This window comes from Micromonospora sp. DT63, from assembly GCF_049841615.1.
Lineage (GTDB): Bacteria > Actinomycetota > Actinomycetes > Mycobacteriales > Micromonosporaceae > Micromonospora.
This window is the reverse complement of the sequence record NZ_JBNCKQ010000002.1, coordinates 907,726-963,716: the sequence shown is the minus strand read 5'-3', so window position 1 is coordinate 963,716 and position 55,991 is coordinate 907,726. Positions and strand designations below refer to the sequence as shown.

The following is a 55,991-nucleotide window of genomic DNA, read 5'->3' as shown; positions in this document are numbered from 1 at the left end:
CGCCGATGAACTCCGCCATGTTGGAGAAGCCCATGACCCGCTTGTAGAACTCGACCCACTCGTCCATCCGGCCCAGCTCCACGTTGCCGACCACGTGGTCGACGGCCTGGAAGAACCGCTTCGGCTGAATGCCGGCGTCGATCATCGGCTGCCGGTCGACGATCGGGCCGCGGGCCACGAAGCCGGGCAGGAACGGGCCGCGGTAGCGGGACCGGTCGACAAGGGTGTGCCGGGTGTCGCCGTACGCGGCGATGGCGGCCATCCGGACGGTGCCGTTCTCGTCGCTCACCTCATGGGGCTCGACGACGCCGGTGGCGCCCTGGGCGACGGCGTGCGCGTACGCGGCGTCGACGTCCGGCACCTCCAGCGCGATGTCGCTGATCCCGTCGCTGTGCTTCGCCACGTGCTCGGCGCCGTCGGCGTCCGGGCGCACCGCGCCGGTCAGCACGAACCGGGCCGAGCCGCTGGTCAGCACGTACTGGGCGTGGTCGCGGTAGCCCTGCTCCGGGCCCCGGTACGCCATGCAGGTCATGCCGAAGGCGGTGGAGTAGTAGTGCGCGGCCTGCTTGGCGTTGCCGACCAGGAAGTGCACGTGGTCGAGCCCACGGACGGGGAACGGGTCGTGGCTGATGTCGTGGTCGACAGCGCCGACGAGCCGGTCGACGTCGACGTCCTCGGTCGACTGGGGTCGGTCGATCGCCTGGGTCATGGTGGCCTCCCTCGCGTACCGGCCGGCCTCGTGGGCCGGTTCTTGACCGAAGGATCGCGGTGCGGGCATCGAGTGGGCAACTGTCGGTGTAAATGCTGGTCAGGTTGTGCATTCGGTATGGTCTGAACCCGTGAAGGGTGAGCAAGCTGTGCAGCTCGACGTCCTCGACGTGCGATTGGTCGAACTGCTCGCCGAGGAGCCGCGGATCGGGGTCCTGGAGTGCTCCCGGCGGCTCGGCGTGGCCCGGGGCACCGTGCAGGCCCGGCTGGACAAGCTTGTCGACAGGGGTGTCATCGGTGGCTTCGGCCCGGAGATCTCGCCTGCCGCGATCGGATTCGGGGTGACCAGCTTCGTCACGCTGGAGATCAGTCAACGGCAGGGGCACGACCCGGTCACCGCCCACCTCGCGGCGATCCCCGAGGTGCTGGAGGCGCACACCATCACCGGCTCCAGCGACCTGCTCTGCCGGATCGTGGCCCGCTCCAACACCGACCTGCAACGGGTCATCGACCAGATCGTCTCGTCGGCCGGCATCACCCGCGCGTCGACGATCATCGCGCTGGCCGAGCAGATCCCGTACCGCACGCTGCCGCTGGTGCGCAGCGCTGTCCGGGCCGAGGGACGAACACCCCCGTAACACCTTCGGCCCCAGAAAGCGCGGCGACACGGCGGCGCGGGCGTACGGAAGATCCGTGATCGTGGCTACGGTGTGCGGGTGGCGAAGGGGAGCGTGCGCGGCGGGCTGCTGGTCGGCCTCGCCGTGGTCGTCGCGCTCGCCGCCACCGGCGTGTGGAACCCGTTCCCCGGCCTGTGGGAGTGGGTGGACCGCAGCGAACCCATCTCCGAGCCGGACGTGGTCTGGCAGCAGCGGGTCGGCGGCACCCCGCGCAGCGTGACCATCGCCGGGGACGCCGTCGTGGTCGAGCAGCGCACCCGGGTGGAGGCCCGCAGCCTGGCCACCGGCGCCCAGCTCTGGGAACGCAAGGCGGACTGGTCGGCGGTCGCGGGCGGCGACTCCGACCCGGTCGTCGCCGTGGGCAAGCTCCTGGTCAAGGGGTACGAGCTGCTCGACCCGACCACCGGGGCGACCCGGCGACGCGACGACGACGCGGTGGCCGTGTGGACGTACCGCAACCTGCTGCTGGACGCCCGCTGCACGGACGCCACCGACTGCACCCTGAGCGCGTGGGACCCGCGGGGCACCGCCCCACTGTGGACTGCCTTCCTGCCCGGCGTGCACAGCGGGCTGCTCGCCGACAACCCGGGCCTGCGCGGCACCCGCCGGCTCGGCGCCACCCGCATCGACGACGGGGTGGCCGGGCCGGAGCCGGTGCCTCCGCTGCTCGGCTTCCCGGTCGACGGTCGGGTGCACGTCGTGGACACCGCCACCGGCCGGGTGCTGCAGAACGTCGAGCCGGGCCGGGACGAGCGGCTCTCCGTGGTGGGCGGCCGGATGTTGCGGATCGCCGCCCGCTCCCAGGACGGCACCTGCTACTTCACCATCTCGGCGCGGGACCCGGCGACAGGGCAGGAGGCGTGGCAGCGGGCCGGGGTCAACCTGCGCACCGCCGACACCGCCGGCTGCGTCCAGCGCGAGGACCCGCAGGGGGCGCGCAACGTGCTGATCGGCGTGGGCCCGGACGGCCGCGAGGCGGTCATCGACGGGTACGACGGGCGGCTTCTCTGGGTCGGTGAGGCGAGCACCAAGCTCGTCGCGGTCGACGACCGCTACGCGGTGTTCCGCTCCGCGGACAAGCGCTCGGTGGTGTCGCGTGACCTCGGCGCCGACCGGGTGCGGTGGACCCGTCCGGCAGGTGCCAAGTCCGGCGCGGCACTCACCCCGTACGCGGCGGTGCTCGCCGACGAGAAGCCGTCGAGGTTGGTCGCCCTCGACCCGCGCAGCGGCCGGGAACTGGCGGTCCTGCGGACCTCCGCGAACGCTCTCGCCGTCGGATCGCAGGGAATGATCATCGGTGAGGGGCGGGAGATCGGGTACGTCCGCTTCGGCGCCACTGGAAGCGCCCCCGTCCCGCCTCCCGGCGACGGTGGCAACCCCGGCCCCGGCGGCACCGGCCCCGGCCGGGGCAACGACGGCAACGACGGCGACGACAACTGCGGGCCCAAGCGTGAACTGTGCCCCGATCCCGGCAGCGGCAAGGACGGCTGAGCGGGCACGACACCGGTGCGCCCAGTGCGCCGGGGCCCGGGGGATGAGAGCGGCGTCCCAGACCCAGCCCGGCGGGTGGGAATGATCGACCGGTCTGCCCTAGGCTTGCCGCTCATGAGCAGTGCCGCCGCATTCTCGTACGCCCCTCTGCTGCCGACCGGTCCCGACCAGACGGACTATCGCCTGGTCACCGACGAGGGCGTGGACGTCGTACACGGCCCGGGGGGCCGTCGTTTCCTCACCGTGGAGCCGGCCGCGCTCACCGCGCTGACCGCCGAGGCGATGCACGACATCGCGCACTTCCTGCGCCCGGCGCACCTGGCCCAGCTCCGGGCGATCATCGACGACCCGGCCGCGTCGCCGAACGACCGGTTCGTCGCGTTGGACCTGCTGCGCAACGCCAACATCGCCGCCGGCGGGGTGCTGCCGATGTGCCAGGACACCGGCACCGCGATCGTGATGGGCAAGCGTGGCCGGCACGTGCTGACCGACGGGGCCGACGCCGAAGCCATCTCGCGCGGCGTCTACCAGGCGTACACGAAGCTCAACCTGCGCTACTCCCAGCTCGCCCCGCTGACCATGTGGGACGAGCGGAACACCGGCAGCAACCTGCCGGCCCAGGTGGAGTTGTACGCCGAGGACCCGGACGGGCACCCCGACGCGTACAAGTTCCTGTTCATGGCCAAGGGCGGCGGCTCGGCCAACAAGTCGTACCTGTACCAGGAGACCAAGGCGCTGCTCAACCCGACGCGGATGATGCAGTTCCTGGAGGAGAAGCTGCGGCTGATCGGCACTGCCGCCTGCCCGCCGTACCACCTGGCCATCGTCATCGGCGGCACCTCCGCCGAATACGCGCTGAAGACCGCGAAGTACGCCTCCGCCAAGTATCTGGACGCGCTGCCGACGCAGGGTTCGATGAGCGCCCACGGCTTCCGGGACCTGGAGCTGGAGGCGGAGGTGCTGGAGCTGACCCGCAACTTCGGCATCGGCGCGCAGTTCGGCGGCCGGTACTTCTGCCACGACGTGCGGGTGGTCCGGCTGCCCCGGCACGGCGCCTCGTGCCCGGTGGCGATCGCCGTCTCCTGCTCGGCCGACCGGCAGGCCGTCGCCAAGATCACCCCGTCGGGCGTCTGGCTGGAGCGACTGGAGACCGACCCGGCCCGGTTCCTGCCCGACGTCACCGACGACACCCTCGACTCCGAGATGGTCGTCCGGGTGGACCTGAACCGGCCGATGGACGAGATCCGCGCCGAGCTGTCCAAGTACCCGGTGAAGACCCGACTGTCGCTGTCCGGCCCGCTGGTGGTGGCCCGCGACATCGCCCACGCCAAGATCGCCGAGCGGCTGGACGCCGGCGAGCCGATGCCGCAGTACCTGCGCGACCACGCGGTCTACTACGCCGGCCCGGCGAAGACCCCCGAGGGGTACGCGTCCGGCTCGTTCGGCCCGACCACTGCCGGGCGGATGGACGCGTACGTGGAGAAGTTCCAGGCCGCCGGTGGTTCGCAGGTGATGCTGGCCAAGGGCAACCGGTCCGGTCAGGTGACCCGCTCCTGCCAGCAGCACGGCGGGTTCTACCTCGGCTCCATCGGCGGCCCCGCCGCCCGCCTCGCCCAGGACTGCATCAAGCACGTCGAGGTCCTCGAATACCCGGAGCTGGGCATGGAGGCGGTCTGGAAGATCGAGGTCGAGGACTTCCCCGCCTTCATCGTGGTCGACGACAAGGGCAACGACTTCTTCGCCGAGGTCACCAAGCCGGTGCTCACCGTCGGCCGCCGCTGACCGTTCCGTCACGCGAAGAGGCGCCAGGCTCGCACCTGGCGCCTCTTGCGTCGGTAGCACCTCCACCGACATCGGTACGCCCGCCCGCTGGGGGGTGGGAGGGGCGCACCGCCCCCGTCGGATGTCGTCACCGGCAACCTGGACAAGTCTGCGATGCGCCACGCTCGATTCGCTCTCAGATCACTATCACCGGGCGATGTCGGGCTGTGATCCCCGGACTACGCTGCTGGCTGGTGTGTCGTCGACACGGGGGAGCAGATGCGGTTCGGGATCCTGGGGCCTCTGCGCGTCGGCGGTGGCGAGTCCACAGTTACCGCCGGCCGGGACCGGGTCGTGCTCGCGATGCTGCTGCTCCGCGCCGGTCGGCTCGTGCCGGTCGAGGAACTGGTCGACGCGGTCTGGGAGGAGCATCCTCCGGCCACCGCCCGTGCCCAGTTGCAGACCTGCGTGTCGCGGTTGCGTCGCCGGTTCAGCGAGCTGGGGCTGGCCCCGGAAACCATAGTCACCGACCCGGCCGGGTACGGCGTGCGTACCGACCCCGCCGACCTGGACGCGCACCTGTTCACCCGGGGTGTCGAGGCGGCCCGTGCCGCCGTCGCGGCCGGTCGTCTGGTCGAAGCCCGTACGCACTTCCGGGCCGCCCTGGCCCGGTGGCGGGGGCCGGCCTGCAGCGGCATCACCAGCCGCAGCGTCCGTCGCCGGGCGCAGGCGCTCGACGAACAGCGGCTCACCGTGCTGGAGGAGTGCGTCGACGTCGAGCTGCGCCTCGGGCGGGCCGCCGAGTTGATCGAGGAGTTGACCGAGAGCGTCGATCAACATCCGCTGCGGGACCGGCTGCGGGGTCAGTTGATGCTCGCGCTCTCCTCGGTCGGTCGGCAGGCCGACGCGCTCGCGGTCTACCGGGAGGGCCGGCAGTTCTACGCCGACGAGCTGGGCCTCGAACCGGGCGCCGATCTGCAGGAGCTGCACCAACGCGTACTCGCCGGTGATCTGGCTCTGGCCGGTCGGGACGGCCGGTCGACGGGGCCGGTACGGTCGCTGCCCCGGGCGATCGGCGACTTCATCGGCCGGCGGGAGACGGTGGCCCGCCTGGTCAAGGAGATCGAGGAGGACGGTACCCGGATCCAGGTGATCGACGGCATGGCCGGCAGCGGCAAGACGACGCTCGCCGTGCACGTCGCCAGCGCCCTGGCCGAGCGGTACCCGGACGCTCAGCTCTTCATCGACCTGCACGGGCACAGTGAGCGTGACCCGTTGACACCGGCGACGGCCGCAGCCGCCCTGCTGCGTCAGCTCGGCGTGCCGACCAGGTGGATACCGGAGGACACCGACGACCGACTGGCGCTGTGGCGTACGGAGCTGGCCGGCCTGCGTGCCCTGGTGGTGCTGGACAACGCGTTCGCCGCCGACCAGGTCGCGCCGTTGCTACCCAACGGTCCGCACTGCCAGGTGCTGATCACCAGCCGTCGTCGACTGGTCGGGCTCGACGAGGGTCGCCCGTCGTCGCTGGCGGTGCTCGACGCCGACGAGGCCGTGGAACTGCTCGGGCGGGTGGTCGGCGCGGAGCGGGTCGCCGCCGAACCGGAGGCGGCAGCCGAGGTGGTGCGGCGCTGCGGCCACCTGCCGCTCGCGATCCGGCTGGCCGGCGCCCGCCTGGCGCACCGGCCCCGCTGGCGCGTCGCCGACCTTGCCGAACGGATGCTCGCCGGAGCGGGAGCGCTGCCCGAACTGACCGCGGGGCAGCGGTCGGTGGGGCGGGCGTTCGCGTTGTCGTACGAGCAGATCACTCCCGCGGCGCAGCGGCTGTTCCCGCTGCTCGGTCTCCACCCCGGCGGGTGGCTGGACGGTCGGGTGGCCGCAGCCCTCGCCGAGCTGCCCCTGACGGACGCGCAAGACCTGCTGGACGAGCTGGTCGACGCCCATCTGGTCGAGGAGGTGCAGCCGGACCGCTACCGCCTGCACGACCTGCTCCGCGAGTACGCCCGCCTGCTGCTCGGCGAGCCGGAGTGGCAGGCCGAGCGTCGGGCCGCCCTGGCGCGGCTGCTCGACCACCACCTGGCTGTCACCCTGGCGATCGCCCGGACCATCGAGGCGGCGGGCAGCCGCCGCACCATCCCCGCGCACACGCCCGGTCGACCCGATCTGATCGACGCCCCGGTGGCGCAGGGGCCGGCGTGGTTCGAGGAGAACCACGCCGCGCTCACCGCGCTGGTACGCCTGGCTGCCGAGGAGGGCTTCGGAGTTCGGTGCTGGCAGCTGGCCCGAGCCTGTTGGCGACTCAACTTCGACGGCGGGCACCTCGACGAGCTGATCGAGACCCACACGACTGGCCTACGAGCCGCCGAGGAACTGGGCGACGAGGCGGCGGTGGCCACGATGTTGAACTACCTTGCGTCGGCGTACTTCCGGCTTGCCCGCTTCCCCGAGGCGATCAGAGCGATGGACGTGGCACTCGAACTGCGTCGCCGGCTCGGGCTGCGCGGCGAAGTGCTCACCACGCTGTGGAACCTGGCCGTGTCGTATTCCGCGAACGGCGACTTCCGGCAGGGCAAGGCGAAGTTCGAGGAGGCTCTCGAACTCATCGCCGGCCGGGGCGACGCGAACGAACTGGCGAACCTGCTGAACAACCTGTGCCTGGGACTCATCGCCTGGGGTCGGTACGACGAGGCGCTGCCCCTGGTCCGGCAGCACCTCGTCCTGGCCCGTCAGACGGTGGACCTGGACCTGCCGCAGATCGCACACGCGCTCGGGCACCTCGGCATCGTCCGTCATCGGATGGGTGACGTCGGTCCGGCTCGTCGGATTCTTCGACTCGCGCTGCATTTCCGGCGCAGGGTGCGGAATCGGTTCGGCCAGGGTGAGGTGCTCAACGAGCTGGGCGTGATGGAGCGCAACGCCGGAGAGCCGGAACGCGCCGCGGCCCTGCACCGGGACGCGTTGGTGGCGATGATGGAGGCCGGCGACCGGATCGGCCAGTGCGCCTCGCGCAACCTGCTGGCCGTGGCCATGCTGGCGCAGGGAGATGCCGCCAGCGCGCTCGACCTGCACCGCCGGGTACTCGTCGACGCCGGCCGGCTGGGCGCCCGCTACGAGCAGGCCCGGGCGCTTCAGGGCATCGCCCGGTGCGTACGCGACACCGACCCGGCGGCGGCCCGTGCGCACCTGACCCGAGCACTGTCCCTGTACCGGCAGATCGACGTGCCAGACCGGCACGAGGTGGAACGGCTGCTCGCCGAGTTGGGCTGACGGATCATCTGCGGGTCGGCCACGGGCGCGGCAGGATGGTACGCGTGACGACTCCAGAGACGACCGGTTACCGGATCGAACGTGACTCGATGGGCGAGGTGGAGGTGCCCGCCGAGGCGCTGTGGCGGGCGCAGACCCAGCGCGCGGTGCAGAACTTCCCGATCTCCGGGCGGGGCATCGAACCGGCCCAGATCAAGGCCCTGGCCCAGATCAAGGGTGCCGCGGCCGAGGTCAACGGCGAGTTGGGCGTGATCGACGCCAACGTGGCCGCCGCGATCGCCGCCGCCGCCGCGCACGTCGCCGACGGCGGGTACGACGACCAGTTCCCGGTCGACGTGTTCCAGACCGGTTCCGGAACGTCGTCCAACATGAACGCCAACGAGGTGATCGCCACCCTGGCGAGCCGTGAACTGGGCTCGGCCGTGCACCCGAACGACCACGTCAACGCCTCCCAGTCCAGCAACGACGTGTTCCCGTCCTCGATCCACCTGGCGGCCACCCAGTTCATCGCGGAGGATCTGCTGCCGTCGCTGACCCATCTCGCCGAGGCGCTGGAGGGCAAGGCGGCCGAGTTCGAGACGGTGGTGAAGGCGGGGCGTACGCACCTGATGGACGCCACCCCGGTCACCCTCGGGCAGGAGTTCGGCGGGTACGCCGCCCAGGTCCGCTACGGCATCGAGCGGTTGGAGGGGTCGCTGCCCCGGCTGGCCGAGCTGCCGTTGGGCGGCACGGCCGTGGGCACCGGGATCAACACGCCACTCGGCTTCGCCGCCGCCGTGATCGGCAAGCTGCGTGAGTCGACCGGGCTGCCGCTGTCCGAGGCCCGCAACCACTTCGAGGCGCAGGGCGCCCGCGACGCGCTGGTGGAGACCTCGGGGCAGTTGCGGACCATCGCCGTGGGCCTCTACAAGGTCGCGAACGACATTCGCTGGATGGGCTCGGGCCCCCGGGCCGGCCTGCGCGAGCTGCGCATCCCCGACCTCCAGCCCGGCTCGTCGATCATGCCGGGCAAGGTCAACCCGGTGGTGGCCGAGGCGATGCGGCAGGTCTGCGCCCAGGTGATCGGCAACGACGCGACTGTCGGTTTCGCCGGGTCACAGGGCGACTTCGAGCTGAACGTCATGCTGCCGGTGATGGGCCGCAACCTGCTGGAGTCGATCCGGCTGCTGGCCGCGGCGAGTCGGCTGTTCGCCGACCGCCTGGTGGCCGGCCTGGTCGCGGACGCCGAGGTCTGCCTGGCGTACGCCGAGGGGTCGCCGTCGATCGTCACCCCGCTGAACCGCTACCTCGGGTACGACGAGGCCGCCTCGATCGCCAAGGAGGCGCTGGCCAAGCAGGCGTCCATCCGGGAGGTCGTGATCGCCCGAGGTCACGTCGACTCGGGCAAGCTCACCGAGACCCAGCTCGACGAGGTGCTCGACCTGCTCCGGATGACCCACCCCTGACCAGCGCCGCCCTCTGCTCACGCCCGGCGAAGCGCGGCGCGATCCTTCACGCCCGGCGCAGTGCGGCGCGATCCTTCACGCCCGGCGCAGTGCGGCGCGCTGCTCACGCCCGGAGCAGTGCGGCGCGGCCCGCGAAGCGCGCCGAGTCGCCCAGCTCCTCTTCGATCCGGATCAGCTGGTTGTACTTCGCCGTCCGGTCGGAGCGGGAGAGCGAGCCGGTCTTGAGCTGACCGCAGCCGGTGGCGACCGCCAGATCCGCGATGGTGGTGTCCTCCGTCTCGCCGGAGCGGTGCGACATGACGACGGTCCAGCCCGCCCGCTGGGCCGTCGTCACCGTGGCCAGCGCCTCGGTCAGGGTGCCGACCTGATTGACCTTGACCAGGACCGAGTTGCCGACGCCGGTGCGGATGCCCTCGCTCAGCAGCGTCTCGTTGGTGCAGAACACGTCGTCGCCGGTGAGCTGGCAGCGGTCGCCGACGCGGGCGGTCAGCTCGCGCCAGCCGTCCAGGTCGTCCTCGGCCATCGGGTCCTCGATGGAGACGATCGGATAGGCGTCGATCAGCCGGGCCAGGTAGTCGGCGTGCTCGGCGGAGGTGCGGCGTACTCCCTCGCCCGCGTAGTCGTACACGCCGTCGCGGAAGAACTCGGATGACGCCGGGTCCATGACGAGGCCGATGTCCGTTCCGGGGCGGTAGCCGGCGCCCTCGACGGCGGTCAGCACGAAGTCGAGCGCCTCCTCGGCGGTACGCAGCTCGGGCGCGAAGCCACCCTCGTCGCCCACGCCCGTGGAGTGCCCGGCGGCCAGCAGATCGCGGCGCAGGGTGTGGAAGACCTCGCTGCCCATGCGGACGGCTTCGGCGAAGGAGTCCGCGCCCACGGGAACGATCATGAACTCCTGGAAGTCGAGCGGGTTGTCGGCGTGGGCGCCGCCGTTGACGATGTTCATCATCGGCAGCGGCAGGAGGTGCGCGTCGGCGCCGCCGAGGTAGCGGTAGAGGGGCTGGCGGTGGGCCGCCGCGGCGGCCTTGGCGACGGCGAGGGAGACGCCGAGGATCGCGTTGGCGCCGAGCCGGGACTTCGTGGCGGTGCCGTCGAGGGCGATCAGCGCGGCGTCCAGACCCGCCTGGTCTGCCGCGTCCCGGCCGCGCACGGCCGCCGCGATCTCCCCGTTGACGTTGGCCACCGCACGGTCGACGCCCTTGCCGTGCCAGCGCGTCGGGTCTGCGTCGCGCAGCTCCACGGCCTCCCGGGCGCCGGTGGAGGCGCCGGAGGGGACGGCGGCCCGGCCCAGAGACCCGTCCGTCACCGTGACGTCGACCTCGACTGTGGGGTTGCCCCGGCTGTCGATGACGCGGCGGGCGGTGACGGTCTCGATGGTGGTGGTGATGGTTCCGGCTTCCAGTGCGGACATGGGAGGTCCTTTTCGTTGTCGCCTGCCGTGACCCCAGCTGCGACAACGCTGGCGCTGAGCCCGACAGCGGCAAACCCTACAGCAATGCTGATCAGTCATGCTGAACAGCCCCGCTGAACAGCATTGCTGTGCAGGTCAGGTGCCCAGCAGTGCTGACGAACGGGGTAAAGTGCCGTGTGCCCACCTCGGAAGCCGCCGCCATCGCCGCCGAACTGCGCACCGCGATGGGCAAGCTCACCCGGCGCGTCAAGCACGAGGACCGCATCCCGCTCGGTCAGATCGCCGTGCTCGGCGCACTCGACCGCGACGGCGCCATGACCACCAGCGACCTCGCCGCCGACCAGCGCGTACGCCCCCAGTCGATGGCCCGGGCGGTGGGGCTGCTCATGGAGCAGAAGCTGATCACGCGACGGGCGCACCCCACGGACGGCCGCAAGTCGCTGGTCGAGCTGTCGGACGCCGGCCGGGCCGCACTGGAGGCGGAGCGCAGCCGCAGAGCCGGTTGGCTCGCCCAGGCCATCGAAGCCGAACTCACGGACGAGGAGCGGGCGTTGCTGGCCCGCAGCGCCGCCCTGCTGGAACGGCTCGCCATGCGCTAGACGCTCCCCTCGACGGCCGGGCCGCCGTCGACGAGCGTCAGGGTTCGGGCAGCGCAGCCCAGCCGAGGAAGCGCACGTAGAGCGCTGCCGGGTCCGGGCCGTCGTGCGGGTTGAGTCGGTACAGGTCCGCCGCCGCGTCGTGCAGAACGGTGCACAGGTAGATGCTCAACGCGATCCGGTCGTGGGCGTACTCGCGGCGGAGGCTGAGCCGGGCGACCGCGCATGGCCAGGGCCCGGCGCAGACCCGACAGAGCCACAGTGGACGCAGCGGCAGGTGCGGTCGTGGCGTGATCGCGCGGTCGTCCGGGGCGGTCCGGGACATGGCGTGGGAGTCCTTTCGAGCCGAATCGTCTCTGACGTCACCTCCCCGTGGGCCGTCTCGCTTTCGGCGACGTCGCCGAGTTCGTGGTCGACCGCGCGATGACCGCCATCCGCCCCAACCACCGAGATCTTGGACAGTTTCCGTTGGTGGCTAACGGAAACTGTCCAAGATCTCGAATAGTTCGCCCAGCCTGGGGGTGGGACCGCCCGGCACGGGGGTTCGGGCGGTCCCGCGCGACGCCGCCGGGCCCGGGGGACGGGGAGCGGTGCCGCACTTCACAGTCTGGTGATCGGGCGACTACGGTCGGAAGGGTTTTGCCGGGTCGTCACAGCCGTCCTGTTTCCGGTGGTGATGCCGCTGGCGGCCGGCTGGAGTTGATCGTCGACGGGGTGGAGAGGCGGCAGGTCATGGCCGATGGGCAGATGACGGCGGCGGCGTTCCTGGTCACCGAGCTGCGCCGGGCGCGCGTCCGCCGGGGCTGGAGTCAGGACGAGCTGGCCAAGGCGGTCAACTACTCGCCGTCCATGGTCAGCGCCGTCGAGCTGGGCCAGCAGCCGCCCACCGGCAAGTACCTGGAACTCGTCGACCGCGCCCTGGACACCGGCGGCCTCTTCACCCGCATGGCCTCCGAACTGGTCAGCCTGGACAAAGCGCAGGTCTGGCTGCGCGGTTGGCGTGCAATCCTCGCGGAGGCGCGGGCACTGCGATGGTTCGACCCGCTGCACGTCCCTGGCCTGCTGCAAACCGAAGGCTATGCACGCGCTGTCTTCGAATCGGACAGACTGCTCGACACCGATGAGGTGGAGCGGCGACTGACGGATCGGATGGACAGTCAGCAGGTTCTCTACTCGGACCGACCGCCGCACGTCGTCGCTGTGCTCGACGAGTCCGTGCTTCGGCGGCGCGTCGGCGGGCGGAAGGTCATGTGCGAGCAGGCTCTGCACCTGGCGCGGTTGGCAACCGAGCATCCGCGAGTCCAGCTACATGTGGTGCCTCGCTCGGCCGAGGAGTACCCAGGTCTGAACGGACCGTTCATCCTCGCCACCGTGGCAGACCACAGCGACCTCGCCTACCTCGGTGGCCAGATCGGCGGCCAGGAGCTGGACGGACCAGCGGATCTGCTGCGTCTACAGCGGACCTGGGAGGCTACTCTCGGGCAGGCGTTGCCACCGCAGGAGTCGGTTGAGGTGCTGAGGGAAGTGGCGGAGTCGTGGAGTTGACCCGAGCTGTCTGGCGCAAGAGCATCCGGAGTGGTTCCAACGACCAGTGCGTCGAGGTGGCTACGAACCTTGGGGGCGTGGTCGGGGTGCGCGACAGTAAGGACCCGGACGGGCCCGTGCTCGTGGTCGACGCGTACTCCTGGCGGCTCTTCGTGGTCGCGCCCCCGCGCTGACGCGACAGCAGTGCCCACGGCGGCGCGAAAACGGCTCGACCGTGTCGCGGGACGGCGGGGATGATCCAGCCATGGATGGCGACGACCTGGTTCCTCCAGGGAGCGAGCGGCTGCGGTTCCGGCGGTTGACCGTTGCCGATGTGGACGCGTTGGTCGAGTTGGACAGCGATCCCGAGGTGATGCGTTTCCTCACCGGCGGCGTCGCCACCCCGCGCGCCACAGTTCAGGGCGAGCACCTGCCGAAGCTGCTCGCCCAGTACGACAGGCATCCCGGCCTCGGTCGGTGGGCGGCCCTCGATCGGGAGACCGGTGACTTCCTGGGCTGGTTCGCCCTCGATCCGTCAAAGGACGGCGCCGAGGCCGAGTTGGGCTACCGGCTGCGCCGCGCGACGTGGGGGCGCGGCCTGGCCACCGAGGGGTCGCGGGCGCTGGTCCGGTACGCCCTGGACGTCGTGGGCGTGCGTCGGGTGTGGGCGCAGACGATGGCTGTCAACGAGCGGTCCCGGCGGGTGATGGTGAAGGCGGGGCTGCGCCACGTGCGCACCTTCCACCTCCAGTTCGACGACCCGATCCCGGGGACCGAGCACGGCGAGGTGGAGTACGAGCTGCGGGCCGACGTCCCTCAGGACCTGCCGGCGGCCCTGCGGGCGCGGTAGGCGGTCACCGCGGCCCGGTTGCCGCAGCCGGCCTCGCAGAACCGCCGCGACCGGTTGCGGGACAGGTCGACGACGACGTTGTCGCAGTCCGGGTACTCGCAGATCCGCAACCGGCTCAGCTCGCCCATGCGGACCAGGTCGGCGATCGCCATCGCCGCCTCCACCGCCATCCGGGTGGCCAGCGGCGCGTCGCGGGGCACGGCGTGCAGGTGGTACGGCTCGTCGTCGTGCTCGATGAGCTGCGGCAACGCCCGGTGTTCCAGCAGCAGGGCGTTGACCATGGCGACGACCTCGGGCGGTTCGGCGTGCCAGATCCGGCGCAGCCGGGGGCGCAACTGCCGCACGGCACGCAGCTCGGCGTCGGTGTGCTCGTGCCGCCCGCTGTAGGCGTGCCGGGTGAAGAAGGCGTCCAGCGCGGCGACGTCGGGCAGCAGCTCGCCGTCGCGGCCCGCGGTGTTGACCAACGCGGTGGCGGCGATCAACGAACATTCGGTGTCATGAGCGAATAGCAACTTGACTCCTGTCACGGTGGCCGCCTAGCGTCATGAGCACAAGGATAGTTTGCTCATGACACCGTGTCGTCCCCGAGGAGCGCGAGATGCAGTCACGACCCGCCGCCGGCGCTGCGCTGGCGCTGCTCTCCGCAGTCACGTTCGCCACCTCGGGCACCTTCGCGCGGTCGCTCATCGAAGCCGGCTGGTCGGCCGAGGCCGCCGTGATCGCGCGGGTCGGCGTGGCCGCCCTGGTGCTGGCGATCCCCGCAGTGCTGTCCCTGCGTGGCAGGTGGCACGTGCTGCGCAGCAACAGCGCGGCGGTCGTGATGTTCGGGCTGCTGGGGGTCGCCCTGGCGCAGGTGTGCTTCTTCAACGCCGTGCGTTACCTGCCGGTCGGCATCGCGCTCCTGCTGGAATACCTGGGCATCATCCTGGTCGTCGGCTGGATGTGGCTGCGGCACGGTCAACGCCCCCGGCGGCTCACCGTGGCCGGCTCGGCCGCCGCCCTGTGCGGGCTGGCCTTCGTCCTGGATATCACCGGCACCGCCGGCTTCCACCCGGTCGGCGTGCTGTGGGGGCTGGGTGCCGCGTTCGGCCTGGCCGGCTACTTCGTGCTCGCCGGCCGGGTCGACCCCCGGCTGCCCTCGGTCGCCATGGCCAGCGGCGGGATGGCCGTCGGCGCGGCCGTGCTGCTCCTCGTCGGGCTGACCGGTCTGCTGCCGCTGCGCGCCACGTTCGGCGATGTCGCGTTCGCCGGGCACCGCACCTCCTGGCTGCTGCCCATCGTCGGGCTCACCCTGGTCGCCGCCGTGATCGCCTACCTCGCCGGCATCGCCGGCACCCGCATCCTCGGGCCCCGGCTGTCGTCGTTCGTCGGGTTGACCGAGGTGCTGTTCGCGGTGCTGATCGCCTGGCTGTTCCTCGACGAACTGCCGACCGCGTGGCAGCTCTTCGGCGGCGCGCTGATCATCGCCGGGGTCGCCCTGGTGCGCCTCGACGAACTGCGCGGTACGCCCGCGCCCGCCCCCGGTGAGCCCGCGCTGGCGGCAACCACCCGGTGAGAGAGTGGTACCCGTGCTGACCACAGTGGTGTTCGACGCCGACGAGACCCTGCTGGACCTGCGGCCGGCGGTGACCGCCGGGCTGGTGACCGTCCTCGACGAGATGCGCCGCCGAACGCCGGACGCCGCCGACGTGACGCTCGCCGAGCTGGAGTCCGACTGGGATGCCGTCTTCGGCGAGCTGAGCGCCGCTCCGGTGCTGGAGATCCGCCGCGCCGCGCTGGCCCGGTCGCTGGCCCGCGCCGGGCTCGACGACCATCTGGACGAGATCGCCGCCCTCTTCTTCGCCCGCCGTTTCGCCCTCACCCGGCCCTTCCCGGACGTCCCGCCGGCCCTGGCCGCGCTGCGCACCCGGTACACGCTGGGCTTCGCCACCAACGGCAACAGCCGCGCCGAACGCTGCGGGCTCGCCGGGGAGTTCGCCTTCGAGATGTACGCGCACGAGAACGGCCTGCCCAAGAAGCCCGCCCCGGAGTTCTACGCGGCGGTGGTCGCGACCGCCGGAGTCCCCGCCGAGCAGATCGTGTACGTCGGTGACTCGTGGGAGCACGACGTGGTGGCACCCCGACGGGCCGGCCTGCGGTCGGTGTGGTTGAACCGGTACGGGCTGCCCCGCCCGGCTGGGGTCACCCCCGACGCGGAGGTGGCCACCCTGGCCGACCTACCGATGGTCCTGTCGGAACTGGCGACGGGATTGGCCGACCGGGTGGACGTGGGCATCGAGCTGGGCGGATGAAGGAGAGATTCACCGCCATAACGGACGTTCACCTGGCGTAAAGCCGGCAGGTGTTGTGTGATGGCTGCCACGTCCCTCAACGAGAGGATCCGATGTGGTGAGCAAGCGCTTCACCGCCGGTGCCGTCGCGACCGCGGCAACACTGGCACTTACGGCAGCGGGCCTGGGTGTACCGGCCACCGCCGCGCCGAGCACCTCCCGCACCTTCACTGTCGTGGCCGAGGACGGCTTCGCCGCCGACGCGGCTGTCGCCGCCATCCAGGCGGCCGGCGGCACTGTGGTGTCCCGGTCCGACGAGGTCGGCATGTTCCAGGTCACCAGTGATCGGGCCGACTTCGCGGCCAGGGCGACGGCAGCCCCGAGCCTGATCGGCGCGGCCGAGCAGAAGGCCATCGGCCGCAAGCCGAAGCTGGACCGGGTCGAGCAGGAGCAGGCTGCTGGCGCGGCCGGTGCTGCGAGCGCTGCTGGCGCGGCCGGTGTGGCCGGTGCGGCCGGTGCCGGGAAGAAGGGTGCCAAGCTGGACCCGCTCGACGAGAAGCTCTGGGGTCTGAAGATGATCCGGGCCGACGAGGCCCGCAAGGTCGAGCCCGGCGACCGTCGGGTCACCGTCGGCGTCCTGGACACCGGCGTCGACGCCAGCAACCCGGACATCGCGCCGAACTTCAACTGGTCGCTGTCGCGCAACTTCGCACCCGACATGACCGATGTGGACGGACCGTGCGAGGTGCCAAGCTGCCTCGACGCCGTCGGCACCGACGACGGCGGGCACGGCACCCACGTGGCCGGCACCATCGGCGCCGCCGCCAACGGCTTCGGCCTCTCCGGTGTCGCCCCGAACGTCTCCCTGGTCGAGCTCAAGGGTGGCCAGGACTCCGGCTACTTCTTCCTCAACCCGGTGGTCAACGCCCTGATCTACGCCGGCCGGTCCGGGATCGACGTGGTCAACATGTCGTTCTACGTCGACCCGTGGCTCTACAACTGCACCGCCAACCCGGCCGACTCGGCGCAGGCGCAGGCCGAGCAGCGGGCCATCATCAAGGCGATGAAGCGGGCGCTGATCTTCGCGCACAACAAGGGCGTCACCCTGGTCGGCGCGCTCGGCAACAACAACGAGGACCTGGGCGCACCGCGTACGGACACCACCAGCCCGGACTACGGCGCCAACCCGTACCCCCGGCCGATCGACAACAACAGCTGCTGGGACCTGCCCACCGAGGGCCCGCACGTGATCGGCGTGTCGTCGGTCGGTCCGTCGGGCAAGAAGTCGGACTTCTCCAACTACGGCACCGAGCAGACCTCCGTCGCCGCGCCGGGTGGGTTCGCCCGGGACGGGTTCGGGACCCCGACGTACAACACCCCCGGCAACCGGATCCTCTCCAGCTACCCGCTGAAGGTGCTCCAGGAGGAGCCGATCTCCACCACCATCCCGGACCCGAAGGTGGACGCGAACGGCAACATCGACCCGCGGGTCGCCACGAGCGTCTTCAAGCAGTGCAAGCCCAACGGTGAGTGCGGCTACTACACCTACCTCCAGGGCACCTCGATGGCGTCCCCGCACGCCGCCGGTGTCGCCGCGCTGATCGTCAGCCGGTACGGCAAGCCGCAGGGCCGGGGTGGCTTCGGCATGTCGCCGGACGTGGTCGAGCAGCACCTCTACCGCACGGCAGCCGAGCACGCCTGCCCGGAGCCGCGCCTCCAGCAGTACCGCAACGAGGGCCGGGACGAGACCTACGACGCGTACTGCGCCGGTGGGGTCAACTTCAACGGCTTCTACGGGTACGGAATCGTCGACGCGTACGCGGCGGTGAAGACCCCGCTCAAGCCGAACGCCCGCCCGTAAGTCACCACCGCGAGGCCCGGTCGACGCTCGTCGACCGGGCCTCGTCGGCGTCTTCGGGGTCCGCGTCGGCCTCGTCAGGCTTGATCGACTCCAGGTCGCCGAGGTGGGGGTATCCCGTCCGTCTGATACAGCCATTTCGGCGACCTGGAGTCGATCACGGTTGGTGGCGATCAGCGCCGCCAGCCGCGGGAGATCAGGGCCGACCGAACCTCGGCGAGCACGGCGGGGAACTCCTTCTGGAGCCGCCTGCTCGTCACGTGCAACACCAACCAGCCCGCACCGACGAGAAGGTTGAGCCGTCGACGATCGCGGTGCAGTTGCTCGGGGTCGGCGTGCCATCGGCCGTCGTACTCCACCGCCACGCGGAACTCGGGCCAGGCCAGGTCGGGATGGAGCACCAGCCCTCCGGGTAGCCGGATCGGGTGCTGGGTGACCGGTCGGGGAAGCCCGCCCAGCATCAGACGCACCCGTAGCTGCGACTCGGGTGGTGACTGCGCTCCTGCATCGGCGACGTCGAAGATCCAGCACGCACGTCGTCCGCCGGGCCGGTCGGCATTGGCGGTGGCGACGGCGGTCAGCGCCGCCGGGGTGGTCAGACCGGTCGCGAGCAACGAGTCGACAATCCCAATCGCACGCAGCGGGTCCAACCAGACCGCCGTCTCCCACGCCGCAGATGTCGGATCGGTCCGGCGGAGAGCGGCGCCGCCCCGCTCGCCGGGCAGTGCGTTGAGCGGCGTCGGCGGCGAGGCTGGTGGCCGCTGTGACACTGGCGTCGGCGGTGAGGCTGGCGTCCGCCGGAGCGGTGGCGTCGATGGCCGTGCGTCGGGCAGGGCGTCCCTCGCCACCGCCGGCCGTTGTGCGATGGACAGAGCGGGGCCCGGCGTCGCAGCGGAATCGAATTTGACCACGTGCACGTGAAGGCCGCGTTGAGAGTCGACGCGGGCGACCTTCGGCAGCAGCACGTGCACGTCGTCATCGAACCCGGCGGCATGCTCGATCCCGTGCAGGTAGGCCGACGAGGGCCCGGCGATCATCGCCTGCGACGGCAGCCGAAGGATTGCGGCACGGCAGGCCAGCTCGTGTGTGCGTTCGAGACGCGCGTCCGCGTACACGTCGTGGCGGAGTCGGACCCATGACGAGCCGCGCAACTGATGTCTGGTGATCAAGCCCTGCCGAATCGCTGCGGAGCCACGAAAAACCCGCCAGGCAAGGGCAGGAGGCCGGTGAGGGTGCGGAGGCATGCGGCCAGCGTCTGACGCTCGAGGTGCTGGCCGATACCCCTGTGGACAGCGGCGGATGGTCGCCCCGCAGGTGCCTGTGGACAACTGCCACGAGCCCGATGGACGTGTTATACGGCGAGATCATCACCAGTGCGGCGTTATGGCGCTGTCCAAGGCTAGCGATGACGCCATATCGGCGATCTGGAGTTGATCAAGGATCGGGTGGGTCAGCGGAGGGCGGCGGTGACGGCTGTGGCGGCGGCGAGCACCTGGGGGCCGATCAGGTCGACGTCCAGCGGGGCGAGCGCGACCACCCCGACGCTGGCCTCCAGACCTGGCACGCCGAGCACCGGCGCGGCCACCCCGTACGCCCCGGACTGCAGCTCCCCGCTGCTGCTCACCGGCTCGGCGGCACCGCCCCGACCGGCCAGGATCGCCCGACCCGCGGCACCTCGGTCCAGGGGATGCCGCGCCCCGGTCCGGTACGCGACGTGGAACGACGTCCAGCTCGGCTCGACCACGGCCAGGGCAACGCCCTCGCCGCCCTCCACGACTGTCAGGTGTGCCGTGGCGCCGGCCTGCTCGGCGAGCCGACGTAGCGCGGGCAGCGCCCCCTCGGCGAGCAGCGGCTGGGCGCGTCGGGCCAGGTGCAGCACCCCGGCGCCGAGGCGGAGCCGGCCGTCGCTGTCGCGGCGCAGCATCCCGTGCGTGGTCAGCGGGCCGACGAGCCGGTAGACGGCCGCCCGGCCGATGCCGAGTCGCGTCGCCACCTCGGTGACCGTCAACCCGGCCGGCGCGTCGGCGACCAGGTGCAGCAGTCGCAGACCCCGGTCGAGAGTCTGGGACGTCTCCCCGGCCCGGCCGGACCCCGCCGTCTCATCCACAGCACGCAGCGTACGACCCGGCACCGGCGGACCCGTACAGGCGCGGACGGCTACCCTTGTACGGTGACGCTACGCCTGTATGACACCGCCACCCGATCGGTGCGGGACTTCGTCCCGCGGGAAGCCGGCAAGGTGGGGGTCTACCTGTGTGGTCTCACCCTCCAGGCGCCGCCGCACATCGGTCATCTTCGGTCCGGCGTCAACTATGACGTGCTGCGTCGCTGGTTGCTGGCCGCCGGCTACGAGGTCACGTTCATCCGCAACCTGACCGACATCGACGACAAGATCCTCGTCAAGGCGGGGGAGCGGGGTCTGCCGTTCTGGTCGATCGCGTACGCCAACGAGTTGATCCTCGCCGAGTCGTACCGGGCGTTGAACGTGCTGGCGCCCACCTACGAGCCGCGCGCCACCGGGCACATCCCGGAGATGCACGAGCTGATCACGAAGTTGATCGCGGACGGGCACGCGTACCCGGCCACCGACGGCTCCGGGGACGTCTACTTCGACGTGGCGTCCTGGCCGGCGTACGGGTCGCTGTCGGGTCAGTCGCCGGACGCGATGCAGTCGGCGGGGGACGCCCCCGACCGGGGTAAGCGGGACCCCCGCGACTTCGCCCTCTGGAAGGGCGCCAAGCCGGACGAGCCGGCGGACGCGTACTGGCCGTCGCCGTGGGGGCTGGGCCGCCCGGGGTGGCACATCGAGTGCTCGGCGATGTGCTGGCGCTACCTCGGCCCGGAGTTCGACATCCACGGCGGTGGTCTGGACCTGACGTTCCCGCACCACGAGAACGAGATCGCCCAGTCCCAGGCGGCCGGGTTGCCGTTCGCCCGCTACTGGGTGCACCACGGGCTGCTCAGCATCGGCGGAGCCAAAATGGGCAAGTCCGCCGGCAACGCGCTCGACCTGGCGTACGTGGATTCGCTCGGCGTGCGGCCGGTGGAGCTGCGCTACTACTACGCCGCCGCCCACTACCGCTCGGTGATCGACTACTCGGAGGACTCGCTGCGCGACGCGGCCACCGCGTACCGGCGGATCGAGGGTTTCGTGCAGCGGGCCGCCGAGCGGGTGGGCCCCGGGCAGCTCGGTGAGCTGCCGGCCGGCTTCGTCGCGGCCATGGACGACGACCTCAACACCTCCGCCGCGCTGGCCGTGCTGCAACAGCACCTGCGCGACGGCAACACCGCGCTGAGCACCGGCGACGATGTGACCGTCCGCACCACCCTGGCCGCGGTACGGGCGATGCTGGATATCCTCGGCATCGACCCCTTCGACGAGGCCTGGACCGGCGGCGGCAGCTCGAACGATCTGCGCGCCGTGGTGGACTCCCTGATCGCGCTGGCCCTGGAGCAGCGCGCGCAGGCCCGGGGCCGCAAGGACTGGGCCGCCGCCGATGCGGTACGCGACCAGCTCAAGCTGGCCGGCGTGGCGGTCGAGGACACCCCCCAGGGCCCCCGTTGGACTATTGGAGAGCAGGACTGATGGCCGGCAACTCGCAGCGCCGTGGCCGGCGACTGACGCCGAAGGCGGGCGCCCCCAAGGGCTCCGGCGGCAAGAACAAGGACTCCCTCACCGGACGCGGACGCACCCTGCCCGCCGACGAGCGACCCTGGCACAAGGGTTACTCGGGCACCGAGAAGCTGCCGCAGCGCACCGCCTGGAAGCAGGACAAGGAGCGCCGGGCGGCGGCCGAGGAGGGGCGTGCCCCCAAGATCGGCCAGCCGGGCAGCAAGGACACCACCTGGGGCAAGGGCGGTGGCCGGGGCGTACCGGCGAGTCGGGGTGGCGCCGCGGGTCGGGGTGGTCGGCCGACCGCCGGCCGGAGCGGCCCCCGGGTCGCGCCGGGTCGCAAGTCCAACCCGTCCAAGGACACCCCGGAGCTGCTGGTCGGGCGCAACCCGGTGCTGGAGGCGCTGCGCGCCCAGGTGCCGGCGACGGCGCTGTACGTCGCCCAGGGCATCGACATGGACGACCGGATCAACGAGATCATCCGGACGGCCGCCGACCGGGGCATCGCCAACCTGGAGATCAGCCGCGCCGAACTGGACCGGATGACCGGCGGCGTGCTGCACCAGGGCGTCGGGTTGCAGGTGCCGCCCTTCGCGTACCAGCCCTTCGAGGACATGGTCGCCGCGGCCCTGGAGCAGCAGGCGCCGCTCCTGGTGGCGCTGGACGGGGTCACCGACCCGCGCAACCTGGGCGCGGTGATCCGTTCGGCCGCCGCGTTCGGCGCGCAGGGTGTCTTCGTACCCGAGCGGCGGGCTGCCGGGATCACCGCGACCGCCTGGCGGACCAGCGCCGGCGCGGCCGCGCGGGTGCCGGTGGCCCAGGTCACCAACCTGACCCGGTCGCTGAAGGCGTGCCGGGACGCCGGCTTCATGGTGGTCGGCCTGGACGCCGACGGCGACACCGACCTGTACGACCTGGAGGCCGCTGTCGGGCCGCTGGTGGTGGTGGTCGGCTCCGAGGGGCGCGGGTTGTCCCGGCTGGTCGGCGAGACCTGCGACCTGACCGTGAGCATCCCGATGATCTCCGAGGTGGAGTCGCTCAACGCCAGTGTGGCCGCCGCGGTCACCCTCGCCGAGGTCGCCCGCCGGCGCTCGGTCGAGCTGTAACGACTGTCGACGAGGCCCCTTCCCGCAGGTGTGCGGGAGGGGGCCTCGTCGTCAGATCTGGTGGGTCCAGGCGACGAAGAGCAGCGCCCCGGCCACCGCGATCAGCAGCGTGACCGGAATCAGCCACGCCGGGGCGCGCTCCCCGTCGAGACGTCGGGTCAGCCGCTGGTGCACGGCGGCGATGCCGATCAACGCGAGCAGGCCGGCGGTGGCCATCGGCAGGCCGACGAGGAAGTGCGCCACCCACGCGCCGGCCCGGGTCGGACCACCCCAGGAGTGGTCGTAGGGGCCGCGGTCGACGATGCCGTACAGCACGCCGCGCAGCACCATCAGCAGTTGAACACCGAGCGGCAGCAGGGCCACGAGGCCGAGCAGCAGGCTGAGCAGCCCGTGGCCGAGCACGCTGAACGGGCCGGGTCGCCGGTCGGGCGCGGGCACCGGGGGTGCTCCGAGCAGTCCGGTGCGGAGCCTGCGCCACCGCGCGGCGGCCGCACCGGCGCCACCCACCGGGGCGGTCACCAGCGCGAGCAGGGCGACCGGCACCAGCGCCGCGCAGTAGGCGAGGCTGCGGCCGGTCAGGCGGGCCGTCCGGCCAAGCCGGGAACTGGTGATCGGGTGAACGGTGGCGGACACGGCGTCTCCTCGGGTTGGGCGTGCCGCGACGCTACGGGCGCGGCCCGCCCTGCCGAGTCACCCCGCGGAGCCACATTGGTGCTGGCACCTGGGGGTGAGAAACCCTCCCCGGGTACGACGAAAGGGGCGGCCCGCCGAAGCGGACCGCCCCTTTCCGGTACGGCGTTACGTCAGATCCGGCCGCCGGTGGCGGCGTGGAAGACGTGGCTGCGGCCGGTGCGCGGCTTGACGAACACGGTGTCGCCCATGTTCGGCATGGTGCGCCGGTCGGTGCGGACGACGAAGCGCTCCGAGTTGCCACCCAGCGCGGCGTGCCCGTAGACGTTGGCGTCCGAGCCGAGGTCCTCGACCAGCTCGACGACGACCGGCATGCCGCCCTCGGTCGGGCTGACCAGGTCGCAGTCCTCCGGGCGGAAGCCCACGGTCACCTTGCCGTCGCCACCCTCGGCGCGGGCCGCAGCGACCTGCTCGCGGGTCAGCGGGATGTGCAGCTCGGCGAACTCGGCGCCCTGCTCGTTCAGCGGAACGGTCTTGATGTTCATGGCGGGAGAGCCCATGAAGCCGGCGACGAACACGTTGGCCGGGGTGTCGTACAGCGCCCGCGGGGTGTCCACCTGCTGGAGCACACCGTCGAGCAGCACGGCGACCCGGTGGCCCATGGTCATGGCCTCGACCTGGTCGTGCGTGACGTAGACCGTGGTGACGCCCAGCTTGGCCTGGAGCGACGCGATCTGGGTACGGGTCTGCACGCGCAGCTTGGCGTCGAGGTTCGACAGCGGCTCGTCCATGAGGAAGACCTGCGGCTCGCGGACGATCGCCCGGCCCATCGCGACACGCTGACGCTGACCGCCGGAGAGCGCCTTGGGCTTGCGGCTCAGGTACTCCTCCAGCTGGAGCAGCCCGGCCGCCTCCTTGACCCGCCGGTCGATCTCCGACTTGGAGGTCTTGCGCAGCTTGAGGGCGAACGCCATGTTCTCGTACACCGTCATGTGCGGGTAGAGGGCGTAGTTCTGGAAGACCATCGCGATGTCGCGGGCCTTCGGGGGCAGGTGGGTGACGTCGCGCTGGTCGATGTAGATCGAGCCGGCGTCGACGTCCTCCAGGCCGGCGAGCATGCGCAGGCTGGTGGACTTGCCACAACCGGAGGGGCCGACGAGAACGAGGAACTCGCCGTCGCCGATCTCGAGGTTCAGCTCGTTGACGGCGGGACGCTCGGTGCCCGGGTAGATCCGGGATGCCTTGGAATAGGTGACCGTAGCCATGGTGGTGCGCTTCCTTTCACCGGCAGGAACGTGCCGGACGATCCGAGTGAAGGAGCGACCGGCACGTACCCGTGCCGGTCAGCGGACGGCGGGTCGGCCGCGGGGGCGGCCGTGGTGTCGTCCGTGTCACTGCACCGTAAACGGCTTTCACCGCGCTGCCAAGGTGAGGGGCCCTCGGAAGTGATCCATTGCCCACGCATTCCGGGCACTCGGGCACGGGCAGGTATCAATCGACGTCTCCTCAAGGCGGTGGGGCGTCGGGTTGTTGACGTTTCCCGTGCTCGGGAGCCCTCGCGAGCGGGATATCCGGACGTCAGTCGCTATGCTGACCTCGACGCACGCGCCCCTGTAGCTCAGCTGGCCAGAGCACTCGCCTTGTAAGCGAGATGTCGCCGGTTCGATCCCGGCCGGGGGCTCCATATCCACAAGGCTTTTCCCGATCGACTCTGCCATGAGTCGATCGGTTGACAGCAACGCTGACAGCAACGGCACTCACGAGAGCTTCCCGTCGGGCTTGCCAAGAGCCTGACGCATCGCGTCGCATCCCGGTCTTCTTCTGCGATCCCCACAGCCCGTGGCAGCGCGGAACCAACGAGAACACCAACGGCCTGCTACGCCAATACTTCCCCCAGGGCACCGACCTCAGTAGACACAGCGTTGACGACCTGGCGGCCGTCGCTCTCGCGCTCAACAGCCGCCCCCGCAAGACACTCGGATGGCGAACTTCCGCTGAAGCACTCAACGACCACCTACTATCACTCAGACAAGGCAGTGTTGCGACGACCACTTGAGCCCGGTCTGAGTCCCGCGGTCCGAATGGTGAATGACCTGGTCTCGGGCGGGTCGGCGGTGCTGGATGGCCATGCCGACGGCGTCGAAGATCAGCTCAGTCCGCAGGTGATCGGCCATCGCCCAGCCCACGACGCGGCGGGAGTAGGCGTCGACCACGACCGCGAGGTAGAGGAAGCCTTCCCAGGTGCGCAGGTAGGAGATGTCGGCGACCCACAGCCGGTTCGGTGCGGTGGCGGTGAACTGTCGCTGGACCAGGTCCGGCGCGGTCGCCGTGGACGCGGCCCTGCGGCGGGGCTTACCGCGCCGCCGGCGGTGGGCGCCCTCAATGCCGGCCAGCCGCATCAGCCGGGCCACCGCCTTGCGGTTCCACCGGTGGCCGCGCTCGTGCAGCTCGGCGGTGAGCCGTCGGGCGCCATAGACACCGCGGTGCTCTGACCATGCCTGCTGGGTAATCTCAACGCGCTGCTGGTCGTGGCGTTCCCGCTCGACAGCGCGCCGACGCCCCTGCCGAAGCCAGTCGTAGAAGGCGCTGTGGCCGACGCCGAGCAGTCGGCAGAGCAGACCGACCGGGTAGCTGGTCTTCCCCGCGTCGATGAACCGGTACACCTCAGTCCGGTTCACCGCTCCGTCTCGCGTGCGAAGAAGACCGCCGCTTTTTTCAAGATCTCCTTCTCCAGCTCTAGCTGCGCGACCTGACGCCGCAGCCGCACCAGCTCAGCCCGCTCGTCAGCGGCCAGATCGCTCAGCCGGCCGCCGTCGCGTTCCTGCCGCATCCGGTCGACCCAGTTACGCAGCGTCTCGTGGTTGACGCCCAACTCCCGGCCCACGTCCCGCAGCGTGCGACCGGAGTCGAGCACCAACGCCGCGGCCTGACGCCGGAACTCCTCGGGGTACTTGCTCTGTCGAGCCACAGCGGTTTCCTCCTCCTCGGCAGGATGCCAAGTCAGGAGGTGTCCGGTCTCAGGGGGTCACTTCAGTCGCAACCTCTCTACACTGCACCGCGTGACACTGCAGGCGTACGACCGTGGGGTGCTCGCTGTGCAGCGCCGGGCCTTCGAGCAGGCTCGCGAGCAGTTGGAGCTGGCCGGGCCGGATGACCGGGCGCTGCTCCTGCTGGGCCAGCTGGCCCAGCAGCGGCCACGGCGAGCAGGCAGATCCGGTGCGGGCGCGCGGGTTGTACGAGCGTGCGGCTGAGTTGGGCAATGCCGAGGCGGCTCATAACCTCGGGGTCCTGTACGCCACCGGCCGGGGAGTCGAGCAGGACCAGGCGGCGGCGTTGTGGTGGTATCAGCGTTCGGCCGAGTTGGGCAGCGTGCCCGCTCGCCGGATGGTCGGGCTGATGTACGCCACCGGCCAGGGCGTGCCGGTGGACCAGGACGAGGCGGAGCGGCACTGGCGCATGGCTGGCGCCGCCGGGGAGGCGCAGGCGCTGCACGATCTGGGCACCCTCTTCGCGTACCACAAGGTGGACCCGCCGGAGGCTGCGTTCTGGTATCTGGAGGCGGCCAAGGCGGGCATCGAGATGGCCGAGCGGGAACTGGCTTTGCTAGCGCCGAAGCTACGCATGCCGGCTTCGGTAGACAGCCGGGCGCGCACGATGCTCGGCGTGATCCACGCGTTCCATCTCGGAGATCCGGCCGGAGGCGTGAAACTACTGACCGTATCGGCGGATGACGGGGACCCAGTTGCCCAGCGCACGCTCGCGTATCTGGTCCAGCATGGCATCGGCACGACACAGGACGACGCTCGCGCGAACGCTCTCTACCAGGCCGCAGCCGAGGCAGGGGACGCATTTGCTGCGTTCAACCTGGGGGTGCTGTCCGGTGGGTCTGACGAGGCGGTGCGCTGGCTGCGCCAAGCGGCCGAGGCCGGGGTCACTGAGGCGTATCCACGGCTGGGTGACCGACTCAGCGAGCGTGACCTCGACGAGGAGGCGCTGCAGTGGTACGTGCGCGGCGCCGAGGTCGGCGACAAGGGCAGCATGTTCGCGGCGGCTTGCTGGTACCGCGACGGATTCGGCGGACCGGTCGACCTTGTGCAGGCACTTCGGTGGTACCTCGCCATGTTGAATGTCGGCAGCGGCGACGGCATCCACGAAGCACACGCGACCGTGCCACGAATGACCGCCGATGAAATCCACGAGGCAGGCCGGCTCTCGGGACGGCTGCTGGAGGCGGACCTCTTCGTGCAGCGGCAGTCTGCTCCGAGCGCTGCCTCCGATTGACCTGATGCTTCTGCCGGCGCAGGCACCCGCTGCATTGCGTCCGGAGCTGGCCGGGATGGGGGCGACGCCGCAGAGCCGGGCGAAAGCCGCTTCGGAGTGCAGGCGATGAGGGTTGTCGCCGGCGGTGACGAGGAGTTGCCCAGCGGTGTCGACTCCGACGCCAGGCAGCGCGACCAGATCCGGGGCGGTGGCGGTGACGAGGGCGGCCAAGTGGCTGTCGAGATCGTCGATCTGCCGCTCCTATAGTTCGGGTATCACCGACCGTCGAGGAGTCGCATGAGCCCGGTCGTCGCGATCGCCGGCAGTGCCCAGGTCAACCGCTCCTACTCGCCCGCCGTACGCGACCCCGGAGCCGCTCCCGCCGCTGCGGCGGAACTGGGCGCGGCACTCGCCAACCAGGGCTGCCGCATCGTCGTGTACTCCGGTGATCCGGAATACCTGGAACGGGACGTCGTGCGCGGCTACATCAGCTCCGGCCGGGCGACGCCCGGGTCGATCCTGGTCCGTGGTCGCTACCAGCAGGACGCGGGCTTCGCGGAGGCCGAGCGGCACCCGGAGCTGTTCACGGTCGTGCCCGAGTCGACCGACGACTGGGAGGTCAGCTTCTACCGGTCGCTGCTGACGGCCGACGCGTTGCTGCTGGTGGGCGGCGAACGCTCCACGTTCATCGCCGGGCTCATCGGTCTGTCCCGGCGCATCCCGGTGGCGGCGGTCGCCGCGTTCGGTGGAGGCGCGGAGAAGGTCTGGCAGCGCCTCAGCGGCGAACGCGGCGTCGCCACCGAGGAGGAGGTGGCGGTGCTCGCCAGGCCGTGGCAGCCGGGCGCCGCCGAGCCGATCGTCACCGCGCTCTGCGCCCAGGTGCAGCGCCGAGCCGAGCAGGAACGCGCCTCCCGCGAGGCCGAGCGGGCTGCCGGGCGGCGTACGGTGGCGGGCCTGGTCACCGCGCTTGTCCTCCTGCTGCTCGCCCTCGCCACGATCCCGCTGGCGTACGCCGCTCCGGCCGGCGGCTGGCAGAACGTCGCGGTTCTCGTGGCCGCCCCGCTGTTCGCCTCGGTGTGGGGTGCGATCGTGCGTAACGCGTACGACGGCGGTGGCAGCTGGCTGCGGGCGGCGGCGTTGGGCTCGGCCGCCGGTGTCATCGCCTTCCTGCTGTTCGTCGCGGCGCAGATCGCCACGAACCCGGGCCTGCTCGACGGTGACGCGGCGCGGCAGTTGGTCTTCTTCGTCCTGGCCATCGGGTTCATCGGCGGGTTCACGTCCGAGGTCGTCTACGCCAAGCTGCGCGACCAGGACGTGGCGCAGACGTCGGTCCTTCCGCCGGGCGGCCTGCGGTGAGCCGGGCCGTGGAGGAGTCCAACCGGGCGATGCTGCGGGCGCGCGACGCGATGGACCGGTCGTACGCCGAGCCACTGGACATCCCCGCGTTGGCCCGGATCGCGCACGTCTCCGAGGCGCATTTCATCCGCACGTTCCGGGCCACGTTCGGCGAGACGCCACACCGCTACCTGCAACGCCGCCGGGTGGAGCGGGCCATGACGCTGCTGGTGGAGACGGACCGGGACGTCACGGACATCTGCTACGCCGTCGGCTTCGGCAGCCTGGGCACGTTCAGTCGGACGTTCCGGCAGATCGTGGGGGAGTCCCCCACGGATTTCCGGCGTCGCCGCGCGGCGACGGGCAACGTGCCGTCCTGCTTCACCAAGGCGTGGACGCGTCCCAGCAGTTTTGGATAAGCAGCAGGTCAGGGCCACCCTCTACGGTCATGGCATGACGATGAACGCGATCAGCCGCTCCCAGATCTACGTCCTCGACCAGGACGCGGCGCTGGACTTTTATGTCAACAAGCTCGGTATGGAGGTCAACACCGATCAGGATCTCGGCTTCATGCGCTGGTTGACGGTGAACCTGCCCGGTGACCCGGAGCGCGAGATCCTGCTGGAGAAGCCGGGCCCGCCGGCGCTCGACCCGGCGACTGCCGAGCAGGTGCGGGAGCTGCTCACCAAGGGCGCCCTGGGTGGGTACCTCTTCATGACCACCGACGACGCCCGCAAGACCCACGAGGATCTCGTGGCGAAGGGCGTCGAGATCACCGACGAGCCGACCGAGCGCCCGTACGGGATCGACTTCGGCATCCGGGACCCGTTCGGCAACAAGATCCGTATCGGCCAGATGTTCCCCCGGGCGTAACGTCAAGATCGAAAACCGGAGGGCGCGGGCCGGTCCCGCGCCCTCGGGTGTGTTTGGGTGTACGGCATGCGAACGCGGTTGCTGTACCTGGCCCGGCACGCCGAACAGGACCTCACCGGGCATGCCGACACGGACTCGATCGAGCCGGATTCCGGCCTGTCCGAGCGCGGCCGGCGGCAGGCCACGCTGCTCGGTGAGCGGCTGCGGGGCCGACCGTTCGCCGCCGTACACCACGGGCCGTTGCGCAGGGCCGCGCAGACCGCCGAGGTGGTCGCCGCGGCACTGCCAGGCGTTCCGGTGTACGCCACGGAGCTGGCCGGCGACCACCTTCCGCACGACACGGACCCGGCCGGGCTGCCGTTGGCGTACGCCAATTTCCTGGCCGGGTTCTCGACGGCCGAGCGGGCCGACGGGCCGCGGGTGACGGCGGCGGCGGTGCGGCGCTTCACCGGCCCGGCGGTTGCCGACGAGGGTGCAGCCGACGGCGAGCCGGTTCGTGAACTGGTGGTGACGCACACCTTCCTGATCGCCTGGCTGGTCCGGCATGCCCTCGACGCGCCGGAGCGGCGGTGGCTGGGTTTGAACCACCACAACGCGGGGTTGACAGTCATCCGGTACGGCGTGGCGGGGCCGCCGAACCTGATCGCCGTCAACGACGTGGCGCACCTGCCGGCGGAACTGCGCGGCACCGGTCTTCCCCCGGACTACCTGGTCTGAGCCGCCGGTCAGCCGGTGACCCGCAGCAGCAGCTCGACGAGCGCACGGGTCGCCGGCGGCGGCGCGGGATCGGCGGGGCAGTCGACGTACCCGGTCTCGACGGCGCCGATCCTCAGGCGGTAGGTGAACGCGTCCGCGCAGCTCGACGCGGTGGCCGTGCGGCGGGCCTCGGTGGTCAGTCGGGGGTCGGCCGCCAAGCCGCGTAGCCGGCCGAGGTCGGCGGCGTCGAGCTTTCCGGTACGACGGCTGCCGGCCCGGTCAACCACGGTCCACCGCCCGTCCGGCTCGACGGTGATGTTGTCGCCGCGCCCGGCGAACCCGCCGGAGCGGAACAGCGCGACGCGCGCCCGGTCGTCGGCTTTCGGGCCGCTCTTCCCGGGGCCGCTCTGCCCGGGGCCGCTCGGGACTGGGCCGCTCGGTGCGGGGATGTTCGTGAGGTCCGGGCCTGCGGTCGCGCCGCTGCCCGAGGGCAGGTCGGTGGGGGCGGCAGCCCGGTCGGTGCCGGTGCAGCCGGCCAGGAGGGCGGCCAGGAGCGCGATCGTGACGCCGGTCGTCGAGGCGGGTCTCATGTCCGTCGGACGTGTCATTGCCGGCGTTGGTTCCCTTGTCAAGGCCCTCATCCGTTCGGCCAGTCTCAATGTCTGGGAGCGGTCCAAGGCTTCTCTTTTCCTCAACACATCGCTATATCTACATGCGTGACTACCCCCGTCACACCCTTTCTCCTTTCAGGAGGGCACGTGAAACGACCCCTCGCGGCCGTCAGCGCAGCGCTGCTCACCAGCGGCCTGCTGACCTGCGTCGCCACCGCGGCGCACGCCGCCCCACCCACCGCTCCCGCGCCGGACGCCTCCGCCGCAGCCCGAGCGGCGACCGTCCTGCGGACGAACCCCGGCGCCGTCCAGGGTTCGAGCGCCGAGTCCTACCAGGTGCGCAGCACCCGGGTGGACGCCTCCGGTGCGGCGCACACCCGCTACACCCGCACCTACCAGGGGCTTCGGGTGTACGGCGGTGACTTCGTCATCCACACCGCGCCGAACGGCACCTACGCCGGCAGTTCGGTTGCACTCGCCGCGCCACTGACCGTCCCCACCACGGCCCGGATCACCGCGGACGCGGCGAAGAAGGCGGCCCGCGCCGGGTTCAACGGCAAGGCCGAGGCCGTGGGCGCTCCGGAACTGTTCGTCGACGCCAGCTCCGGCAAGGGCCGGCTGGCCTGGGAGACGGTGGTCAGCGGCTGGCAGCCGGACGGGCAGACGCCGTCGCGGCTGCACGTGATCACCGACGCCACCTCCGGCGCGACCGTCGGCTCGTTCGACGAGATCGAGTCGGTCACCGGCAGCGGCCAGGGCATCTACACCGGCTCGGTGAGCATCGACACGACGCTCTCCGGCAGCACGTACCAGATGATCGACCCGGTGCGCGGCAACGGCCGCACCTGCGACATGAACAACGGCACCTCCACCTGCACCACCTTCACCGACGCCGACAACGCGTGGGGCACCGGCGCCAACTCCAACCGGCAGTCGGCCGCCGTGGACGCGCACTTCGGTGCCGCGAAGACCTTCGACTACTTCAAGAACGTGCACGGCCGCAACGGCATCTTCGGCAACGGCAGCGGTGTGCCCAGCCGCGTGCACTACGGCAACAACTACGTCAACGCGTTCTGGGACGGCGCCCAGATGACCTACGGTGACGGCTCCAGCAACGCCCGACCGCTGGTCTCGCTGGACGTGGCCGGGCACGAGATGAGCCACGGCGTCACCGAGGCGCTCGCTGGCCTGGTCTACTCCGGTGAGGCCGGTGGCCTCAACGAGTCCACCAGTGACATCTTCGGCAACATGATGGAGTTCTACGCCGCCGCGCCGAGCGACCCGGGCGACTACCAGGTCGGCGAGAAGATCAACATCAACGGCAACGGCACCCCGCTGCGCTACATGTACAACCCCTCGCTGGACGGCTCGTCCGACAGCTGCTGGTCCACCAGCACCAAGAGCAAGGACGTGCACTACTCCTCCGGCGTCGGCAACCACTTCTTCTTCAACCTCGCCGAGGGCACCGGCGCCACCTCGTACGGCACCTCGCCGGTCTGCGGTTCCGCTCCGGCGGTCACCGGCATCGGCCGCGCCAAGGCGGAGAAGATCTGGTACCGGGCTCTGGACGTCTACTTCACCTCCAACACGTCGTACGTCAACACCAGCAACCCGGCGAACACCGCCCGCGCCTACAGCCTGCGGGCGGCCACCGACCTGTACGGCAGCTGCTCCACCGAGTACAAGGCCGTGCAGGCCGCCTGGACGGCCGTGAACGTGGCCGGCAGCGACTCGAACTGCTCGACCGGCAACGACTTCTCCGTGTCGCTGTCGCCGACCGCCGGCTCGGTGAACCCGGGCAGCGCGGCCTCCACCACCGTGTCGACCGCCACCACCAGCGGTACGGCGCAGACCGTGACGTTCTCCGCGTCCGGCCTGCCCAGCGGGGCGAGCGCCGCGTTCAGCCCCGCCTCGGTGACCTCGGGCGGCTCGTCCACCCTCACCATCAGCACCTCGGCGAGCACCCCGCCCGGCACCTACTCGGTCACCGTGAACGGCGCGGGGTCGGTCACCCGCAGCGCCACCTACACGCTGACCGTGAACGGCACCGGGGGCGGCTGCACCTCGGCGGGCCAGAAGCTGGCCAACCCGGGCTTCGAGTCCGGTTCGACCGGCTGGACGACCAGCTCCGGCGTGATCACCAACTCCAGCAGCCAGGCGGCCCACGGCGGGTCGTACAAGGCATGGCTGAACGGGTACGGCAGCAGCCACACCGACACGCTCGCCCAGTCGGTGGCCCTCCCGGCGGGCTGCTCGTCGTACACGGTCAGTTTCTGGCTGCACATCGACTCGGCCGAGACCACCACGAGCACGGCGTACGACACGCTGCGCGTGCAGGTGCTCAACTCGGGCGGGACGGTGCTGGCCACGCTGGCGACCTACTCCAACCTGAACAAGGCCACCGGCTACAGCCAGAAGTCCTTCTCCCTGGCCGCGTACGCCGGCCAGACCGTCAACCTGAAGTTCACCGGCGTCGAGGACTCCTCGTTGCAGACGTCCTTCGTGGTCGACGACACCGCTCTCAACGTGTCCTGACCTGACCGGCACGCGGGCCCGGCGGCCATCCCCAACGGTGGCCGCCGTGTCCGCGCCGTCGTGTTTCTGGCAATCTTGGACAGTTGCCGTCAGCTCAGGACGGAAACTGTCCAAGATTCGCTTCAGCGTGGAACTCGGGGTGAACGTGTCGGACGCGGAACTGACCGTCGCGGTGACCGGGCCGGTGGCGACCGTGGTGATCCACAACCCGGCCCGTCGCAACGCGATGACGGCCGCCATGTGGCGGCAGCTCCCCGAACTGCTCGACCGGCTGGAGCCCGACCCCGACGTACGGGCCCTGGTGCTCACCGGCGCGGGCGACGCCTTCTGCGCCGGCGCCGACCTCGGTGACCTGGCCGAGCTGCTCGACGCCGGTGACACCAGCATCGCGGTGGCCGCCGAGGAGCGGCTGGCCGGCTTCGCCAAGCCGACCATCGCGGCGATCCGGGGCGCCTGCGTCGGGGGTGGCGCTCAACTCGCGGTCGCCTGTGACCTGCGGATCGCCTCGGATGACGCTCGCTTCGGCGTACCGCCGGCCCGGCTCGGGCTGGTCTACCCGGCACCGACGACGCGGCGGCTGGCCCGGCTGGTCGGCCCGTCGGCCGCGAAGCACCTGCTGTTCACCGCCGAGCTGATCGACGCCGACCGTGCCCTGCGGATCGGCCTCGTCGACGAGGTGCTGCCGGGCGACCGGCTCGCCGCCCGGGTGGACGACCTCACCGCCACGATCGCCCAGCGATCGCCGCTGAGCGTCGCCGCCGCCAAGGAGATCGTCGACGACCGGGCCGGACCGGCGCGGATCGCCTGGTGGCACCGGAAGGTGACGGACAGCGGCGAGGCCCGCGAAGGCGTCGCGGCCATCGCCGAGCGCAGGACACCCCGCTTCGCCTGGCGCGCGCCGACAGAGCGTTGAGACTGGTCGCCTGAGCGTCGCCGCCATCGCCATCGCCATCGCCGCCATCGCCATCGCCGCCGCCGCCATCGCCATCGCCATCGCCGCCGCCGTCGTCGTCGTCGCCGGCCGAGGCATCGCTGAGGTAGGCCCGCCCGCCGCGCTGGATCCCGGTGCTGGCTCGGCCCGGTAGCACCCCCTCTCTTCCCTTTGCTCTGCTTCAGCGGAGGCAACACTCACGGCCCGTGAGTGTTGCCTCCGCTGAAGCAGAGCAAAGGACGTGCCCAGGTATCCGCGGACCCCGCGCGCCGGGTCGGCCATGCCTCGGTCGGAGTTCCATTCATTGCGAAACCTCGATCCCGGGTGGTGCCGGGCCGGTGCGGTACGGCAGGCTGTCGGTCGTGCAGCGTGATCGGTTGCTTGCGGGCCGCTACCGGCTCCTGGAGCGCCTCGGCAGCGGCGGCATGTCCGCGGTCCATCGGGCGTACGACGAGGTGCTCGAACGGGACGTGGCGGTGAAGGTGCTCGTCGGCTCGGACGCCAACGCCCGACAGCGGATCCGGGCCGAGGCCAAGGCGGCAGCCCGGTTGTCACACCCGTACGTCACAAGCGTCTACGACTTCGGTGAGTCGGTCGTCGACGGCGTCCAGGTGCCGTTCGTGGTGCTGGAACTGCTCAACGGCGTCACCCTCGAACAACGGTTGGCGGCCGGTCCGCTGCCACCGCGCGCCGCGCTGCGGGTCTGCGCGGAGGTGGCCTCGGCCCTCGAGGCCGCGCACGCCCAGGAGCTGGTGCACCGCGACGTGAAACCGAGCAACGTGATGCTCACCCCCACCGGCGCGAAGGTGCTCGACTTCGGTATCGCGGCGGCCGTCGGCGACCCCGAGATCGACTTCGATGGTCGGCTGCTCGGTACGCCCGCCTACCTCGCCCCGGAGCGGCTGGCGGCCGGCGAGGTCGTGCCTGCCTGCGACGTGTACGCCCTCGGCCTGCTCCTGCACCGGACGCTCACCGGTCGGCTGCCCTGGGCTCCCGAGGCGCAGACCGCGATGCTCCGCGCCCACGTCCACGTCGAGCCGGACCCGTTGCCCGAGATCGACGGAGTCCCCGCCGAGATCCACCGGCTCTACCGCTGGTGCCTGGCCCGCGATCCCGCCGACCGGCCCTCGGCCGCCGATGCGGCCCGCATCCTGCTCGGAGCTGCCGCCGGGCCGGCGACGGCGGATGTGGCCCCAGCCCCGGGCGGAGCGTCCGGGGTCGGTTCGGCGGCCACCGGGGGTGCGCCGGTCGACGACGAGCCCGAGCCCCCCGCCGGGGTCACCGCCGACCCAACCCGTGCTTCCCGGCGACAGTTCTGGCGTCGGCACCGGTTGGTGCTGGCGGTCGGCAGCGCGGTGATCGCCGCGGTGGCGGTGGCCGGCTCGCTGGGCGACTACGCCACCCGGCAGCACGACGGCACCGTGCCACGAACCGGCATCGGCTCCGGTGGCACCACCACTGTGGGACTGCCGCAGACAGTCGAACAGCCCGAACCGTCCGAGACCCGTCCGTCCGCCGGCCCGTCAGCCCGGAAGACCCCGGCCGTCCCCCGGGCCAGCTCAGCGACGGGTTCGGACGGACCGTCCACGCCGGCGCCGACCCCGCCCACACCGACGCCCACGCCCACGCCGACGCCGACGCCCACCGACCCCGTGCTGGTCCCGGTGCAGGCTCAGGGCGGGACGGTCACCGTCCGCTGCCTCGGGGGATCTGCCGAACTTGTCACGGTGACGCCCGCGTCGGGCTTTCGAGCGGAGCCCTACGACCCGGGTCCGGCGAAGCAGGTCCAGGTCGAGCTGACCTCGACCGAGCACAGCAGCGAGATCCGTGCGCACTGCGCGAGCGGCCGTCCGGTGCCAAAGGTCAAGGAACGGGCTCTCTGACCGGGGCCGGCGGGTGCCGCGCCGGGGCGTACCCCGACGCGGCCCCCCGTTCCCGCCGGCCGGTCGGTCACCGCCCCGCCAGCGACGCCCAGCCGGGGTTCACCGGCTCCCGGCGCAGCGGCATGCCCGCCTCCGCCGGGGTGCGGTCGCCCTTGCGCTGATTGCAGCCGTAGCAGGCGGCGGTGGTGTTTCGCCAGGTGTTCCGGCCGCCCCGTGAGCGCGGCAGGATGTGGTCGATGGTCGACGCGATCCCGCCGCAGTACGCGCAGCAGCGCTCGTCGCGGCGGAGCACCCCGGCCCGGGACCAGGCCGGCCCGGAGTTGAACCGCCACCGGGTGACCACGTAGCGGACCAGTCGCACCACCCGGGGCAGCGGGAAGACGCCGATCACCTGGTCCGGCTCCGCCTCGTGGATCTCGGCCACCCGGCGGCAGAGCATCCGGACGGCGTGCTGAACGGTGACCCGGTGCAACGGGCCGAGGTCGGCGTTGATGACGAGGACGGCGTCCACCGGGGACTCCTTTCAGCTGGTGACGGACAGCGAAGAGCCGCCCGGTCCGGCGTTCGGACGGGGCGGCTCGGCGCGTACGGGAACGCGTCAGTCGGGCCGGCCCGTCCGGGGGCCTTCCGCTCGCCAACCGTCGCCGGGCAGCGTCGACGACAGCACGGTGGTGACGTGCGACATCGTCATGATCGGCTCCCGCGGCGGTGGTTGACCTTGCGCGATCACGGTAGGTCGGCACCCGAGAGCGGGGCAACGTATTTCGATGGGCCGCCCGGCTCCGCGGGACGACGCTGACGTCGGGTCCGAGGAGCGCGCCGGGTCCGTGGAGCGCGCCGGGTCGGGGGAGCGACCCCTGCCGCGCGATGGGCGTTGGCCAGGGGCCGGTCCAGCCGCAGGGCCATCCGCGCGGTGAGTTCGCTGTCCAGCAGCGGCCGGTTGACCTCCCCCGCGACAGCCAGCGCGGGACCGGAGACGGAACGCCAGATGGCGGCCAGCCCGGCGCCCAGCCCGAGCAGAGCGACGGTGGCCCGCGTGGTCGGCGAACCGGCCGCGGCGGCGGCGCTCACCCCGACCACCGCGAAGAGCACCACCAGCAGGGGCACCAGCACCGGCCAGAAGATGCCCCGGGCGGCCTGGGCCACCAGTCGCCGGTCCCGGATGATCAGGTTCCGGGCGACCACCGCGTAGTCCTCCTCGTCAAGCAGGTCGCGCGGGTGCAGGCCGCCGGTGAGTACGCCGCGCCAGAGGTCACCCTGGTTGCGTAGTTCGCGGCTCAGCTCGGCCGGCTCGGGTTCGGCCGGATCGCCCCGGCCGGCCCGTTCCACGGCGACTGCCCAGGCGGCCAGCGAGCGGCGCACCACAGCGGCGGAGTACGGCGGCAGCACGCTGGCCAACTCGTCCAGCCACCGGCTGATCTGGATCTGCCGGCCGTCGAAGCGGCGCAGCAGTTGGGCGGCGTCGCCGGGCCGGACCGTGTCGGCCAGGGACCGGCCCAGCCGGTAGGCGAGCCCGACGCGGAGGTTGGTGGCCATCGCCCAGCGCAGCACGTCCACGTTGAGGTCGTCGAGGGCGAGCAGCAGCGGTTCGGTGTCGGCGGTGTCCGACTGTTCCGCCTCGGGCAGCCGGTCCAGGTCGGGCAGCCGGGTCCGGGCTGCGGACGTGTCCGGCAGCGGCCCGGTGTGCCGGGTGAGCGCCGAGATCTGGGCCAGCGCGACGTCCACGCCGTCGAGGTACATCCGCATCCGGCGCGGGAGTGACATCTCGGTCAGGTTGGAGAGCTTGGCCGGTGGGTGGGCCGGGGCGGTCGGGCCGGGTTCGGCGTGCTGCCCGTGGTGGTACGCGTCGGCCATCCACCAGCCCAGCCGCAGCGCGATGACGACGCAGGCGCGTTCGTCGCGGAGCATCGGGTACGCGTCGTCCCGAACGGTCTCGTCAGCCGGCCGGACGTCCGCCGGGCCGGCGCGGTGCAGTGGTGACATCGCTGCTGCCCTCCCGCCCGGCCGATCGACGGATGATCATTCGAGCGTACGGCAGCGTAGCGTCGCTTATGTTGGTTTTTGTCGGTTTGGGGTGCTCCGCCCGGCCAGCAGGCCCCGGGGCCGGATCGAGCGCACCGGCTCGGCCGCGGCGCCCTCCGCGCGCAGGATGTGGTTCGCCGCGATGATCCCGGTGGCTGCGGACCGCTCCATCAGGGCGCTCGGGAAGTCCGTGGCGATGCCGTCACCGGCCAGATAGACGCCGGACGCCTCGGTGCGCACCCCGGGCCGCCAGGCGTGGCTGCCCGGCGTGAACGCCGGCGCCTGCGCCTCCACCCGGGCACGCAGCTCCCGGACCCGCAGGTCAGCCGCCTCCGGCCAGAGCGCCACCAGCTCGCGGCGCATCCGCTCGGCCAGCTCCTCGGCCGGCACACCGGGCTCACAGGCGTACGCGTGCAGCTCGATTATCGAACCGCCGGTCTGCCGCGCCCAACGGCGCGACTCGTTCTCCAGCCGGTGGTAGAGCGTCACCGAGTCCAGTGTGGGCTGGCGCGACACCCCGCTGAACACGGCGCGGTCGGCCGACACGTCCCCGTCGCACCAGTACCGCGCCACCGCGTACGGCGGGCCGGGCGTGCCGAAGCGGGGCATCCGCGCCGCCAGCTCCGGTGCCCGCCCGACCAGGTCGGGGGAGGCCGCCACCAGCGCGGCCAGCGCCGGCGGATCCACCGCGAGCACCACGTGGGCCGCCGGGTGGCTGCCACCGTCGGTGGTCGTCACCCGCCAACCCTCGCCGTCACGGTGCACCCCCGTGGCGCCGGAGCCGGTGACCACCCGACCGCCGTGCTTCTCCACGTGCCTCGTCAGCGGCTGCCAGATCGCCGTCGCGTAGTCCTCGTCGGGGCAGTCGAAGGCCAGCCCCTCCGGATTGCCGAGCAGGTAGAAGTGGAACTGGGCTACCATCTCCGCCGCCGACATCTCCGCCTCGTGGTTGAAGAACGAGTGCGAGAAGACCTCGAACAGCATCGCCCGCGCCCGGTCCGGCAGCCGTAGCGAGGCCAGCAGCTCGTCGGCGGTGGTGTCGTCCAACTCCGCGTAGGTGCGGACCGGGTCGTAGGTGAGCAGCGGCAACGCCGCGTCCCGGTCCATCGACCGCAGGTCGGCCAGGCGCAGACTGGGACTGCGCAGCAGCAGCGCCAGCAGGTTCGCCGGCGGCGCGGGCGGCAGCCTGCCGAACTCCTCGGTCGGCCACTGTGCACTGAGGATCGGGTAACCCGGAATCGGCTTGAGGAAACCCAGGTCGGGATCGACCCGACGGAGGATCGAGCGCCAGTTGTAGTACTGCCGGAAGAACGCGTGGAACCCGTGCTCGTTCTGCTGCTCGCCGTCGCCGAGCGCTTCGGGCCACGCGCCGAGCCGCCCGCCCAGCGTGGGCGCCGCCTCCAGCACCGTCACCGCAACACCCCGCTCGGCGAGCACGACCGCCGCCGACATGCCGGCGATCCCGCCGCCGACAACCACCGCCGCGACCGGTCGCGGCACGCGGTCGGCGCCACCTCCACCCGGGTCCACCTGGTGCTGACGTACGCCGATGAGCCGACCCACCACACGCGACAGCGCCACGCGCACCTCCCTCTTCGGGCCCAGTCTCCCCTACGGCAGGCAGCGGCGCTCGCGGTCGGACGCGGGCCAGACGTACTCCAGGTCGTCGGGGGTGTCGGCGCCGAAGATCGGGCGGTAGTGCGTCGGGTCCTTGCGCAGCAGCGACGAGCGGTGGCTCAGGTGCAGGTCGTCGCGGCCCAGCCAGGGCGGCAGGTCACCGGCGCGGGCCAGCTCGTCCTGCGTGCGGACGACGCCGGCCCCGCAGGCGGCGGCGAGGTCGACGGTAAGCGTGGTGGCGCAGGTGTCGGCGCGTCCCGGCTCGGTCCAGACGGCACACATGTCCAGCCCGTAGCGGGTGAGCGCCTCCTCGTACCCGGCCCACATCTTCACCGCCGGATGGTTGCGCCACCCGTACCCCGGCCAGGTGAGCCCGCGCAGCACCTGGATGGCCTCCACCCGCTGCTTGCCCAGCCGCTTCTGGTCCAGCGCGCGGGCGCTGGCCAGAAAATCCGGGTACGGCAGGAAGGTCTGCATCCCGCTGCTCTACCCGCCGCCCCTGTCGACATGCCTGGTCTCCGTGCGTGGCCGGGATGATCCGGGCGGGGTCGCCCAGTGTGGTCGTGCTGGTTACGATCCGGGCATGGCGGAGCCGTGGCGGGACCGGGCGCGACGGGCGGTCGAGTGGAACTGGCGGCTACGCGCCGCCGGTGACCCGCGTCCGCACTACGTGATCTGCGGTCAGGACGCTCTCGCCTACTACGTGGCCCGCGCGATGGTCGAATCCGACCTCCCGGCCGGCGGCGTCCGGGTGACAGTCGTGCTGCCGGAGCGCTACCGCCGCAACGGGCCGGACGTGGCCGGGCTGCGCGGGGTCCGCGTGGTCCGCTCGGAGCGCCTGGACGTGGCGACCTTCGAGGCCGCCGGGCTGGCCGGGGCGACCGGTCTGGCCCTGCTGCACCAGGACGACGTCGGCAACCTGCACGCCGCGCTTTGCGCCCAGGCCGTCGACCAGCGGGTGCGCCAGGTGCTGCGGATGTTCAACGGCACTCTCGCCGACGGCGTACGCAAGCTGCTCAAGGCGCCCGTCGAGGTGCTCTCCGACGCCGAGATGGCCGCGCCGGCGTTCGTCGCAGCCGCGCTCGGCGAGGTCGACCCCAGCTCCTTCCAGCATCGGGACAAGACGTTGCGGGTGGCGCGGCGTGCCGACGTGCGGGAGCAGGACGTGGTCTGCGCGCTGGCCCACCTCACCGAGCAGCAGGGCGTGGAGTTGCTGCCGGACGAGTGGGTCCCCGCCGACCTGGTGCTCGCGGAGGTGACCGGGCAGCCGCCGGGCACCGAGGTCGCCGCCCGGCGGCTGGTCCGGGCGCGGCGGCGGCGCCGCCCGATCGCGGTGCTGATGAGGGCCGTACGCGGCTTCGCCACCCGCAAGATCGGCATCGCGGTGATGCTGGTTCTCGCGGTCATCGCGGTCCTGGGAGCGCTGATCTCCCGCGCCGAGGACGTCTCACCGCTGGAGGCGCTCTACCTGACGTTGGTCACCACGCTCAGCGGTGCCGACCCGGACACCGACAAGGCGGCCGACGCGCAGATCATGCAGGTGGTGCTCAACCTGGCCGGGTTGGCGCTGATCCCGCTGATCACCGCGGTCGTCGTGGACGGCATCGTCAACGCCCGGCTGGCCCTGCACACCGGCCGGCTGCAACCGGCTCGCGCCGGGCACGTGGTGGTGATCGGTCTGGGCAACGTCGGCACACGGGTGATGGCACAGCTCCGCGAGTACGACGTCGAGGTGGTGGCGATCGACAAGGACCCGGAGCCGCGTGGCGGGGCGCTGGCCCGCCAGTTGGAGGTGCCGCTGATCGTCGGCGACGCCGCGCTGCCTGAGACACTGGCCGCCGCGTCGGTGGCCGACTGCCAGGCGTTGGTGGTGGCGTCCACCGACGACGTCGCCAACCTGGAGGCGGCCCTGGCCGCGCGCGATCTCCGGGACGACCTGCGGGTGGTGCTGCGGCTCTTCGACGGTGACTTCGCCGAACGGGTGGAGGAGACCTTCGCTCTCGGGGTGTCCCGATCGGTCTCCTACCTGGCGGCCCCGGCCTTCATCGGCGCGCTCACCGAACGCGCGGTGATCACGACGATCCCGGTCGACAGGCATGCGCTGCCGGTCGCCGAGGTGCCGGTCGCCGCGGGCTCGGAGCTGGACGGCGCACCGCTGGAGGCGGTCTCCCGGAACGGGCAGGTCCGCCTGATCGCCCGGACGGCGGCCGGTGGGGCGAAGACGATCTGGTGGAGGGACCTCGACCCGCGACAGGTGATCTTCGCCGGTGACCGGCTCACCGTGGTCGCCCGCCGGCGTGGCCTGGACTGGCTGACCACCCAGTGCGCCCCGCCCGCCCGTACCGGTCCAATTCCCCGGCCGACCGGGTCGGCGCCCGGCGGCGAATCGATCCCGTCGTCGGTGCCGCGCCCGGCGGACCTCTCAGCGACTCCGCTGCCGCAGGCCGTACCCGACGACGCCCGCGACGAGCACCCCGAACCCGGCGAGGACGCTGCTGAGCGGCAGGTTGACCGCCAGCAGCAGGCAACCGACAAGCCCCAGGCCGGCGAGCACCTGCACCGGTAGTTTCCGCTCCCGATCCCGATCCCGGCCGAGCGTGAGTGCCGCCGCGTTGGTGATCGCGTAGTAGACGAGCACCGTGCAGCTGGAGAAGCCGATCGCGTCGCGGACGTCACCGAGCAGCACCACCACGATCACCACGGCGGCGACTGCCAGCTCGGCGCGGTGCGGCACCTGGTGCACCTGGTGCACGGCGGCCAGCGCACTGGGAAGGTCGCGGCGGCGGGCCATCGCGAGGGTCGTCCGGCCGACCCCGGCGACGAGGGACAGCAGCACCCCGACGACGGCGATCGTGGCCCCGGCGCGGACCACCCAGGCCAGACCGGGCAGGCCGGCGGCGGTCACCACGTCGACCAGGGGCGCAGCCGAACCGGCCAGCCGGTCGGCGCCGAGCACGCCGAGCGTCACCACGGCCAGCACCAGGTAGATCGCGAGCACCGCGCCGAGGGCCAGCGGCACCGCGCGGGGGATGGTCCGCTGCGGGTCGCGGACCTCCTCGCCGAGCGTGGCGATCCGTGCGTAGCCCGCGAAGGCGAAGAACAGCAGCCCGGCGGCGGTGAGCACACCCCGGCCGGAGCCACCGGGGTCGCCGAGCCGATCCAGATGCACCGGCCCACCCACCACGCCGACGACAGCGACAAACGTCAGCACCACGAGCACCACGCCGACGAGGGCCTTCGTGGCGGTGGCGGTCTTGCCGATGCCGCGCAGGTTCACCGCCGTCACCGCGACCACCGCGCCGACCGCGACCAACCGCGCCTGCCCCGGCCACAGGTACGCCCCGATGGTCAACGCCATCGCCGCGCAGCTCGCCGTCTTGCCGACCACGAAACCCCAGCCGGCCACGAAGCCGGCCAACGGTCCGAGCCGTTCCCGGCCGTAGACGTAGGTGCCACCGGATTCCGGGTAGCGGGCCGCCAACCGGGCCGAGCTGGTCGCGTTGCAGAAGGCGATGAAGCCGGCGAGCACCAGCGCGGGCAGCAGGCCGGCGCCGCCGGCCGCCGCCGCGGCCGGACCGAACACCACGAAGACGCCCGCGCCGAGCATCGAGCCCAACCCGATGACAACCGCATCGTGTACGCCGAGCCGCCGCGCCAGTTGATCCACGCTTCGACCCTAGGGGTACGAGGTGAACGGCTGGTCCCAGTGGCGTAGCCGGCCGCCCAGTGGCAGATCGTCCCAGGGCACCCGGTGCAGCAGCCGGTCCAGGAGAAGCCCGAGCAGCAGCCCGGCCACCGAGTCGGTCAGCCAGTGCCAGCCCAGATAGGTGGTGGTGGTGAGGACCACCAACGGTGGCACCACCCGGATCACGGTGACCAGCCGGGGCGGCAGGTGCCGGCCGAAGCTGCGCGCGAGGGGGGCGAGCAGCAGGGCGATGACGCCGTACCAGACGATCGCGTTGGCGACGTGCCCGGACGGGTAGGACTGGGCGAACCGCACCGGCAGGTCGTCGTGGAACAGCGGCAGGGTCTGCTCGGGCGGCAGGAACGGCTCCTTGACGCTGGCGCTCGGTGCCGCCCGGGCGGTCCAGACCTTGAGCGGGCCGATCGTCAGGTAGGTCAGCACGAAGCCGACCACCGGCGGCAGGATCGGCCGCACCGACCGCAGCCGGACGGCCAGCAGCACGCCCAACCCGGCGGCGATGAGAGTCAGCGGGGTGCCCTGGCCGAGCAGGTTGAACACCCGGGCCACCCAGTACGCGACCGTCGGCCGGTGCGCCTCGGCCCAGTCGGCGACGGCCCGGTCCAACCCGAAGAGCTGGTGGGCGACGAGGGCGACGGTCAACCCGACCAGGGCGGCCAGCAGCAGGGCGTCGAACCACCAACCGGCCGGGCGGACGGGCCGTAGCCGCAGGTCACGTCGTACCGCCGTGGGTTTGAGCACGCGACCACGCTACCGGGCCGACGCGAGGCCGGGGTGTTCGGCGTTGTGGGCCGAGCCACGATGTGAGGCGGATGCGGGGGGCGACCCGTCATGCTTGTGCCCGTGCGGATCACGTCTGCCCTCGTGGACCCGGCGCTGCTCGACCTGCCCTGGTCGACACCGCTGGAGGAGTGGCCTGCCCAGCACCTGGTGGCCCTGCCCCAGGGCATCTCCCGACACATCGTCCGCTTTGTCCGCCTGGGCGACTACGTCTACGCGTTCAAGGAGACCCGCGAGCGGATCGCCGAGCGGGAGTACGACCTGCTGCGGGCCCTGGAGCGCATCGACTTCCCGTCCGTCGAGGCGGTGGCGGTGGTCGCCGACCGGCAGACCGACGACGGCGAGCCCCTCGAATCGGTGCTGATCACGCGGCATCTGCAGTTCTCGCTGCCGTACCGGGCGCTCTTCTCGCACACCCTGCGCCCCGAGACGATGAGCCGGCTGCTCGACGCGCTCGCCGCCCTGATCGTGCGGATGCACCTGACCGGCTTCTTCTGGGGCGACTGCTCGCTGTCGAACACGCTGTTCCGCCGCGACGCGGGCGCGTTCGCCGCCTACCTGGTCGACGCGGAGACGGGCGCCCTGCACAACTCGCTCTCCAACGGGCAGCGCGGCGAGGACCTGGAGATCGCCCGGGTGAACATCTTCGGTGAGGCGCTGGACCTCCAGGCCGCCGGCCTGCTGCACGAGTCCATCGACCCGGAGGTGGTCTGCGAGGAGGTCGTGCAGCGCTACGAGCGGCTCTGGCACGAGATCACCTACGAGCAGGCGGTCGAACGGGAGGCGCGGCACGACATCGAGGGCCGCATCCGCCGGCTCAACGAGCTGGGCTTCGACGTGGCCGAGGTCGCCATGTCGACGATCGACGACGGGCGCTACCTGGTGCGACCGAAGGTGGTCGACGCCGGCTACCACACCCGGCGGCTGCTGCGGCTGACCGGTCTCGACGCCGAGGAGAACCAGGCCCGCAAGCTGCTCAACGACCTGGACGCGTACCGGGCGGAGAGCGATCTGACCGACGAGCAGCAGGCGGCGCACCGCTGGCTCACCGAGGTCTTCGAGCCGGTGGTCCGGGCCGTGCCCGCACACCTGCGCCGCAAGCTGGAGCCGCAGGAGCTGTTCGCCCAGATCATCGAGCACAAGTGGCTGCTCTCCGAGCAGGCCGGCCGGGACGTCGGGATGGCGCCCGCAGTGCAGTCGTACCTGTCCGACGTGCTGGTGCACCGCCCCGACGAACAGGCCGTGCTCGGCGTCGACGTCCCCGCCCTGGGCTGAGACGGCCTCCGCTTCACGGCGCCGCCGTGCTGGCCGCCGCTTGTCGCCGCCCGTCGCCCTCTGGTGCTGTTGCGGTCGTCGCGACCGGAGCCTTGAGTCCGACACGTCCCGGACGGCCAGCCCCTCGACAGGGATGGAGACGCGTCCTGTCGAGCTGCCCCAGATATGGGGCAGTCGCCGCCCCAGGTCCTAGCCCCACCTATGGGGCAGCTCGACAGCGTGTGCAGTAGCAAGGGGCGTTGCCGTCCGGGCGCGCGCGGCGAGCGCGACGGGAGGGGCAGCCCAGGCGCGTCACTCCACCCAGGAGCCGCCGCGCAGCACCCGCACCACGTTGAGGTCGTCGTCGAGCACGACCAGGTCGGCGCGGAGGCCGACCTGGAGGGCACCGACCCGGTCGCCCAGGCCGATGGCGCGGGCCGGGGTGGTGGCCACCATCCGGGCGGCGTCGGCCATCGGGATTCCGGCGTGCACGGCGTGTCGCAGCGCCGCGTCCATGGTCAGTGTGCTGCCGGCGATCGCGCCGTCGCGGGCGAGTCGGGCCACCCCGTCGGTCACCGTGACGGCCTGACCGCCCAACTCGTACTCGCCGTCGGCCATTCCCGCGGCGGCCATCGCGTCGGTGATGAGCGCGGCGCGGTCCGGGCCGACTGTCGCGGTGGTGAAGGTCAGGATGCCGTCGTGCAGGTGCACCCCGTCGGCGACCAGTTCACAGATCACGGTCGGCGCGTCGAGCATGGCCACCACCGGGCCCGGCTCGCGATGGTGCACGGGCCGCATGCCGTTGAACAGGTGCGTACCCACGCTCGCGCCGGCAGCGATGGCGGCGCCGGTCTGCTCGTAGGTGGCGTCGGTGTGGCCCACGGCCGCCACCACGCGGTGGGTGGTGAGCAGCTTGATCGCCTCCAGCGCGCCGTCGCGTTCCGGGGCGAGGGTGACCATGCGGATCGCGCCCCGACCCAACTCGATCAGCTCGGTCAGCTCGTCCGTCGACGGGTCGCGCAGGTACTCCGGGTTCTGTGCCCCGCAACGGGCCGCGGAGAGGTAGGGGCCCTCGAAGTGGACGCCCGCCAGCACGCCCTCGTCGACCAGCGGCGCGAACGCCTCGGTGGCCGAGCGCATCACCGCAAAGGGCGCGCTGACCAGGCTGGCCAGCAGCGTCGTGGTGCCGTGCGCCAGGTGGAAGCCGGCCGCGGCGCGCGCCTGGTCGGCGTCCCCGGTGGTGAAGGTGTGCCCGCCGCCGCCGTGGGTGTGCATGTCGACGAAGCCCGGCAGGATCCAGTGTCCGTCGCGGACCGACGGATACTCGGCCACGGCCGTGATGCGGTCGCCGTCCCACTCGACGCAGCCCTGCCGGATGACACCGGTCGGGGTCACCACTTTGCCGTTTACCCGTACGGTCATCGCTCCTCCTGATGGTCAAGGACGCGGGCGGCGTCCGTGTCACGGACGCCCGCGGCGTCCAGCGCGAGCAGGGCGGCGCCGAGGCAGCCCGCCTCGTCACCGAGGGCCGCCGCGACCAGCCGCGGCTCCCGGTGGAAGGTCATCCGCTCGTGCAGCGCCGCCCGCAGTGGGCCGAGGAGGCCGTCGCCCGCCTGGGCCAGGCCGCCGCCGAGCACGATCGTCGACACGTCGAACAGCGCCTGCCCGGTGGCGAGGCCGTCGGCGAGGGCCTCGACCGCCTCCTGCCAGACCCGGCTGGCGAGGGGCTCACCGGCGGCCGCCCGCTCGGCCACCATGGCGGCCGTCACGGCGGCACCGGGCATCTGCTCCGCGCCGTCGCCGGCCAGCTCGCTGTAGCGGCGGCCGATCGCGGCCGCCGAGGCGACCGCCTCCAGGCAACCGGGTCGCCCGCAGCCGCAGCGCGGGCCGTCGGGACGGACCAGGATGTGGCCGATCTCCCCGGCGGCGCCGTGCGCGCCGACGGCGGCCGAGCCGTCGACGACGTACGCGGCGGCGATGCCGGTGCCGATCGCCACGAAGAGCACGTGGTCGGCGTCGCGCCCGGCGCCGAGCCGGGCCTCGGCGAGGCCGCCGGCGCGCACGTCGTGGCCGAGCGCTGTGGGCAGCCCGAGCCGCGTCACGGCCAGGTCCCGCAGCGGTACGTCCCGGAAGCCCACGTTCGCCGACCAGACCGCGACCCCGCGCGCCTCGTCCACCACCCCGGGGACGGCGATGCCTGTCGCGACCGGGGTGAGGCCGTCGGCTCGGGCCTTGCCGATCAGCCCGTCGGCCACGTCGAGGATGGTGTCGAGCACGGGGGCCGGGCCGCGCGCGGCGTCGGTGGGGTGTCGCTCGGTGTGTACGACGACGCCGTCCGGTCGGACCAGGGCGCACTTCATGCCGGTGCCGCCGACGTCCAGCGCCACGACCACCCGGTCATCGCTCACGGCACCGCTCACGGCACCGCTCACGGTGCAGGCTCGGTTCGCGACTGCGGGGCTCGCAACCCCGGCTCACTCCTCGCGCTCATGCCAGCACCACGGACCGGCTGAGGTGCCGGGGCGCGTCGGGGTCGAGGCCCCGGCTGGTCGCCAGGGCGACCGCGAAGCGCTGGGCCAGGATCAGGTCGGCCATCGGGTCCACCGGCGTACGACCGGCGGACCAGCTGCCGAGCACCGTGCGCCAGCCGTGTGTACGGCTGTGCACGAAGGCCGCGCCGGTGGCGGCCACGTCCTCGGGCAGCCCCTCGGGCAGCTCGCCGAACGCCCACACGAGCCGCCCCGGTGCGGCGATCGAGATGGGGCCGTGCCGGTAGTCCATCGCCGGGTACGCCTCGGCCCAGAAGGTGGCCGCCTCGCGGCACTTCAGCGCGGCCTCCTGGGCGAGGCCGACCGTCCACCCCCGGCCGAGGAAGGTGGCCTGCCCGATGGTGGCCGGGTCGATCGGCAGCGGGGAGCGCACCGCCACCTCGGCGTCGGCGGCGAGCGCGGTCACCGGGTCGCCGAGGTGTGCCCGGAGCAGGGCCAGCGCGGTCGTCGCGAAACGGGTCTGCACCACCGACCGCTCGTCGGCGAACGGCATGGTCACCGCGGCCGTGGCCAGGTCGACCGCCGGCGCGGCCGGGTCGCCGACGATGACTGTGGTGGGTGTCCGTCCGCGCAGCGCGGCGAGCAGCTCCAGCACCTCGGTGGTGGTGCCGGAGCGGGTGATCGCGATCAGCCGGTCGTAGTGGCGGCCGGCCGGGAACTCGGACGCCTGGAACGCGTCGGTCTCGCCCTGGCCGGCCTGCTCGCGGCGGGCCGCGTACGCCATCGCCATGAACCACGACGTGCCGCAACCGACGACGGCGACCCGCTCGCCGGGGCGGGGAAGGTCGCCGCGTACGGCACCGGACAGCTCGGCGGCCTCCCGCCAACAGTCGGGCTGGCTCGCGATCTCCGCGTCCACGTACGCCATGGGAAACTCCTCGCCGGGCCGACCTGTCTGCGCAATACGGCTCGTTACACCCGTATTTCGCGCGTTATTCTGCGCGAAGCGGGGTCGTCGTGGCAACCGCCCGGCCGATCGCGCAGATGAGCCTTTTGCGCCAGGCTAGTTTCGCGCACTAGTGTGCACGCAATCAATCACCGAGCGTGCAGTTGCTGGGAGGGCCCCCGCGGTGGACCGGTACGCCAGATGGAACGCCCTGCTGGAGATGCTGACCGACAACGGCCGGGTCAGCGTCGAGGCGGCCGCCGAGCGGCTGGACGTCTCCCAGGCCACCATCCGACGTGACTTCGACCAGCTCGCCCAGCAGCAGATGATCACCAGGACCCGGGGTGGCGCGGTCGCCAACGGTGTCTCGTACGACCTGCCGCTGCGCTACAAGACGGCCAAGCACTCGGCTGAGAAGCAGCGGATCGGCGCCGCCGCCGCGGCGCTCGTCACGCCCGGCACCGTGGTCGGCCTCAACGGTGGCACCACCAGCACGGAGGTGGCCCGGGCCCTCGCCGTACGACCGGACCTGAACACCAGCGCCGAGGGTGCCCAGCTCACGGTGGTGACCAACGCGCTGAACATCGCCAACGAGCTGCTCGTGCGGTCGCGGATGAAGGTGGTGGTCGCCGGCGGGGTGGTGCGGCCGAAGTCGTTCGAGCTGGTCGGCCCGCTGGGCGGTGCGCTGCTGCGGGAGGTCACCCTGGATGTCGCGTTGCTCGGCGTGGACGCGATCGACCCGCAACTCGGCGCCGCCGCGCACCACGAGGGTGAGGCGGCCATGAACAACCTGATGGTGGCCCGCGCCAAGCGGGTCGTGATCATCGCGGACTCGTCCAAGTTGGGCGGTCACGCCTTCGCCCGCATCTGCCCGGTCGAGCGGGTCGAGACGCTGGTGACCGACTCGGGGGCGGCCCCGGAGCTCGTGGACGCCTTCCGGGCGGCCGGCGTGCAGGTCGTCTGCGCCTGAATGGCGACACTCCGTAGCTGAAACGCATCGATCGGCGTGTCGATGCATACCGGGTATTGCGCGGCGCTGCATACCGCGTATGGTGTCGGCTGTCACGCCCACCATCGGGGGAGGTGCAGCTTGCCAGCTGTCCTGGAGATCGAAGGTCTACGTAAGACGTACAAGAGTCGTCGACGCGGCACCCGCAACGCGCTCGACGGCTTCGACATGCGGGTCGACGCGGGGCAGGTGCACGGCTTCCTGGGCCCCAACGGGTCCGGCAAGACGACCACGCTGCGTACGCTGCTCGGCCTCATCCGGCCCGACGGTGGCCGGATGACGCTGCTCGGGCACGAGGTTCCCGCCGCGCTGCCCACCGTCGCCGGCAACGTCGGCGCGATCGTCGAGAGCCCGCAGTTCTTCCCGCACTTCTCGGCCCGGGACACGCTGTCCCTGCTGGCCGGGGCCGGGGAGGTGCCCGCCACGCGGGTCGACGAGGTGCTGGAGCTGGTCGGGCTGCGCGACCGCGCCGGCGAGCGCGTCAAGACGTACTCGCTGGGCATGAAGCAGCGGCTCGCGGTCGCGTCCGCCCTGCTGAAGAACCCGACGCTGCTCATCCTCGACGAGCCGGCCAACGGCCTCGACCCGGGCGGCATCCGGGAGATGCGCACGCTGATGCGGACGCTCGCCGAATCCGGGATGACAGTGCTGCTGTCCAGCCACATCCTCGGCGAGATCCAGCTGATCTGCGACTCGGTCACCATCATCTCGCTCGGCCGACGGGTCGCCTTCGGCCCGGTCGACGAGGTGCTCGCCCAGCACTCGTCCGGCGCGGTCCGGGTCCGCCTGGAGGCGGTCAGCGACCTGCCGACGGCCACCGAGGCCCTCACCCGGGCCGGGATCCGGGTCACCGGGCACCCCGACCACCTGATGCTGAGCGGTGTCGACAAGCCGGCCACCGTGACCCGGCTGCTCGCCGAGCACAACCTGTACGTCAGCGAGCTGGCCCCGATCGCGGTCGACCTGGAGAGCGTCTTCCTCGAACTGACCGCCACCGCGCCGGTCCCCGGCCAGCACCGCCAGGTTGACGAGTCCACGAAGGTTGGTGGGACGGGTCAGCCCGGCGCCACCGCGGGAGGGTGGGGCGCGTGAGCCTCTTTCGGACGGAGCTGCGCCGGCTGACCAAGCGGCGCTTCACCCGCTACATGACGCTTCTCGGCCTGCTGGTGCTGGCCGCGGTAGTGGTCGGTGTCTTCTTCACCAACCACAAGATCGACGCCGGTCAGCTCGCCAAGGCCGAGCGTCAGGCCGACCAGCAGTACCAGGAGCAGGTCCGCTGGAGCGAGCAGGAGCGGGTCAACTGCGAGCAGGCCAAGACGGCCGGCACGTCGAACGACGGCCGCTACCCCGACGACTGCTCGGTGATCACGGCCCCGTCGCGGGACCAGATCGAGGCGGAGTGGTTCCTGCCCTCGACGTTCAACTTCCGCAAGACGTTCGACGAGACACTGGTCCCGTTCGCGGCGATCCTCGCCCTGGTCGGGTTCGTCATCGGCGCGTCCTTCGTCGGCGCCGAGTGGAGCACCGGCGGCATGATGAACCTGCTGCTCTGGCGGCCGAAGCGGCTCACCGTACTGCTCACCAAGCTGGCCGCGCTGCTCACCGGCATCCTGGCGGTGACGCTGCCCGCCGCGGTGCTGTGGTTCGCCGGGTTCTGGGCGGTGGCCAGCTTCCGGGGCAGCACCGAGAAGATGACCTCGGGTGCCTGGCAGTCGTTCGCCCTGACCGGGGTACGCGGCGTGGCGCTGGTGCTCGTGCTCACCACCATCGGCTTCGCGCTGGCCTCGCTGGGCCGGCACACCGCGATGGCCCTCGGTGGTGTCGTGGCGCTCATGGTGGTCGGCCAGTTCGGCCTGGGCATTCTGCTGTCGATGGCCAGCGTGAAGTTCGCCGAGGCGTGGCTGCTGCCCACCTACGCCCTGGCGTGGATGACCAAGAAGGTGACACTGCAGGACTGGGACGCCTGCAACGCCACCTACTCCGGGGAGTGCAAGCCGGACACCATGGACATCACCTGGCAGCAGTCGTCCGTACTGTTCTCGATCGGGGTCGTGGTGATCCTCGGCGCGGCGCTCTGGACGATGCGTCGACGCGACATCACCTGATCGACGTCACGGAGTCAACGGCACGGCCGGCCCCACCGTCGGGTTTTCCGACGTGCGGAGCCGGCCGTGCCGGCTGCTGCGACAGTGGTCGGCCCTGGCTAGGCTGAACGTCATGCCCGCCGACGCCGCGCCTACCGCTCCCGAGCCGTCCACCGACGCTCGTCCGGGCGAGCTGGCCGGCGGTGTCGCGCCCAGCGTCCCGACCCCCCGCCCGGCACCGCCCGTCGAGAGCACCGACGACGCCCCGCCGGCCGACACCGAAGCGGCAGACGACGAGACGGCCACCGCCCCGGCCGCGCCCCCGGCGGGCCTGACCGCGCGCGAACTGGCCATCCTCGCCTTCGAGCAGCAGTGGTGGCGGCACGCCGGCGCCAAGGAGCAGGCCGTCCGGGACACCTTCGGCGTCTCCTCCACCCGGTACTACCAACTGCTCAACGGGCTGCTGGACAATCCGGCGGCGCTCGCCGCCGACCCGGTGCTGATCGGCCGGCTCCGCCGGCTCCGCTCGTCGCGCGCCCGCAACCGCCGTCGCTGAGCCCGCCGGCCCTACTTCTTCTCGTACCCCTGCAGGCCGTTGCCGATGGCGAAGAACGTCGGCGCCCACTCGCCGATGAAGATGCCCCACCGGTCCGCGCGCGCCACACCGGCCCGCTCCAGGTGCCTGGACAGGAACCAGCTGGTGAACGACAGGCCGATGCTGGCGAAGCCCGCCATGTACATGTGTTCCGCCTTGAGCCCCGATTCGTGCAACCGCTTCAACATGCGATCCCCCTGACGCTGTGGACGGTCTGCGCGGTCCGGACACCGCCGTCCGCGATCCGCCGGACTCACCGTTCCTGCCGGGTCCGGTCGTCCGGAGACTCCGGAGATGGCTGTTGCTGACGCTACCGTCCGTGCTGCCTCCGATGCGGTCCGTTGGCCCTGATCGGTGGTCTTTCCCCGTCGGCGCGTCGACCGGTTCGCATGTCGGCGGGCCCGGCGGGTAGGCGACGGACGTTCCGGGGTCGCCAGGCGACCGAGCACCCAGGAGGGGAGCGGGGCATGACGGCAACGAACCAGAGCGGCACACCGAGCGGTAGCGGGCAGCAGGCCCGGCAGGAGGCGTCCCGAGTCGGCCACCAGGCCACGCAGGCCGGTGGGCAGGTCGCCCACACCGCCGCCGACCAGGGCGGGCAGGTGGCCGCCGAGGCGCGCAGACAGGCCCGGCAGCTGACCGGCCAGGCCGGCGGACAGCTTCGAGAGCAGGCACAGACGCAGCAGCGGCGGGCCGCCGAGGGCCTGCGCGACATTGGTCGTGAACTGGGGTCGATGGCCGAGCGCGACGGTGATTCCGGGCTGGCCGGCCAGGCGGTACGCCGGGTGGCTGACGCCGCCCAGCAGGCCGCCGGCTGGCTCGACGAGCGTGAACCCGGCGAGGTGCTCGACGACGTGCGCAGTTACGCGCGGCGCCACCCGGGGACCTTCCTGGCCGGCGCGGCAGTGGCCGGGCTGCTGGTCGGACGGCTCACCCGTGGCCTGACGGCGTCGGCCTCCGGCAACGGCTGGAGCCCGGGCACGCCGAGCGCCCAGCCCGCGCCCCAGGGCGCAGCCCAGCCCGCCCCGCAGGGCGCACCGGCGGAGACCGGTCAACAGCAGCCGTACGTGGGGGCGGCGCGGGCCCAGAACGTCTCGCCCGCCGGTCGGCCGCAGTCGGACCTGCCCGGCGGGGTGGCACCGTGAGCGCCCCGGAGAAGGAGCGGACCCAGGCATCGGTTGGCGACCTCCTCGGCGACGTGACCCGGGACATGTCCACCCTGGTGCGCAAGGAGGTCGAACTGGCCAAGGCCGAGCTGCGCGAGGAGGTGACCCAGGCGGGCAAGTCCGGCGGTATGTTCGGCGCTGCGGGGCTGGCCGGGTTCCTCGCCGTGCTCTTCGTGTCGTACGCCGTGTGGTGGGGGCTTTCCAACGCGATGGACCAGGGGTGGGCGGCGCTGATCGTCGCGATCCTCTGGGCCGCCGTCGCCGGTGGCCTGTTCCTCAACGCGCGGACCCAGCTGAAGCGGGCACGTGCGGTCCTGCCCCGAACGAAGCAGACCGCCCGGGAGTTGCCGGACGCCCTGCGGGGCCGGTGACCGAGTCGGTAGGGAGAGCAGACCATGTCCAGTGATCCGGATCGGATCCGGCGGGAGATCGAGACCACCCGCAACGAGTTGAGCAGTGACGTCGACGCCCTGGCCGACAAGGTCAACCCGCGTCGGATCGCCGGTGACAGCGTCGGGCAGGCTCGCGGCGCTCTCACCCGAGCGAAGGAGAAGATGATGGGCAGCTCGAATCACCTCGGGCAGGAGGCCGGCCAGCGGATGTCGTACGCCGCCGGTTCCGTCCGCGACGAGACCCGGTCGCTCGGGCAGCAGTCCCGCGAGCAGGCGCAGGGCAATCCGTTGGCAGCCGGGCTGGTCGCCTTCGGCGTCGGTCTGCTGGCCGCCTCGCTGATTCCGCCGAGCGGGCGGGAACGGCAACTCGCCGGCCGGGCGAGGGAGATGGTGAGCGAGCACTCGGGTGAGCTGCGCGAGCAGGCGAGCCAGGTCGGCCACCAGATGCAGGACAACCTGCGGGAGCCCGCGCAGCAGGCGGCCCAGTCGGTGCGCTCCAGCGCCCAGCAGGGGATGTCCGCGGTACGCGACCAGGGTCGCTCGGCCGCCGGTCAGGTGCAGGGACAGGCGCATGCGTCCGCCGACCAGCTTCGGCAGCGCTGATGCGACGGGGCCGGCGCCGATGATGCGCGTACGCTCCGCGTCCGCGCCGGCCCCGGGCCGGTCGGTCAACGAGGACCTGGTCTTTCAGTTCGGCCCGCTGGTCGGCGTCCTGGACGGCGCGACAGTGCCGGACGGCTTCGACACCGGCTGCGTCCACGGCCCGGAGTGGTACGTCCGACACCTGGCGGCCCGGCTCGGTGTGGCCGAGGCGGCCCGTCCGGCGGCCCGCCTGACGAGCAACCTGGCAGCGGCCATCCTCGCCGTCCGCGCCGACCACGGTGGGCAGTGCGACCTCGACCATCCGGGCACCCCGTCCAGCACTGTCTGCCTGCTGCGGGACTGCGGCGACCAGGTGGACTACCTGGTGCTCTGCGACAGCCCGTTGGTGCTGGACGTCGGCGGGCAGGTCAGCGTGGTGACCGACGACCGGCTGGACACGGCGATGGCCGAGCTGCGGCAGACGGTCGCGACCGTGCCGGCCCGCGCGGCGGACCCGGTCGCGCGGTTCCGGCACGCGGTAGGCGTCCAACGGGAACGAATGAACCGCACCCACGGCTACTGGGTGGCCGCCGCCGACCCCGACGCGGCCTTCCACGCGGTGACCGGGACGGCGCCCCGGCGCGGTCCGGCTGCCCTGCGCCGGGCCGCGCTGCTCAGCGACGGCGCGTCCAGTGCGGTCGAGCAGTTCGGGCTGACCGACTGGGCGGGGTTGCTGGACCTGCTGAGCGTCGAGGGGCCAGCCGGGCTGCTGGGCCGGGTCCGCGACGCCGAGCGCGATCATCCCGACCGGCTGCGAAGGCACAAGCCCACCGACGACGCCTCGGTGGTGTTCTGCGACTTCGGGGTGGTCGCCCCATAGGCCAGATGACGACGGAGCGTGAGGAGAAACACCCTAACCGGCCGACCGGCCGGTACGGGTAGCCGGACCGCCAGTGGATGTCCAATGGGGTGGACTTCGGCCGATGAGGCCGGCAGACTGCGGCACGTGGCGGGTGCGGTC

The 55,991-nt window shown here is 71.9% G+C and carries 54 protein-coding genes, 1 tRNA gene and 3 pseudogenes (2 of these 58 only partly in view); 36 read left to right on the top strand and 22 right to left on the bottom strand.

Annotated elements, in window-relative coordinates:
- On the bottom strand, positions 1 to 709 hold the 5' portion of the coding sequence (gene hppD / locus ACLQ27_RS11340; RefSeq protein ID WP_425866635.1) for a 4-hydroxyphenylpyruvate dioxygenase. The gene continues 497 nt to the left of window position 1, outside the view; only the first 709 of its 1,206 coding nucleotides appear in the window; the start codon lies at positions 707 to 709; its stop codon lies off the left edge, out of view.
- A 130-nt stretch (positions 710 to 839) separates the two neighbouring features.
- On the opposite strand from hppD, the gene ACLQ27_RS11335 reads away from it, so the two are divergent.
- The 5 genes from ACLQ27_RS11335 (at position 840) to ACLQ27_RS11315 (ending at position 9,349) form a co-directional block, all read left to right on the top strand.
- Complete coding sequence (locus ACLQ27_RS11335) at positions 840 to 1,346, top strand: Lrp/AsnC family transcriptional regulator (protein WP_425866633.1); 507 nt, start codon at positions 840 to 842, stop codon at positions 1,344 to 1,346.
- A 72-nt stretch (positions 1,347 to 1,418) separates the two neighbouring features.
- On the top strand, positions 1,419 to 2,876 hold the full coding sequence (locus ACLQ27_RS11330) for a PQQ-binding-like beta-propeller repeat protein (protein ID WP_425866631.1): 1,458 nt from the start codon (positions 1,419 to 1,421) through the stop codon (positions 2,874 to 2,876).
- 114 nt (positions 2,877 to 2,990) lie between these two features.
- Positions 2,991 to 4,658: a fumarate hydratase gene (locus tag ACLQ27_RS11325; RefSeq protein ID WP_234583383.1), complete on the top strand. Its 1,668-nt coding sequence runs from the start codon at positions 2,991 to 2,993 to the stop codon at positions 4,656 to 4,658.
- 258 nt (positions 4,659 to 4,916) lie between these two features.
- On the top strand, positions 4,917 to 7,904 hold the full coding sequence (locus tag ACLQ27_RS11320; protein ID WP_425866628.1) for a BTAD domain-containing putative transcriptional regulator: 2,988 nt from the start codon (positions 4,917 to 4,919) through the stop codon (positions 7,902 to 7,904).
- 35 nt (positions 7,905 to 7,939) lie between these two features.
- On the top strand, positions 7,940 to 9,349 hold the full coding sequence (locus ACLQ27_RS11315) for a class II fumarate hydratase (RefSeq protein ID WP_234583381.1): 1,410 nt from the start codon (positions 7,940 to 7,942) through the stop codon (positions 9,347 to 9,349).
- A gap of 103 nt (positions 9,350 to 9,452) precedes the next feature.
- Here the strand turns inward: ACLQ27_RS11315 and eno are convergent, their stop codons facing one another.
- Positions 9,453 to 10,760 carry a phosphopyruvate hydratase gene (gene eno / locus ACLQ27_RS11310; protein ID WP_357498257.1) on the bottom strand — a complete coding sequence of 436 codons (1,308 nt, stop codon included), beginning with the start codon at positions 10,758 to 10,760 and terminating at the stop codon, positions 9,453 to 9,455.
- A gap of 176 nt (positions 10,761 to 10,936) precedes the next feature.
- Here eno and ACLQ27_RS11305 point away from each other — a divergent pair, with 176 nt between their 5' ends.
- Positions 10,937 to 11,359 carry a MarR family winged helix-turn-helix transcriptional regulator gene (locus ACLQ27_RS11305; protein WP_234583379.1) on the top strand — a complete coding sequence of 141 codons (423 nt, stop codon included), beginning with the start codon at positions 10,937 to 10,939 and terminating at the stop codon, positions 11,357 to 11,359.
- A gap of 37 nt (positions 11,360 to 11,396) precedes the next feature.
- Here ACLQ27_RS11305 and ACLQ27_RS11300 read toward each other — a convergent pair whose 3' ends face one another.
- A complete protein-coding gene (locus ACLQ27_RS11300; protein WP_234583378.1) occupies positions 11,397 to 11,681 on the bottom strand; it encodes a hypothetical protein in 285 nt (94 codons plus the stop codon).
- A 407-nt stretch (positions 11,682 to 12,088) separates the two neighbouring features.
- Between ACLQ27_RS11300 and ACLQ27_RS11295 the strand changes: the two genes are divergently transcribed.
- From ACLQ27_RS11295 to ACLQ27_RS11285, 3 genes are all read left to right on the top strand, one after another.
- A complete protein-coding gene (locus ACLQ27_RS11295) occupies positions 12,089 to 12,901 on the top strand; it encodes a helix-turn-helix domain-containing protein (RefSeq protein WP_357575050.1) in 813 nt (270 codons plus the stop codon).
- Complete coding sequence (locus ACLQ27_RS11290) at positions 12,892 to 13,074, top strand: DUF397 domain-containing protein (protein ID WP_357574981.1); 183 nt, start codon at positions 12,892 to 12,894, stop codon at positions 13,072 to 13,074. Before ACLQ27_RS11295 ends, ACLQ27_RS11290 begins: the two co-directional genes overlap by 10 nt.
- A gap of 71 nt (positions 13,075 to 13,145) precedes the next feature.
- Positions 13,146 to 13,730: a GNAT family N-acetyltransferase gene (locus ACLQ27_RS11285; RefSeq protein WP_357494942.1), complete on the top strand. Its 585-nt coding sequence runs from the start codon at positions 13,146 to 13,148 to the stop codon at positions 13,728 to 13,730.
- On the opposite strand, the gene ACLQ27_RS11280 is transcribed toward ACLQ27_RS11285, so the two are convergent.
- Positions 13,697 to 14,242, bottom strand: coding sequence for a CGNR zinc finger domain-containing protein (locus ACLQ27_RS11280; RefSeq protein ID WP_234583374.1), 546 nt, complete (start codon positions 14,240 to 14,242; stop codon positions 13,697 to 13,699). The two genes, ACLQ27_RS11285 and ACLQ27_RS11280, sit on opposite strands and share 34 nt — an antisense overlap.
- 86 nt (positions 14,243 to 14,328) lie before the next feature.
- On the opposite strand from ACLQ27_RS11280, the gene ACLQ27_RS11275 reads away from it, so the two are divergent.
- The 3 genes from ACLQ27_RS11275 to ACLQ27_RS11265 all read left to right on the top strand — a co-directional run bounded on the left by ACLQ27_RS11275 (position 14,329) and on the right by ACLQ27_RS11265 (position 17,861).
- Positions 14,329 to 15,285, top strand: coding sequence for an EamA family transporter (locus tag ACLQ27_RS11275; RefSeq protein WP_357494940.1), 957 nt, complete (start codon positions 14,329 to 14,331; stop codon positions 15,283 to 15,285).
- A gap of 13 nt (positions 15,286 to 15,298) precedes the next feature.
- The gene (locus ACLQ27_RS11270; RefSeq protein WP_425866624.1) at positions 15,299 to 16,021 is read left to right on the top strand and encodes an HAD family hydrolase; all 723 of its coding nucleotides are present in this window, start codon (positions 15,299 to 15,301) and stop codon (positions 16,019 to 16,021) included.
- A 97-nt stretch (positions 16,022 to 16,118) separates the two neighbouring features.
- Complete coding sequence (locus ACLQ27_RS11265) at positions 16,119 to 17,861, top strand: S8 family serine peptidase (RefSeq protein ID WP_425866622.1); 1,743 nt, start codon at positions 16,119 to 16,121, stop codon at positions 17,859 to 17,861.
- A 170-nt stretch (positions 17,862 to 18,031) separates the two neighbouring features.
- Here the strand turns inward: ACLQ27_RS11265 and ACLQ27_RS11260 are convergent, their stop codons facing one another.
- Complete coding sequence (locus ACLQ27_RS11260) at positions 18,032 to 18,472, bottom strand: endonuclease domain-containing protein (RefSeq protein WP_425866620.1); 441 nt, start codon at positions 18,470 to 18,472, stop codon at positions 18,032 to 18,034.
- 836 nt (positions 18,473 to 19,308) lie between these two features.
- A complete protein-coding gene (locus ACLQ27_RS11255) occupies positions 19,309 to 19,974 on the bottom strand; it encodes an IclR family transcriptional regulator (RefSeq protein WP_374109263.1) in 666 nt (221 codons plus the stop codon).
- A 54-nt stretch (positions 19,975 to 20,028) separates the two neighbouring features.
- Here ACLQ27_RS11255 and cysS point away from each other — a divergent pair, with 54 nt between their 5' ends.
- Together cysS and rlmB are read left to right on the top strand one after the other, a co-directional pair.
- Positions 20,029 to 21,444 (top strand): cysteine--tRNA ligase, encoded by a 1,416-nt coding sequence (cysS, locus tag ACLQ27_RS11250; RefSeq protein ID WP_234583367.1) that lies wholly within the window; start codon positions 20,029 to 20,031, stop codon positions 21,442 to 21,444.
- Complete coding sequence (gene rlmB / locus ACLQ27_RS11245) at positions 21,444 to 22,577, top strand: 23S rRNA (guanosine(2251)-2'-O)-methyltransferase RlmB (protein ID WP_357574985.1); 1,134 nt, start codon at positions 21,444 to 21,446, stop codon at positions 22,575 to 22,577. The genes cysS and rlmB overlap by 1 nt, the downstream gene beginning before the upstream one ends.
- A 51-nt stretch (positions 22,578 to 22,628) precedes the next feature.
- On the opposite strand, the gene ACLQ27_RS11240 is transcribed toward rlmB, so the two are convergent.
- Positions 22,629 to 23,210 (bottom strand): hypothetical protein, encoded by a 582-nt coding sequence (locus tag ACLQ27_RS11240; protein WP_357574986.1) that lies wholly within the window; start codon positions 23,208 to 23,210, stop codon positions 22,629 to 22,631.
- A 170-nt stretch (positions 23,211 to 23,380) separates the two neighbouring features.
- Positions 23,381 to 24,472 (bottom strand): ABC transporter ATP-binding protein, encoded by a 1,092-nt coding sequence (locus ACLQ27_RS11235; RefSeq protein WP_357494926.1) that lies wholly within the window; start codon positions 24,470 to 24,472, stop codon positions 23,381 to 23,383.
- 342 nt (positions 24,473 to 24,814) lie between these two features.
- On the opposite strand from ACLQ27_RS11235, the gene ACLQ27_RS11230 reads away from it, so the two are divergent.
- Positions 24,815 to 24,891, top strand: a tRNA-Thr gene (locus ACLQ27_RS11230).
- A gap of 123 nt (positions 24,892 to 25,014) precedes the next feature.
- Positions 25,015 to 25,263, top strand: a pseudogene (locus tag ACLQ27_RS11225) (IS30 family transposase); the annotation flags it as partial.
- Here the strand turns inward: ACLQ27_RS11225 and ACLQ27_RS11220 are convergent.
- Together ACLQ27_RS11220 and ACLQ27_RS11215 are read right to left on the bottom strand one after the other, a co-directional pair.
- The gene (locus ACLQ27_RS11220) at positions 25,232 to 25,885 is read right to left on the bottom strand and encodes an IS3 family transposase (protein WP_425866617.1); all 654 of its coding nucleotides are present in this window, start codon (positions 25,883 to 25,885) and stop codon (positions 25,232 to 25,234) included. The pseudogene ACLQ27_RS11225 and the gene ACLQ27_RS11220 overlap by 32 nt on opposite strands.
- Positions 25,882 to 26,175 carry a transposase gene (locus ACLQ27_RS11215; protein ID WP_425866615.1) on the bottom strand — a complete coding sequence of 98 codons (294 nt, stop codon included), beginning with the start codon at positions 26,173 to 26,175 and terminating at the stop codon, positions 25,882 to 25,884. Before ACLQ27_RS11215 ends, ACLQ27_RS11220 begins: the two co-directional genes overlap by 4 nt.
- 91 nt (positions 26,176 to 26,266) lie before the next feature.
- On the opposite strand from ACLQ27_RS11215, the gene ACLQ27_RS11210 reads away from it, so the two are divergent.
- Positions 26,267 to 26,458, top strand: a complete 192-nt coding sequence (locus tag ACLQ27_RS11210) for a hypothetical protein (protein ID WP_425866613.1) — start codon at positions 26,267 to 26,269, stop codon at positions 26,456 to 26,458.
- Entirely contained in the window at positions 26,424 to 27,488 is a 1,065-nt protein-coding gene (locus ACLQ27_RS11205; RefSeq protein ID WP_425866611.1) for a tetratricopeptide repeat protein, read from the top strand. Before ACLQ27_RS11210 ends, ACLQ27_RS11205 begins: the two co-directional genes overlap by 35 nt.
- 90 nt (positions 27,489 to 27,578) lie before the next feature.
- Here ACLQ27_RS11205 and ACLQ27_RS11200 read toward each other — a convergent pair.
- A pseudogene (locus ACLQ27_RS11200) lies at positions 27,579 to 27,698 on the bottom strand (IS110 family transposase); the annotation flags it as partial.
- 66 nt (positions 27,699 to 27,764) lie between these two features.
- Between ACLQ27_RS11200 and ACLQ27_RS11195 the strand changes: the two are divergent.
- From ACLQ27_RS11195 to ACLQ27_RS11180, 4 genes are all read left to right on the top strand, one after another.
- A complete protein-coding gene (locus ACLQ27_RS11195; protein ID WP_357494911.1) occupies positions 27,765 to 28,823 on the top strand; it encodes a hypothetical protein in 1,059 nt (352 codons plus the stop codon).
- Positions 28,820 to 29,221, top strand: a complete 402-nt coding sequence (locus ACLQ27_RS11190) for an AraC family transcriptional regulator (protein ID WP_357494909.1) — start codon at positions 28,820 to 28,822, stop codon at positions 29,219 to 29,221. The genes ACLQ27_RS11195 and ACLQ27_RS11190 overlap by 4 nt, the downstream gene beginning before the upstream one ends.
- 34 nt (positions 29,222 to 29,255) lie before the next feature.
- Complete coding sequence (locus ACLQ27_RS11185) at positions 29,256 to 29,675, top strand: VOC family protein (RefSeq protein WP_030327852.1); 420 nt, start codon at positions 29,256 to 29,258, stop codon at positions 29,673 to 29,675.
- A 66-nt stretch (positions 29,676 to 29,741) separates the two neighbouring features.
- Positions 29,742 to 30,392, top strand: coding sequence for a histidine phosphatase family protein (locus ACLQ27_RS11180; RefSeq protein WP_357574990.1), 651 nt, complete (start codon positions 29,742 to 29,744; stop codon positions 30,390 to 30,392).
- An 8-nt stretch (positions 30,393 to 30,400) separates the two neighbouring features.
- Here the strand turns inward: ACLQ27_RS11180 and ACLQ27_RS11175 are convergent, their stop codons facing one another.
- On the bottom strand, positions 30,401 to 30,961 hold the full coding sequence (locus ACLQ27_RS11175; protein ID WP_357574991.1) for a hypothetical protein: 561 nt from the start codon (positions 30,959 to 30,961) through the stop codon (positions 30,401 to 30,403).
- Positions 30,962 to 31,129: 168 nt separating this feature from the next.
- Here ACLQ27_RS11175 and ACLQ27_RS11170 point away from each other — a divergent pair, with 168 nt between their 5' ends.
- The 3 genes from ACLQ27_RS11170 (at position 31,130) to ACLQ27_RS11160 (ending at position 36,331) form a co-directional block, all read left to right on the top strand.
- Positions 31,130 to 33,517 carry a M4 family metallopeptidase gene (locus ACLQ27_RS11170; RefSeq protein ID WP_425866608.1) on the top strand — a complete coding sequence of 796 codons (2,388 nt, stop codon included), beginning with the start codon at positions 31,130 to 31,132 and terminating at the stop codon, positions 33,515 to 33,517.
- 139 nt (positions 33,518 to 33,656) lie between these two features.
- Positions 33,657 to 34,430 carry an enoyl-CoA hydratase/isomerase family protein gene (locus tag ACLQ27_RS11165; RefSeq protein ID WP_425866831.1) on the top strand — a complete coding sequence of 258 codons (774 nt, stop codon included), beginning with the start codon at positions 33,657 to 33,659 and terminating at the stop codon, positions 34,428 to 34,430.
- Between the two features lie 380 nt (positions 34,431 to 34,810).
- Positions 34,811 to 36,331, top strand: a complete 1,521-nt coding sequence (locus ACLQ27_RS11160) for a serine/threonine-protein kinase (RefSeq protein ID WP_425866606.1) — start codon at positions 34,811 to 34,813, stop codon at positions 36,329 to 36,331.
- Between the two features lie 67 nt (positions 36,332 to 36,398).
- On the opposite strand, the gene ACLQ27_RS11155 is transcribed toward ACLQ27_RS11160, so the two are convergent.
- The 4 genes from ACLQ27_RS11155 to ACLQ27_RS11140 form a co-directional block, all read right to left on the bottom strand.
- On the bottom strand, positions 36,399 to 36,842 hold the full coding sequence (locus ACLQ27_RS11155; protein WP_357494899.1) for an HNH endonuclease: 444 nt from the start codon (positions 36,840 to 36,842) through the stop codon (positions 36,399 to 36,401).
- Positions 36,843 to 37,057: 215 nt separating this feature from the next.
- Entirely contained in the window at positions 37,058 to 38,314 is a 1,257-nt protein-coding gene (locus ACLQ27_RS11150) for a hypothetical protein (RefSeq protein ID WP_425866604.1), read from the bottom strand.
- Positions 38,315 to 38,380: 66 nt separating this feature from the next.
- Positions 38,381 to 39,934 (bottom strand): FAD-dependent oxidoreductase, encoded by a 1,554-nt coding sequence (locus ACLQ27_RS11145; RefSeq protein ID WP_357574993.1) that lies wholly within the window; start codon positions 39,932 to 39,934, stop codon positions 38,381 to 38,383.
- 30 nt (positions 39,935 to 39,964) lie between these two features.
- Positions 39,965 to 40,447, bottom strand: a complete 483-nt coding sequence (locus tag ACLQ27_RS11140; RefSeq protein ID WP_357494893.1) for an MSMEG_6728 family protein — start codon at positions 40,445 to 40,447, stop codon at positions 39,965 to 39,967.
- Positions 40,448 to 40,553: 106 nt separating this feature from the next.
- Between ACLQ27_RS11140 and ACLQ27_RS11135 the strand changes: the two are divergent.
- Positions 40,554 to 42,458, top strand: a pseudogene (locus ACLQ27_RS11135) (potassium channel family protein); the annotation flags it as partial.
- On the opposite strand, the gene ACLQ27_RS11130 reads toward ACLQ27_RS11135, so the two are convergent.
- Both ACLQ27_RS11130 and ACLQ27_RS11125 read right to left on the bottom strand, forming a co-directional pair.
- On the bottom strand, positions 42,393 to 43,637 hold the full coding sequence (locus ACLQ27_RS11130) for an APC family permease (protein WP_425866601.1): 1,245 nt from the start codon (positions 43,635 to 43,637) through the stop codon (positions 42,393 to 42,395). The pseudogene ACLQ27_RS11135 and the gene ACLQ27_RS11130 sit on opposite strands and share 66 nt — an antisense overlap.
- A gap of 9 nt (positions 43,638 to 43,646) precedes the next feature.
- Complete coding sequence (locus tag ACLQ27_RS11125; RefSeq protein WP_357494982.1) at positions 43,647 to 44,384, bottom strand: phosphatase PAP2 family protein; 738 nt, start codon at positions 44,382 to 44,384, stop codon at positions 43,647 to 43,649.
- A 120-nt stretch (positions 44,385 to 44,504) separates the two neighbouring features.
- Between ACLQ27_RS11125 and ACLQ27_RS11120 the strand changes: the two genes are divergently transcribed.
- Positions 44,505 to 45,728 carry a DUF4032 domain-containing protein gene (locus ACLQ27_RS11120; protein ID WP_234583351.1) on the top strand — a complete coding sequence of 408 codons (1,224 nt, stop codon included), beginning with the start codon at positions 44,505 to 44,507 and terminating at the stop codon, positions 45,726 to 45,728.
- A gap of 291 nt (positions 45,729 to 46,019) precedes the next feature.
- Here the strand turns inward: ACLQ27_RS11120 and nagA are convergent, their stop codons facing one another.
- The 3 genes from nagA to ACLQ27_RS11105 form a co-directional block, all read right to left on the bottom strand.
- A complete protein-coding gene (gene nagA, locus ACLQ27_RS11115; RefSeq protein WP_357494889.1) occupies positions 46,020 to 47,129 on the bottom strand; it encodes an N-acetylglucosamine-6-phosphate deacetylase in 1,110 nt (369 codons plus the stop codon).
- On the bottom strand, positions 47,126 to 48,127 hold the full coding sequence (locus ACLQ27_RS11110) for an ROK family protein (protein WP_425866599.1): 1,002 nt from the start codon (positions 48,125 to 48,127) through the stop codon (positions 47,126 to 47,128). The genes nagA and ACLQ27_RS11110 overlap by 4 nt, the downstream gene beginning before the upstream one ends.
- A gap of 67 nt (positions 48,128 to 48,194) precedes the next feature.
- A complete protein-coding gene (locus ACLQ27_RS11105; RefSeq protein ID WP_234583348.1) occupies positions 48,195 to 49,124 on the bottom strand; it encodes an SIS domain-containing protein in 930 nt (309 codons plus the stop codon).
- A 202-nt stretch (positions 49,125 to 49,326) separates the two neighbouring features.
- On the opposite strand from ACLQ27_RS11105, the gene ACLQ27_RS11100 reads away from it, so the two are divergent.
- From ACLQ27_RS11100 to ACLQ27_RS11085, 4 genes are all read left to right on the top strand, one after another.
- Positions 49,327 to 50,112, top strand: a complete 786-nt coding sequence (locus tag ACLQ27_RS11100) for a DeoR/GlpR family DNA-binding transcription regulator (RefSeq protein WP_357494885.1) — start codon at positions 49,327 to 49,329, stop codon at positions 50,110 to 50,112.
- Between the two features lie 120 nt (positions 50,113 to 50,232).
- Positions 50,233 to 51,243: an ATP-binding cassette domain-containing protein gene (locus ACLQ27_RS11095; RefSeq protein ID WP_357574996.1), complete on the top strand. Its 1,011-nt coding sequence runs from the start codon at positions 50,233 to 50,235 to the stop codon at positions 51,241 to 51,243.
- Positions 51,240 to 52,256, top strand: a complete 1,017-nt coding sequence (locus ACLQ27_RS11090; protein WP_357574997.1) for an ABC transporter permease subunit — start codon at positions 51,240 to 51,242, stop codon at positions 52,254 to 52,256. The genes ACLQ27_RS11095 and ACLQ27_RS11090 overlap by 4 nt, the downstream gene beginning before the upstream one ends.
- 112 nt (positions 52,257 to 52,368) lie before the next feature.
- The gene (locus ACLQ27_RS11085) at positions 52,369 to 52,791 is read left to right on the top strand and encodes a DUF3263 domain-containing protein (RefSeq protein WP_357494880.1); all 423 of its coding nucleotides are present in this window, start codon (positions 52,369 to 52,371) and stop codon (positions 52,789 to 52,791) included.
- Positions 52,792 to 52,802: 11 nt separating this feature from the next.
- On the opposite strand, the gene ACLQ27_RS11080 is transcribed toward ACLQ27_RS11085, so the two are convergent.
- Positions 52,803 to 53,018, bottom strand: coding sequence for a hypothetical protein (locus tag ACLQ27_RS11080; protein WP_234583345.1), 216 nt, complete (start codon positions 53,016 to 53,018; stop codon positions 52,803 to 52,805).
- Between the two features lie 279 nt (positions 53,019 to 53,297).
- Between ACLQ27_RS11080 and ACLQ27_RS11075 the strand changes: the two genes are divergently transcribed.
- The 5 genes from ACLQ27_RS11075 to ACLQ27_RS11055 all read left to right on the top strand — a co-directional run.
- Positions 53,298 to 53,975 carry a hypothetical protein gene (locus tag ACLQ27_RS11075; protein WP_357574998.1) on the top strand — a complete coding sequence of 226 codons (678 nt, stop codon included), beginning with the start codon at positions 53,298 to 53,300 and terminating at the stop codon, positions 53,973 to 53,975.
- Positions 53,972 to 54,367, top strand: a complete 396-nt coding sequence (locus ACLQ27_RS11070) for a phage holin family protein (RefSeq protein WP_234583343.1) — start codon at positions 53,972 to 53,974, stop codon at positions 54,365 to 54,367. The genes ACLQ27_RS11075 and ACLQ27_RS11070 overlap by 4 nt, the downstream gene beginning before the upstream one ends.
- Before the next feature lie 24 nt (positions 54,368 to 54,391).
- Entirely contained in the window at positions 54,392 to 54,991 is a 600-nt protein-coding gene (locus ACLQ27_RS11065) for a DUF3618 domain-containing protein (RefSeq protein WP_357494876.1), read from the top strand.
- Entirely contained in the window at positions 54,960 to 55,850 is an 891-nt protein-coding gene (locus ACLQ27_RS11060) for a hypothetical protein (RefSeq protein WP_357574999.1), read from the top strand. The genes ACLQ27_RS11065 and ACLQ27_RS11060 overlap by 32 nt, the downstream gene beginning before the upstream one ends.
- Before the next feature lie 126 nt (positions 55,851 to 55,976).
- A protein-coding gene (locus ACLQ27_RS11055) for a GNAT family N-acetyltransferase (protein ID WP_234583340.1) crosses the window boundary here: on the top strand, positions 55,977 to 55,991 show its 5' portion. It continues 495 nt past the right edge of the window; only the first 15 of its 510 coding nucleotides appear in the window; the start codon lies at positions 55,977 to 55,979; its stop codon lies beyond the right edge, outside the window.

Excerpts from the sequence above, each read along its gene's own strand:
- ACLQ27_RS11325 (WP_234583383.1), top strand. The coding sequence starts at position 2,991 with ATGAGCAGTGCCGCCGCATTCTCGTACGCCCCTCTGCTGCCGACCGGT.
- ACLQ27_RS11320 (WP_425866628.1), top strand. The coding sequence starts at position 4,917 with ATGCGGTTCGGGATCCTGGGGCCTCTGCGCGTCGGCGGTGGCGAGTCC.
- ACLQ27_RS11315 (WP_234583381.1), top strand. The coding sequence starts at position 7,940 with ATGGTACGCGTGACGACTCCAGAGACGACCGGTTACCGGATCGAACGT.
- eno (WP_357498257.1), bottom strand. The coding sequence starts at position 10,760 with ATGTCCGCACTGGAAGCCGGAACCATCACCACCACCATCGAGACCGTC.
- ACLQ27_RS11300 (WP_234583378.1), bottom strand. The coding sequence starts at position 11,681 with ATGTCCCGGACCGCCCCGGACGACCGCGCGATCACGCCACGACCGCAC.
- ACLQ27_RS11295 (WP_357575050.1), top strand. The coding sequence starts at position 12,089 with ATGGCCGATGGGCAGATGACGGCGGCGGCGTTCCTGGTCACCGAGCTG.
- ACLQ27_RS11285 (WP_357494942.1), top strand. The coding sequence starts at position 13,146 with ATGGATGGCGACGACCTGGTTCCTCCAGGGAGCGAGCGGCTGCGGTTC.
- ACLQ27_RS11275 (WP_357494940.1), top strand. The coding sequence starts at position 14,329 with ATGCAGTCACGACCCGCCGCCGGCGCTGCGCTGGCGCTGCTCTCCGCA.
- rlmB (WP_357574985.1), top strand. The coding sequence starts at position 21,444 with ATGGCCGGCAACTCGCAGCGCCGTGGCCGGCGACTGACGCCGAAGGCG.
- ACLQ27_RS11235 (WP_357494926.1), bottom strand. The coding sequence starts at position 24,472 with ATGGCTACGGTCACCTATTCCAAGGCATCCCGGATCTACCCGGGCACC.
- ACLQ27_RS11195 (WP_357494911.1), top strand. The coding sequence starts at position 27,765 with ATGAGCCCGGTCGTCGCGATCGCCGGCAGTGCCCAGGTCAACCGCTCC.
- ACLQ27_RS11185 (WP_030327852.1), top strand. The coding sequence starts at position 29,256 with ATGACGATGAACGCGATCAGCCGCTCCCAGATCTACGTCCTCGACCAG.
- ACLQ27_RS11180 (WP_357574990.1), top strand. The coding sequence starts at position 29,742 with ATGCGAACGCGGTTGCTGTACCTGGCCCGGCACGCCGAACAGGACCTC.
- ACLQ27_RS11175 (WP_357574991.1), bottom strand. The coding sequence starts at position 30,961 with ATGAGACCCGCCTCGACGACCGGCGTCACGATCGCGCTCCTGGCCGCC.
- ACLQ27_RS11150 (WP_425866604.1), bottom strand. The coding sequence starts at position 38,314 with ATGTCACCACTGCACCGCGCCGGCCCGGCGGACGTCCGGCCGGCTGAC.
- ACLQ27_RS11140 (WP_357494893.1), bottom strand. The coding sequence starts at position 40,447 with ATGCAGACCTTCCTGCCGTACCCGGATTTTCTGGCCAGCGCCCGCGCG.
- ACLQ27_RS11120 (WP_234583351.1), top strand. The coding sequence starts at position 44,505 with ATGCTTGTGCCCGTGCGGATCACGTCTGCCCTCGTGGACCCGGCGCTG.
- nagA (WP_357494889.1), bottom strand. The coding sequence starts at position 47,129 with ATGACCGTACGGGTAAACGGCAAAGTGGTGACCCCGACCGGTGTCATC.
- ACLQ27_RS11105 (WP_234583348.1), bottom strand. The coding sequence starts at position 49,124 with ATGGCGTACGTGGACGCGGAGATCGCGAGCCAGCCCGACTGTTGGCGG.
- ACLQ27_RS11085 (WP_357494880.1), top strand. The coding sequence starts at position 52,369 with ATGCCCGCCGACGCCGCGCCTACCGCTCCCGAGCCGTCCACCGACGCT.
- ACLQ27_RS11080 (WP_234583345.1), bottom strand. The coding sequence starts at position 53,018 with ATGTTGAAGCGGTTGCACGAATCGGGGCTCAAGGCGGAACACATGTAC.
- ACLQ27_RS11075 (WP_357574998.1), top strand. The coding sequence starts at position 53,298 with ATGACGGCAACGAACCAGAGCGGCACACCGAGCGGTAGCGGGCAGCAG.
- ACLQ27_RS11065 (WP_357494876.1), top strand. The coding sequence starts at position 54,392 with ATGTCCAGTGATCCGGATCGGATCCGGCGGGAGATCGAGACCACCCGC.
- ACLQ27_RS11060 (WP_357574999.1), top strand. The coding sequence starts at position 54,960 with ATGCGTCCGCCGACCAGCTTCGGCAGCGCTGATGCGACGGGGCCGGCG.